This is a genomic window from Pseudomonas sp. CCOS 191, assembly GCF_001007005.1.
Classification (GTDB): Bacteria; Pseudomonadota; Gammaproteobacteria; order Pseudomonadales; family Pseudomonadaceae; genus Aquipseudomonas; species Aquipseudomonas soli.
Genome location: NZ_LN847264.1, coordinates 1,196,646 through 1,254,316 on the forward strand (window position 1 = coordinate 1,196,646; position 57,671 = coordinate 1,254,316).

Annotated in this window: 49 protein-coding genes (2 of these 49 cut by a window edge); 33 read left to right on the plus strand and 16 right to left on the minus strand. The window is 63.4% G+C overall.

All coding sequences use genetic code 11. The features are described 5' to 3' along the window. The 10 genes from xerD to CCOS191_RS27040 form a co-directional block, all read left to right on the plus strand. A protein-coding gene (gene xerD / locus CCOS191_RS05495) for a site-specific tyrosine recombinase XerD (RefSeq protein ID WP_046854370.1) crosses the window boundary here: on the plus strand, window positions 1-188 show its final stretch. It extends 709 nt beyond the left edge of the window; the window shows 188 of its 897 coding nt (coding positions 710-897); the start codon falls outside the window, past its left edge; the stop codon is at window positions 186-188. Between the two features lie 105 nt (window positions 189-293). Continuing rightward, on the plus strand, window positions 294-4,670 hold the full coding sequence (locus CCOS191_RS05500) for an RHS repeat-associated core domain-containing protein (protein WP_082120359.1): 4,377 nt from the start codon (window positions 294-296) through the stop codon (window positions 4,668-4,670). Then, window positions 4,663-5,028, plus strand: a complete 366-nt coding sequence (locus CCOS191_RS27030) for a hypothetical protein (RefSeq protein WP_197541425.1) — start codon at window positions 4,663-4,665, stop codon at window positions 5,026-5,028. Before CCOS191_RS05500 ends, CCOS191_RS27030 begins: the two co-directional genes overlap by 8 nt. Before the next feature lie 261 nt (window positions 5,029-5,289). Beyond that, complete coding sequence (locus tag CCOS191_RS27035; RefSeq protein ID WP_231867498.1) at window positions 5,290-5,772, plus strand: RHS repeat-associated core domain-containing protein; 483 nt, start codon at window positions 5,290-5,292, stop codon at window positions 5,770-5,772. 11 nt (window positions 5,773-5,783) lie between these two features. Continuing rightward, the gene (locus CCOS191_RS05505; RefSeq protein WP_046854371.1) at window positions 5,784-6,242 is read left to right on the plus strand and encodes a hypothetical protein; all 459 of its coding nucleotides are present in this window, start codon (window positions 5,784-5,786) and stop codon (window positions 6,240-6,242) included. Between the two features lie 252 nt (window positions 6,243-6,494). Further along, a complete protein-coding gene (locus CCOS191_RS05510) occupies window positions 6,495-7,244 on the plus strand; it encodes a thioredoxin fold domain-containing protein (RefSeq protein WP_028691584.1) in 750 nt (249 codons plus the stop codon). A gap of 82 nt (window positions 7,245-7,326) precedes the next feature. Further along, on the plus strand, window positions 7,327-8,631 hold the full coding sequence (locus CCOS191_RS05515; RefSeq protein ID WP_023630110.1) for a homoserine dehydrogenase: 1,305 nt from the start codon (window positions 7,327-7,329) through the stop codon (window positions 8,629-8,631). A 54-nt stretch (window positions 8,632-8,685) separates the two neighbouring features. Beyond that, the gene (gene thrC / locus CCOS191_RS05520; RefSeq protein ID WP_046854372.1) at window positions 8,686-10,095 is read left to right on the plus strand and encodes a threonine synthase; all 1,410 of its coding nucleotides are present in this window, start codon (window positions 8,686-8,688) and stop codon (window positions 10,093-10,095) included. Window positions 10,096-10,251: 156 nt separating this feature from the next. Then, window positions 10,252-10,629, plus strand: coding sequence for a response regulator (locus tag CCOS191_RS05525; protein WP_046854373.1), 378 nt, complete (start codon window positions 10,252-10,254; stop codon window positions 10,627-10,629). Between the two features lie 138 nt (window positions 10,630-10,767). After that, the gene (locus CCOS191_RS27040; RefSeq protein WP_082120361.1) at window positions 10,768-11,049 is read left to right on the plus strand and encodes a DUF3509 domain-containing protein; all 282 of its coding nucleotides are present in this window, start codon (window positions 10,768-10,770) and stop codon (window positions 11,047-11,049) included. Between the two features lie 172 nt (window positions 11,050-11,221). Here the strand turns inward: CCOS191_RS27040 and CCOS191_RS05535 are convergent, their stop codons facing one another. Together CCOS191_RS05535 and CCOS191_RS05540 are read right to left on the minus strand one after the other, a co-directional pair. Further along, window positions 11,222-12,100, minus strand: a complete 879-nt coding sequence (locus CCOS191_RS05535) for a TIGR02285 family protein (protein ID WP_046854375.1) — start codon at window positions 12,098-12,100, stop codon at window positions 11,222-11,224. Between the two features lie 10 nt (window positions 12,101-12,110). Further along, window positions 12,111-13,310, minus strand: coding sequence for a CaiB/BaiF CoA transferase family protein (locus CCOS191_RS05540; RefSeq protein WP_046854376.1), 1,200 nt, complete (start codon window positions 13,308-13,310; stop codon window positions 12,111-12,113). Between the two features lie 141 nt (window positions 13,311-13,451). Here CCOS191_RS05540 and CCOS191_RS05545 point away from each other — a divergent pair, with 141 nt between their 5' ends. After that, complete coding sequence (locus tag CCOS191_RS05545; RefSeq protein WP_046854377.1) at window positions 13,452-13,994, plus strand: YaeQ family protein; 543 nt, start codon at window positions 13,452-13,454, stop codon at window positions 13,992-13,994. A gap of 30 nt (window positions 13,995-14,024) precedes the next feature. Next, window positions 14,025-15,734, plus strand: coding sequence for a single-stranded-DNA-specific exonuclease RecJ (gene recJ / locus CCOS191_RS05550; protein WP_046854378.1), 1,710 nt, complete (start codon window positions 14,025-14,027; stop codon window positions 15,732-15,734). A 906-nt stretch (window positions 15,735-16,640) separates the two neighbouring features. On the opposite strand, the gene CCOS191_RS05555 is transcribed toward recJ, so the two are convergent. Next, complete coding sequence (locus CCOS191_RS05555; protein WP_046854379.1) at window positions 16,641-17,282, minus strand: TetR/AcrR family transcriptional regulator; 642 nt, start codon at window positions 17,280-17,282, stop codon at window positions 16,641-16,643. A gap of 172 nt (window positions 17,283-17,454) precedes the next feature. Between CCOS191_RS05555 and CCOS191_RS05560 the strand changes: the two genes are divergently transcribed. Together CCOS191_RS05560 and CCOS191_RS05565 are read left to right on the plus strand one after the other, a co-directional pair. Further along, complete coding sequence (locus tag CCOS191_RS05560) at window positions 17,455-18,555, plus strand: efflux RND transporter periplasmic adaptor subunit (protein WP_046854380.1); 1,101 nt, start codon at window positions 17,455-17,457, stop codon at window positions 18,553-18,555. A 6-nt stretch (window positions 18,556-18,561) separates the two neighbouring features. Then, window positions 18,562-21,627, plus strand: coding sequence for an efflux RND transporter permease subunit (locus CCOS191_RS05565; RefSeq protein ID WP_046854381.1), 3,066 nt, complete (start codon window positions 18,562-18,564; stop codon window positions 21,625-21,627). A gap of 130 nt (window positions 21,628-21,757) precedes the next feature. Here the strand turns inward: CCOS191_RS05565 and CCOS191_RS05570 are convergent, their stop codons facing one another. Both CCOS191_RS05570 and plsB read right to left on the minus strand, forming a co-directional pair. Then, window positions 21,758-22,444 carry a DUF4197 domain-containing protein gene (locus tag CCOS191_RS05570; RefSeq protein ID WP_023631317.1) on the minus strand — a complete coding sequence of 229 codons (687 nt, stop codon included), beginning with the start codon at window positions 22,442-22,444 and terminating at the stop codon, window positions 21,758-21,760. 64 nt (window positions 22,445-22,508) lie between these two features. Then, entirely contained in the window at window positions 22,509-24,998 is a 2,490-nt protein-coding gene (gene plsB, locus CCOS191_RS05575) for a glycerol-3-phosphate 1-O-acyltransferase PlsB (RefSeq protein ID WP_046854382.1), read from the minus strand. A gap of 228 nt (window positions 24,999-25,226) precedes the next feature. Here plsB and CCOS191_RS05580 point away from each other — a divergent pair, with 228 nt between their 5' ends. After that, window positions 25,227-25,436: a cold-shock protein gene (locus CCOS191_RS05580; RefSeq protein ID WP_011535295.1), complete on the plus strand. Its 210-nt coding sequence runs from the start codon at window positions 25,227-25,229 to the stop codon at window positions 25,434-25,436. A 64-nt stretch (window positions 25,437-25,500) separates the two neighbouring features. Here the strand turns inward: CCOS191_RS05580 and CCOS191_RS05585 are convergent, their stop codons facing one another. From CCOS191_RS05585 to CCOS191_RS05600, 4 genes are all read right to left on the minus strand, one after another. Further along, complete coding sequence (locus CCOS191_RS05585; protein WP_023631318.1) at window positions 25,501-25,878, minus strand: hypothetical protein; 378 nt, start codon at window positions 25,876-25,878, stop codon at window positions 25,501-25,503. Between the two features lie 17 nt (window positions 25,879-25,895). After that, window positions 25,896-26,708: a putative RNA methyltransferase gene (locus CCOS191_RS05590; RefSeq protein WP_046854383.1), complete on the minus strand. Its 813-nt coding sequence runs from the start codon at window positions 26,706-26,708 to the stop codon at window positions 25,896-25,898. Next, on the minus strand, window positions 26,708-27,859 hold the full coding sequence (dapE, locus tag CCOS191_RS05595; RefSeq protein WP_046854384.1) for a succinyl-diaminopimelate desuccinylase: 1,152 nt from the start codon (window positions 27,857-27,859) through the stop codon (window positions 26,708-26,710). The genes CCOS191_RS05590 and dapE overlap by 1 nt, the downstream gene beginning before the upstream one ends. A gap of 177 nt (window positions 27,860-28,036) precedes the next feature. Beyond that, complete coding sequence (locus CCOS191_RS05600; RefSeq protein ID WP_046854385.1) at window positions 28,037-30,628, minus strand: glycosyltransferase; 2,592 nt, start codon at window positions 30,626-30,628, stop codon at window positions 28,037-28,039. A 288-nt stretch (window positions 30,629-30,916) separates the two neighbouring features. On the opposite strand from CCOS191_RS05600, the gene tcdA reads away from it, so the two are divergent. After that, window positions 30,917-31,726 (plus strand): tRNA cyclic N6-threonylcarbamoyladenosine(37) synthase TcdA, encoded by an 810-nt coding sequence (gene tcdA, locus CCOS191_RS05605; RefSeq protein ID WP_038706694.1) that lies wholly within the window; start codon window positions 30,917-30,919, stop codon window positions 31,724-31,726. Between the two features lie 19 nt (window positions 31,727-31,745). Here tcdA and CCOS191_RS05610 read toward each other — a convergent pair whose 3' ends face one another. The 4 genes from CCOS191_RS05610 to CCOS191_RS05625 all read right to left on the minus strand — a co-directional run bounded on the left by CCOS191_RS05610 (window position 31,746) and on the right by CCOS191_RS05625 (window position 34,863). Then, a complete protein-coding gene (locus tag CCOS191_RS05610; protein ID WP_046854386.1) occupies window positions 31,746-32,156 on the minus strand; it encodes a SufE family protein in 411 nt (136 codons plus the stop codon). Beyond that, complete coding sequence (locus tag CCOS191_RS05615; protein WP_046854387.1) at window positions 32,153-33,358, minus strand: cysteine desulfurase; 1,206 nt, start codon at window positions 33,356-33,358, stop codon at window positions 32,153-32,155. Before CCOS191_RS05615 ends, CCOS191_RS05610 begins: the two co-directional genes overlap by 4 nt. An 80-nt stretch (window positions 33,359-33,438) precedes the next feature. Next, window positions 33,439-34,473: a 2,3,4,5-tetrahydropyridine-2,6-dicarboxylate N-succinyltransferase gene (gene dapD, locus CCOS191_RS05620; protein ID WP_046854388.1), complete on the minus strand. Its 1,035-nt coding sequence runs from the start codon at window positions 34,471-34,473 to the stop codon at window positions 33,439-33,441. Between the two features lie 42 nt (window positions 34,474-34,515). Further along, entirely contained in the window at window positions 34,516-34,863 is a 348-nt protein-coding gene (locus CCOS191_RS05625) for an ArsC family reductase (RefSeq protein WP_046854389.1), read from the minus strand. A gap of 282 nt (window positions 34,864-35,145) precedes the next feature. On the opposite strand from CCOS191_RS05625, the gene CCOS191_RS05630 reads away from it, so the two are divergent. Continuing rightward, on the plus strand, window positions 35,146-36,792 hold the full coding sequence (locus CCOS191_RS05630; protein WP_046854390.1) for a Na+/H+ antiporter: 1,647 nt from the start codon (window positions 35,146-35,148) through the stop codon (window positions 36,790-36,792). Between the two features lie 774 nt (window positions 36,793-37,566). Here CCOS191_RS05630 and dapC read toward each other — a convergent pair. Genes dapC through map form a run of 3 tightly spaced genes read right to left on the minus strand, consistent with a single transcriptional unit; the run spans window position 37,567 to window position 42,292 of the window. Next, window positions 37,567-38,763, minus strand: coding sequence for a succinyldiaminopimelate transaminase (gene dapC / locus CCOS191_RS05635; protein ID WP_046854391.1), 1,197 nt, complete (start codon window positions 38,761-38,763; stop codon window positions 37,567-37,569). 21 nt (window positions 38,764-38,784) lie between these two features. Beyond that, window positions 38,785-41,484 (minus strand): [protein-PII] uridylyltransferase, encoded by a 2,700-nt coding sequence (locus tag CCOS191_RS05640; RefSeq protein ID WP_046854392.1) that lies wholly within the window; start codon window positions 41,482-41,484, stop codon window positions 38,785-38,787. A 25-nt stretch (window positions 41,485-41,509) separates the two neighbouring features. Next, window positions 41,510-42,292, minus strand: coding sequence for a type I methionyl aminopeptidase (gene map, locus CCOS191_RS05645; RefSeq protein ID WP_046854393.1), 783 nt, complete (start codon window positions 42,290-42,292; stop codon window positions 41,510-41,512). Window positions 42,293-42,639: 347 nt separating this feature from the next. On the opposite strand from map, the gene rpsB reads away from it, so the two are divergent. The 16 genes from rpsB to dnaE all read left to right on the plus strand — a co-directional run. Beyond that, window positions 42,640-43,377: a 30S ribosomal protein S2 gene (gene rpsB / locus CCOS191_RS05650; RefSeq protein ID WP_023629884.1), complete on the plus strand. Its 738-nt coding sequence runs from the start codon at window positions 42,640-42,642 to the stop codon at window positions 43,375-43,377. Between the two features lie 187 nt (window positions 43,378-43,564). Beyond that, window positions 43,565-44,428 (plus strand): translation elongation factor Ts, encoded by an 864-nt coding sequence (gene tsf / locus CCOS191_RS05655; protein ID WP_023629890.1) that lies wholly within the window; start codon window positions 43,565-43,567, stop codon window positions 44,426-44,428. Between the two features lie 178 nt (window positions 44,429-44,606). Then, complete coding sequence (pyrH, locus tag CCOS191_RS05660) at window positions 44,607-45,350, plus strand: UMP kinase (protein WP_023629889.1); 744 nt, start codon at window positions 44,607-44,609, stop codon at window positions 45,348-45,350. Further along, window positions 45,347-45,904, plus strand: coding sequence for a ribosome recycling factor (frr, locus tag CCOS191_RS05665; RefSeq protein ID WP_046854394.1), 558 nt, complete (start codon window positions 45,347-45,349; stop codon window positions 45,902-45,904). Before pyrH ends, frr begins: the two co-directional genes overlap by 4 nt. 16 nt (window positions 45,905-45,920) lie before the next feature. Then, complete coding sequence (gene uppS, locus CCOS191_RS05670) at window positions 45,921-46,676, plus strand: polyprenyl diphosphate synthase (protein WP_046854395.1); 756 nt, start codon at window positions 45,921-45,923, stop codon at window positions 46,674-46,676. Next, the gene (locus CCOS191_RS05675; protein WP_038706689.1) at window positions 46,676-47,491 is read left to right on the plus strand and encodes a phosphatidate cytidylyltransferase; all 816 of its coding nucleotides are present in this window, start codon (window positions 46,676-46,678) and stop codon (window positions 47,489-47,491) included. Before uppS ends, CCOS191_RS05675 begins: the two co-directional genes overlap by 1 nt. Then, window positions 47,488-48,678 (plus strand): 1-deoxy-D-xylulose-5-phosphate reductoisomerase, encoded by a 1,191-nt coding sequence (gene ispC / locus CCOS191_RS05680; RefSeq protein ID WP_046854396.1) that lies wholly within the window; start codon window positions 47,488-47,490, stop codon window positions 48,676-48,678. Before CCOS191_RS05675 ends, ispC begins: the two co-directional genes overlap by 4 nt. A 42-nt stretch (window positions 48,679-48,720) precedes the next feature. Beyond that, the gene (gene rseP, locus CCOS191_RS05685; RefSeq protein WP_046854397.1) at window positions 48,721-50,073 is read left to right on the plus strand and encodes an RIP metalloprotease RseP; all 1,353 of its coding nucleotides are present in this window, start codon (window positions 48,721-48,723) and stop codon (window positions 50,071-50,073) included. Window positions 50,074-50,148: 75 nt separating this feature from the next. Then, window positions 50,149-52,509 carry an outer membrane protein assembly factor BamA gene (gene bamA, locus CCOS191_RS05690; protein ID WP_046854398.1) on the plus strand — a complete coding sequence of 787 codons (2,361 nt, stop codon included), beginning with the start codon at window positions 50,149-50,151 and terminating at the stop codon, window positions 52,507-52,509. 44 nt (window positions 52,510-52,553) lie between these two features. Further along, the gene (locus CCOS191_RS05695) at window positions 52,554-53,057 is read left to right on the plus strand and encodes an OmpH family outer membrane protein (protein WP_023629834.1); all 504 of its coding nucleotides are present in this window, start codon (window positions 52,554-52,556) and stop codon (window positions 53,055-53,057) included. A gap of 1 nt (window position 53,058) precedes the next feature. After that, the gene (gene lpxD, locus CCOS191_RS05700) at window positions 53,059-54,114 is read left to right on the plus strand and encodes a UDP-3-O-(3-hydroxymyristoyl)glucosamine N-acyltransferase (protein ID WP_046854399.1); all 1,056 of its coding nucleotides are present in this window, start codon (window positions 53,059-53,061) and stop codon (window positions 54,112-54,114) included. Between the two features lie 112 nt (window positions 54,115-54,226). Continuing rightward, window positions 54,227-54,667: a 3-hydroxyacyl-ACP dehydratase FabZ gene (gene fabZ / locus CCOS191_RS05705; RefSeq protein ID WP_003252314.1), complete on the plus strand. Its 441-nt coding sequence runs from the start codon at window positions 54,227-54,229 to the stop codon at window positions 54,665-54,667. Next, a complete protein-coding gene (lpxA, locus tag CCOS191_RS05710; RefSeq protein WP_046854400.1) occupies window positions 54,664-55,440 on the plus strand; it encodes an acyl-ACP--UDP-N-acetylglucosamine O-acyltransferase in 777 nt (258 codons plus the stop codon). Before fabZ ends, lpxA begins: the two co-directional genes overlap by 4 nt. 1 nt (window position 55,441) lies before the next feature. Then, window positions 55,442-56,569, plus strand: coding sequence for a lipid-A-disaccharide synthase (lpxB, locus tag CCOS191_RS05715; protein ID WP_046854401.1), 1,128 nt, complete (start codon window positions 55,442-55,444; stop codon window positions 56,567-56,569). Window position 56,570: 1 nt separating this feature from the next. Then, complete coding sequence (rnhB, locus tag CCOS191_RS05720; RefSeq protein WP_023628727.1) at window positions 56,571-57,194, plus strand: ribonuclease HII; 624 nt, start codon at window positions 56,571-56,573, stop codon at window positions 57,192-57,194. A 183-nt stretch (window positions 57,195-57,377) separates the two neighbouring features. After that, on the plus strand, window positions 57,378-57,671 hold the beginning of the coding sequence (dnaE, locus tag CCOS191_RS05725) for a DNA polymerase III subunit alpha (protein WP_046854402.1). 3,231 nt of this gene lie beyond the right edge of the window; only the first 294 of its 3,525 coding nucleotides appear in the window; the start codon lies at window positions 57,378-57,380; its stop codon lies off the right edge, out of view.

A 57,671-nucleotide genomic window follows, 5' to 3' on the forward strand; every position in this document is an offset into this window, starting at 1 on the left:
TCGACAAGCCGCTGTCGCCGCACACGCTGCGCCACGCCTTTGCCACGCACCTGCTCAACCATGGCGCCGACCTGCGCGTGGTGCAGATGCTGCTGGGCCACAGCGACCTGTCCACCACGCAGATCTACACCCATGTGGCCAAGGCCAGGCTGCAGGAACTACACGCTTTGCATCACCCTCGGGGTTGACGCTCGGGCGATCATCCAGCAGATTCCGATACCTCAAGCGCTCGATATGGAAATCAAGCATGACCAGGTTCAATTGCCCTGCAGCCATGCCGTTGCCGGTCAGTAATGTCTGACGCCCTGTGGGCCGCCCGCGAGGGCGATGCGCTGATGCACACCTCGATGATGGCCGACATCGTCAGCGGCGTGCTGGAAGTGGCCGCCAACGTCGCCATCGGCATGCTGGCCACCGCGGCGGTAACCGCGGCGCTGGGCCTGACCGTGGTCACCGGCGGCCTCGGCTGCTTCGTGCTCGGCGCGGTGGTGGGCATCGTGGTCGGCGTGGTCATGAGCAAGACCGGGGCCGACAAGGGCTTGAGCAGTTTATGCGAGGGCATCGGCAACTTCCTGTTCCCGCCCTCGGTGCAAGCCAATATCCTCACCGGCTCGAAGAATACCCACACCAATGGTAAACCGGCCGCACGCGCTGCCGGCGTCATCGTTGCCGCCGCTGCGCCCGCCGGCAGCGACGCGGCTCAGCCGCCGGCCGAGGAGGAGGAAGAAAGCTTTCTCGACATGGCCAAGGGCTTTTTCTCGCAGATGTGGCGGCCTACGGTCGCCAGCCCGGCGCCGAACACCGAGCCTGCCGACGACGACAAGATCCTCTGCAGCAAGCATCCGCCGATGCCGCCGCAGTACCTGGCCGAAGGCTCGAGCAAGGTCACCATCAACGGTCACCCGGCCTGTCGCAGCGGCGATCGCAGCACCTGCGAGGCGGTGATCGTCGACGCCGGGCTGGTCTCCGATAATGTGCGCATCGGCGGCGACTCGATCGTGGTCCGCGAGATTCGCAGCGGCAAGACCCCGGGCATCGGCCTGGCGATTACCGCCTTGATGATGCTGCGCGGGCGCGGCGGCAAGTTCTACAGCAAGTTCGGCTGCATGCTGATTGGCGGCATCGGCAGCGCCGTGACCAGCCAGGTTACCGGCGCGATCACCAGCGCCATCGCCGGCTCACCCAACCCGGTCCACAGCTCCACTGGCGCCAAACTGTTGAGCGGCGAAGCCGAGCTTGATTTCAGCCTTCCGGGCTTGATCCCGTTGGACTGGCAGCGCTACTACAACAGCCGGGATGAACGCCGCGACGGCCTGTTCGGTGCTGGCTGGAGCGTCGATTACGAAGTCTTCGTCGCTATCGAGGCACATCCTGAAGGCGGCGAGCGCCTGCTGTTCACCGACGAGCAGGCACGGGTCGTCGACATGGGCCATATCCCTCGTGGTGATGCCGTGTTCAGCGCCGGCGAAGGCCTCAGCGTGCGTCGCGCGCACAATGGCGAGCTGCTGATCGAAAGCGTCGACAGTCTCTATCGCCTGTTCCAGCCCACCCCGAACAATCCGCAGCGCCTGCGCCTGGCGCAACTGGGGGATCGCAACGACAACCGCATCTATCTGGACTACGACAGCAACGGCCGCTTGCTCAGGCTGCGCGATACCTTCGATGTGGTCCAGGTGCAGTTGGTTTACAGCAGCCAATGGCCAGCCCGGGTCAGCCATATCGAACGATGGTACAGCGACGAGTCGAACGAGCTGCTGGTCAGCTATGCCTATGACAGCAACGGTGACTTGGCCGAAGTCCGCGACGCCAGCGGCCAGGTGCAAAGGCACTTCGCCTATGACCAGGGCCGGCGCATGGTCGAGCACCAACTGCCCAGCGGCCTGCGCTGCTTCTATGAATGGACTCGTGCTGCAGACGACTGGCGCGTGGCCCGGCACTGGACCGACGACGGTGACGAGTACCGTTTCGACTACGACATCGAAGCCGGAATCACCCGGGTCACCGACGGTTTGCAGCGGGTCAGCACACGCTACTGGAACCCGCAGTACCAGATCACCCAGTACACCGACGCCCTCGGCCACACCTGGCGTTTCGAGTGGAACGACGAACGCCAGTTGCTGGCCGCCACCGACCCGCAGGGCGGGCAATGGCAGTACCTGTACGATGAGTCCGGCAACCTCTGCGAAAGCATCGACCCACTGGGTCGCAGTGAGGCGACCCAGTGGCTGGAACACTGGTCGCTGCCCCGAGTACAGACCGACAAGGCCGGCAAGCGCTGGCGCTATCGCTACGACCAGCGCGGCAATTGCAGCAGCGAAACCGACCCGCTGGGCCGCACCACCCGCTACCGCCATGACGAACGCGGCCAGGTGGTGGAGATCATCGATGCGGCGGGCAAGCACAAGCACCTGCGCTGGAACGAATTGGGCCTGCTGATTGAACAGGTCGATTGTTCGGGGTATCCGACCCGCTTCAGCTATGACCGGCGCGGGCATCTGCAGGCGGTCACCGATGCTCTCGGCGAACGTACCGAGTACCAGTACGATGCCCAGGGCCGATTGCTCGGCTCGCAATTGCCCGATGGGCGCAGTGAGCACTATCAGCTTGATCGCAACGGCCAGCTCAACAGCTATACCGACCCCGCCGGGCACTCCACCCAATACCGCTATAACCGGCGTGGCCAGGTGCAGCAGCGTATCGATCCGCATGGTCGGCGGGTGCAGTTCAGTTACGACGCCTATGGGCGGCTACTGGCGCTGACCAATGAAAATAACGAAAGCTACAGGTTCAGCTGGGACCTGGCTGACCGCCTGACTGAACAGCAGGATCTGGACGGCAGCGCCAGCCGCTATCACTACGACCGGCTGGATAACCTCAGTTGCGTTGAGTACCTCCCCGCCCCCCAAGGCGATGCTGAAGCGATCATCCATCAATTGCACCGGGATGCCGTCGGGCGCTTGATCAAAAAGCACACCGACGATGGCGAAACCCTGTACAGCTACGATCCCCTTGATCAACTGACGGCAATCAGCTTCACCGACAAGGCAGGCAACAGCGAGCAACTGGCCTTCGCTTACGATGCCCTTGGCCAATTGCTGGAAGAGCACAGCGCCAACGGAGTGCTGCAGCATCACTACGACGAACTCGGCAACCTGATCCAGACCCAGTTGCCCGACGGCCGCTGGCTCAACCGCCTGTACTACGGCAGCGGCCATCTGCACCAGCTCAACCTCGACGGCAAGGTGATCAGCGATTTCGAACGCGACCGCCTGCATCGTGAAGTGCTGCGCACCCAGGGCCGGGTCAGCACCCGCAGCGAGTACGACCGCAGCGGTCGTTTGCGCTCACGCCTGCGCCGCCCCAGCCACCAGCCGCCGCAACTGCCGGCTACGGTACAGCAACGCTTCGATTTCGACTCGGCAGACAACCTGATCGGCCGTTTCAACCAGCAGCCCGGCAGCCAGCACCAGCAATTGCTGCACTACGATGCCAGCGGCCGGATCATGGCCAGCCAGGACGCTGGCCAGGGCCAGAGCGAAACTTTCGCCTACGACGCCGCCGCCAACCTGCTCGATGGGCCGCAAGCCGGCATCGGCCTGGTGCGCCATAACCGCTTGCTCACCTACCAGGACAAACGCTACCGCTACGACGGCTTCGGCCGCCTGATCGAGAAACGCAGCAGCCGACGTGGCATCCAGCACTTCAGCTACGACGCCGAGCACCGCCTGATCCAGGTGCGCAGCCAGCACGGTGGGCGCGAACGGATACTGAACATGCGCTACGACCCGCTCGGGCGGCGTGTCGAGAAAAGCGAATATGACGATCAGGGCAATCTGCTCGACCAGACCCGCTTCGCCTGGAATGGCCTGCGCTTGTTGCAGGAGCATCGCTACAGCCAGACCACCCTTTACCTGTATGTCGAAGACAGCCACGAACCCTTGGCGCGGGTTGACGGTGCGGGGCAGCACCAGCAGGTGCGCTACTACCATAACGATCTCAATGGCCTGCCCGAACAGTTGACGGATGACAGTGGCGAGGCGGTCTGGCAGGCGCGCTATCAGGTCTGGGGCAATACCCTGCAGGAGGTGCGTGAGGCGCATTTCATCGAAGAGCAGAACCTCAGGTTTCAGGGCCAGTACCTGGACCGTGAGACGGGTCTGCACTACAACACGTTTCGGTTTTATGATCCGGATGTCGGGCGGTTCACGCAGCCGGATCCGATAGGGTTGCTGGGTGGCACGAATCTTTATCAGTATGCGCCGAATCCGAACGGGTGGGTTGATCCGCTTGGATTATCTCCTGTTAGTCCTAAAACGATTTTATTCTCACAAGACAGTATTAATGGTGTGTTTGAGGATGGAAGGAATGTTAATGGATTAACGCATAGACTTATAAATGATCCCTCGTATATAAATGAAGTTGAGCCAATCAGAAAAGTCAGGATGCGGGATTTACCTGCCAATGTTCAAGAGCGCTTATTGTCTCAAGGAGCACATAAAGATTCAGTGTTTAGCTTGGATAATAGAAGACTGTACGCAGCTAAAGAAGCTGGTGTATCCAAAATTCCATCCAGATGGGCAACTCCAGAGGAATTGTCTAAAATAAATCTTGATCGAAGGTTTTCAACTGGTGATGGTGGTAAATCGATAAGGACAAGAGGTTGTGGCTAATATGAATGTTAAGGCAATAGAAACAAAATATGGTCTGATTTATGGGCGAGATGCTTTGGTTCTTTCAGGGACTGAATTAACACTCTATCCTTTTAGATTTGTCATTAAGGCATCGTTATCTTTGAGTTCCTGCAAGCCAATGATTGCAGGTGCACCTGATGTTAATGTTGAATTTTTGTTTAGTGATATTAAAAGTATGTCTGTGTATAAAATGGATGACTACCCATATGAAAAACACTCTCTGTCGAGCTTTGATTTGATAGATAATATAGATGGAGATGGACTCCAGCATGTGGTTATTAGCACTTATGATCATGTTTTCGATGTGGTTGGAAAATATGATATTAAATATTCTTAGATGAGTTTTTAATAAGCCGGGAAAGAGATTCTGGTTCTCCAGGTTTATTATTTAATCTCCGTTCAATTAAGCACGGCCTATGGTGAGCGGGATTCCTGTAGCTGCACTGCGACCTGAACAGCGCCCCGCTGGTCCGGCGACTACGCTCCGTTCGGCGAGGTGACCAACCGGGTTATCAACAGCATGCCAATGCTGAAAAATCAGTGAATATCCCGCTGCGCCGGACAGTACGAAGACAGAGATACCGGACTACACTACAACCTGTTCCGCTATTACGATCCGCAGGTCGGCCGCTTTACGACCCCGGATCCAGTAGGGCTTGAGGGCGGGCTGAATCTATACTATTACGCGCTTAGTCCTTTTACCTGGCTTGACCCGCTCGGTCTGACCAGTTGCGGCACACCAAGGAAGTCCGCGAATCCGGCAAAAGTAATTAATGATCTTAAGGCCTTCAGCGGTAGGCGTTTCCGTTTCGGCGGTAATACATTCAAGCTTGACAAGAGTGGCATGAAGCATATTCTTGAGCGTCATCATCCTAAATGCTGGGGTGGCTCAGTCAAGACGCGTCAAAGTTTCCTGTCTCCGAAATTATCGATCAAAGACGTTGCGAATGTTGTTCGCGATGTCATGAGGCAGAATAGAGATGTGTTGGTCGGTAAGGGTACTGTTACTAAGTTTCAACTCAGTGGTACTTCCGGGGGCGTAGACTATGTGGTTGGGCTTAATAGCGGCAGAGTAGGATAATTATATCCAAAATGAAGAGCAGAATTATTATTGAAACCTATGTAAAGACCGGTGAACGGTTTTCCGACTTCTTCGAATATCAAGGAGGATTCAATGGTCAGGCGTCTATCGAAGGGGCACTGGTGCTTACCATTGATGGCACACCGCTTATTGACAAAAGCATGTTTGATTACGTCGACGACCTGTGGAGCTATTTGTCAGAAGGGTTGCTACACATCAGTGAAGGCAAATCGTTTAGATGTTATTTTCCTGACCAGCCCATCGAAGTCAATCTGACCCCCAGCAACGGTCGTTTGCAGGTGAGCGTCACCTGCCATAGTGAGGTTTCTGTTGCAGTCGATAAAGATGAATTTGTCAGGGTCATGAGCGAGCACACCCGCAAATTTTTCACCCGGTTGCAGGCGATAGAGCCTGGCGCCAAAGGTAATTGCGACTGCGTACTGGGAAACCTGAACAAAATTCGTCGGTAACATCAGGTCTGGGGCAATACTCTGAATGAAGTGCGCGAGGTCGAAAAACAAGGTCTTGCTGGTAGACGGTGATTGATAGCCGAGGTAACCGCCACCCCCTGGCGCCCGCAGCCTTGCGCTCCCGATCGAGCACGCCTCGACCGCCGCCGCTTCTGTGGTAGGCTTGGACGGTTTGCACCGAGGGCCGCAATGACACCCCGTTTTCAGTACGGGCGTGCTGCATCCGGCCCCGTCCGCCTTCAGGAGTACCCCATGCGCGTGACCCAGATTTTCGCCGCCGCCGCCCTGGCGTTGGCCAGTACCTTTGCCGTCGCCGCGGCCACCGATGCCAATGCCGGTGCCGAGCAGGCGATCCGCAAGTCCTTGCAGAATCTCGAGCTGGAAGTGCCGGTCGAGAGCGTCAGCAGCAGCCCGCTCAATGGCCTGTACGAAGTCAAGCTGCAGGGCGGTCGCGTGCTGTACGCCAGCGCCGACGGCCAGTTCGTCATGCAGGGCTACCTGTTCCAGATCCAGGACGGCAAGCCGGTCAACCTCACCGAGAAGACCGAGCGCCAGGGCATTGCCAAGCTGATCAACGGCATTCCGGTCGGCGAGATGGTGGTCTACCCGGCCAAGGGTGAAACCAAGTCGCACATCACCGTGTTCACCGACACCACCTGCCCGTATTGCCACAAGCTGCACGCCGAAGTGCCGGAACTCAACCGCCGTGGCATCGAAGTGCGCTACGTCGCCTTCCCGCGCCAGGGCCTGGGTTCGCCGGGTGACGAGCAGCTGCAGGCGGTATGGTGCTCCAGCGATCGCCGCGCGGCGCTGGACAAGATGGTCGACGGCAAGGAAATCAAGGCTGCCAAGTGCGCCAACCCGGTCAGCAAGCAGTTCCAGCTGGGCCAGTCGATTGGTGTAAATGGCACGCCGGCGATCGTTCTACAGAATGGCCAGGTGATTCCGGGCTATCAGCCGGCGCCGCAAGTGGCCAAACTGGCCCTGGCCGAGAGCAAGTAACCAATTCAGTACGCCGTCGTCATGGGGTGACGGCATGTTTCACGGTCGGCGCAGGTGCCGGCCGTTCTATGGGGAGTTCACAGTGAAACCGGTCAAAGTAGGCATCTGTGGGTTGGGGACCGTCGGTGGCGGAACCTTCAATGTACTTCAGCGCAACGCCGAGGAGATCGCCCGCCGTGCCGGGCGCGGTATTGAAGTGGCACAGATTGCCATGCGCTCGCAGAACCCGAACTGCCAGATTACCGGTACCCCCATTACCGCTGATGTGTTCGAAGTCGCGAGCAACCCCGAGATCGATATCGTCATCGAGCTGATCGGCGGCTACACCATCGCCCGCGACCTGGTGCTCAAGGCCATTGAAAACGGCAAGCACGTGGTCACCGCCAACAAGGCGCTGATCGCCGTGCACGGCAACGAGATCTTCGCCAAGGCCCGCGAGAAGGGCGTCATCGTCGCCTTCGAAGCTGCCGTGGCCGGTGGCATCCCGGTGATCAAGGCGATCCGCGAGGGCCTGTCGGCCAACCGCATCAACTGGCTGGCCGGGATCATCAACGGCACCGGCAACTTCATCCTCACCGAAATGCGCGACAAGGGCCGTGCCTTCCCCGATGTGCTGGCCGAAGCCCAGGCGCTGGGCTACGCCGAGGCCGACCCGACCTTCGACGTCGAAGGCATCGACGCCGCGCACAAGCTGACCATCCTGGCGTCCATCGCCTTCGGTATCCCGCTGCAGTTCGACAAGGCCTACACCGAGGGCATCACCCAGCTGACCACTGCTGACGTGAACTATGCCGAGGCCCTGGGCTACCGCATCAAGCACCTGGGCGTGGCCCGTCGCACCGCCGACGGCATCGAGCTGCGTGTACACCCGACGCTGATCCCCAACGATCGCCTGATCGCCAACGTCAATGGCGTGATGAATGCGGTGATGGTCAATGGCGACGCCGCCGGTTCCACCTTGTACTACGGCGCCGGTGCCGGCATGGAGCCGACCGCCTCGTCGGTGGTCGCCGACCTGGTCGATGTGGTTCGCGCCATGACCTCCGACCCGGAGAACCGTGTACCGCACCTGGCCTTCCAGCCAGATGCGCTGTCGGCGCACCCGATCCTGCCGATCGAAGCCTGCGAAAGCGCCTACTACCTGCGTATCCAGGCCAAGGACCACCCGGGCGTGCTGGCCCAGGTCGCCAGCATTCTCTCGGAGCGTGGCATCAACATCGAGTCGATCATGCAGAAGGAAGCCGAGGAACAGGATGGCCTGGTGCCGATGATCCTGCTGACTCACCGTGTGGTCGAGCAGCGCATCGACGACGCCATCGTCGCCCTGGAAGCGCTCCAGGACGTGGTCGGCAAGGTCGTGCGCATCCGCGTCGAACAGCTCAATTAATTCCGGCGGCGGGCCGCGACGGCGGCCCGCGCCCAGCATCGAAGGTTTGCACCCATGCGCTATATCAGTACCCGCGGCCAGGCTCCGGCCCTGAACTTCGAAGACGTCCTGCTGGCTGGCCTGGCCAGCGACGGCGGCCTGTACGTTCCCGAGAACCTGCCACGCTTTACCCAGGAAGAGATCGCCTCCTGGGCTGACCTGCCTTACCACGAGCTGGCCTTCCGGGTGATGCGCCCGTTCGTCGAAGGCAGCATCGCCGACGCCGACTTCAAGAAAATCCTCGAAGAGACCTACGGCAACTTCGCCCACGCCGCAGTCGCGCCGCTGCGCCAGCTCAATGGCAACGAGTGGGTGATGGAGCTGTTCCACGGCCCGACCCTGGCCTTCAAGGACTTCGCCCTGCAGTTGCTCGGCCGTCTGCTCGACCACGTGCTGGTCAAGCGCGGCGAGCGCGTGGTGATCGTCGGGGCCACCAGTGGTGACACCGGCTCGGCCGCCATCGAAGGCTGCCGCCGTTGCGACAACGTCGACATCTTCATCCTGCACCCGCACCAGCGCGTGTCGGAAGTGCAGCGCCGGCAGATGACCACCATCCTCGGCGACAACATCCACAACATCGCCATCGAAGGCAACTTCGACGACTGCCAGGAGATGGTCAAGGCCAGCTTCGCCGACCAATCCTTCCTCAAGGGCACTCGCCTGGTGGCGGTCAACTCGATCAACTGGGCGCGGATCATGGCCCAGATCGTCTACTACTTCCATGCCGCGCTGCAGCTCGGCGGCCCGGCGCGCTCGGTGGCGTTCTCGGTGCCGACCGGCAACTTCGGCGATATCTTTGCCGGCTACCTGGCGCGCAACATGGGCCTGCCGATCAGCCAGCTGGTGGTGGCGACCAACCGCAACGACATCCTGCACCGCTTCATGAGCGGCAACCAGTACGTCAAGGACGCCCTGCACCCGACCCTGTCGCCATCGATGGACATCATGGTCTCGTCCAACTTCGAGCGCCTGCTGTTCGACTTGCACGGTCGCAATGGTGCCGCGGTTGCCCAGCTGATGGACACCTTCAAGCAAGGCGGTGGCTTCAGCGTCGAGCAGGATCGCTGGACCGAGGCGCGCAAGCTGTTTGATTCGCTGGCGGTGACCGACGAGCAGACCTGCGAGACCATCGCCGAGGTGTTCAAGGCCACCGGTGAAGTCCTCGACCCGCACACCGCGATCGGCGTCAAGGCTGCCCGCGAGTGCCGTCGTAGCCTGGACACCCCGATGGTGGTGCTGGGCACCGCGCATCCGGTCAAGTTCCCTGAGGCGGTGGAGAAGGCCGGTGTCGCCAAGGCCCTGGAGCTGCCGGAGCACCTGGGCGATCTGTTCAGTCGCGAGGAGCGCTGCACGGTGTTGGCCAACGACCTGAAGGCCGTGCAGGCCTTCGTCAGCCAGCATGGCAATCGCGGCAAACCGCTGTAATCGGCACCACTCACAGGAAAGCCCGTCTTGCACGGGCTTTTTTGTGGGCGCAAGACACACGGCAACGGCTTTCAGATATTTCCCATGTAGTTCGATGGATACCCCTACTAGAGTGGCGTCCTGACCAACAGTACACGCGGCTCCAGGGGGAGGCTCATGCATCAGCTCAATGTTCTTATCCATCAGGCTCGGCCCTACTATCAGATGCTGTTGCATCAGGCCTTCAATGCCCAGGGTGTGTACAACGTCCGGCTCACCGATGACGTGCCTGCAGCCACGGCCCACATGGCCCAGGGGCGGCAGCCCGTTGATGTGCTGGTGCTTGATCAGGGAATGCCAAGGCGTCATGCCCGGCGCCTGTTCAAGTACCTGGTGCAGGCCTCCTGCGCGGGTGGGCTGCTGTTTGTCGGCTATGGCGACGCTGGGGGTATCGACCTCGCGCTCGAGGCCCGCGAGCAGGGCTTGAATGTCCTGGCCGAGCTGCCCTGGCCGATGTCCATGGTGGGCCTGGAGCAGGCACTGGGGCGCCTGTAGTTCGCTCCTCGACAGGAAGGTGCGGGCGGAGCATCGAAACTGTCATGTTGGCCGAGCATGCTCGTGATGAGCGGGCAGGGCGAACTTTCCGTCTGCCGCGATGGTCAGTTTCCTTACCCTAGCCAGCGAGTGATCCGGATGGAAAGAATCTGCAGACTGCTCAACGATGCCCTGACCCCTTACCAGGCCGAACTTGGACCGGCCGATAACCGTGGCCGCCGTCACCTGAGTGTTCACGATGAGCACGGTTTGCCGATCCTGCGGCGTACGGTGTGTGAGCGAGAGTTGGTGGAGCAGCAATTGCTGGTCGATCTGGTCGATGGTCTGCACCGTGACCTGCAAATTGCCGAAGGCCGCCTGCAACCCTGTGTGATCGCCGCCTCGCAGCATCAGAGGCAAATGCACGGAACCTTTGCCTGACCGGCCCGTCAGACTCAGCAAGGGCAGCCTGATGGTGCTTTGCTCCGGTACCCTCCAGGCTGTCACTGGAAGTCCCAAGGGCTTTCGCTTGACCCCGGTCGTCCTCCCCAGCGGCCGGGGTTTCTTTTTGCCTTGAAGTCACCGGCACCCTTGCTGGTCTTCACGCGTCAGCTCAGCGCCCCGGCGCTTCGCCCTGCTCGAAGAAATGCCGGGCCTGGCCCAGGTAGTCCTCCTGCAGCTCCGTATCCAGCCAGCGGGCATACAGGCCTGGCAAGGTGTCGCGGCGCAGCATGGGCAGCAGTTGGTCGATATGAGCGATCGCTTCGCGTCCCAAGGCGGTGTCCGAGCAGCCCACATGCAGGAACTGATAGCGGTCGACGCCACGGATGGGATAGAAGCGGTAATCATCCAGCGAGCCATTCTGCTGCTGGATCAGGTAGCGCACTTCTGGCCAGTAGCCCAGCACCAGCTGCAGGCGCCCCAGCTGCTGCATCTGCAGCAGACTGGCGGTGGCATCGTTGCCGTAGTGGCGGCTGAAGGCGCTGTCTGGCAGCTGCTTCAGCACATCATCGACCTGCACGCTGTAGCTGCGCTCGGCGACGATGCCCAGCTTGAGCCGGGTCTGGGCCAGCAGCCGCTGAAGATCAACCTGTTGCCCATCCAGAAAAGGCTCCAGCAGCGCCTGGTCGCGCGTGCGCACCACCAGGCCACTGCTCAGGACGCCCAGCGATGGCTGGGAGAAATGCACGTACCGGGCGCGTTCGGGGGTCCAGAGCAGGGTCGGGTCGCAGGTGAAACTGGGCTCCTGGAGCATCTGGATGCCTCGGGCGCGATTGACCCGGACGATCTGGTGGTCGTACTCGGGCATCTGCGCGATCAGCATGGGCAACAGTTGGTCGATCACGCCCTGGCCTTTGGCCGGCCCTTCGAAGATGGTGAACGGTGGCAGGTCGCGGACCAGCCACAGCAGGCGTTCCCGGGCCTCGGCCGATTGTGCCACGAGCGCGGTCAGCAGCAGGCAGAACAGCAGGGGCAGGTGGCGGATGCGCATGGGCCGCGGATCAGACCGTACCGGCCGCGCGCAGGCGGGCAATGGCGGCTTCGTCGTAGCCCAGGCTGGCCAGTAGCGGGGCCGTGTGCTCGCCCAGGGCCGGGCCGACCCATTCGGCGGAGCCGGGGGTATCGGACAGCTTGGGTACGATGCCCGGCATCTTGAACGGCTTGCCATCCGGCAGGCGGGCCTGGAGGAACATCTCGCGGGCGAGGAACTGCGGGTCGCCCAGCATGTCCTCGGCGGAGTAGATCCGGCTGGCTGGCACTTCGGCGTCATTGAGCACCTGCATCACCTTGTCCAGCGGCAGGCCGTTGGCCCAGCGATCGATGACGCCGTACAGCTCGTCGCGGCGGGCATCGCGGCCATCATTGGTCGCCAGGGCGGCATCGTTGGCCAGGTCGTCACGGCCGATGGCCTGCATGAAGCGCTTGAAGATCGCATCGCCATTGGCGCCGATCTGCACGTGTCGGCCATCGGCGGTGGTGTGGATGCAGGAGGGGGTGATACCCGGCATGATGTTGCCGGTGCGCTCGCGGATGAAACCGAACACATCGAATTCCGGCACCATGCTTTCCATCATGGCGAAGATCGCTTCGTACAGCGCCACGTCCACCACTTGGCCGTCGCCCCCGTTGACTTCGCGATGACGCAGGGCCATCAGCGCGCCGATCACGCCCCACAGGGCGGCAATGGAGTCGCCGATTGAAATCCCCGTGCGCACTGGTGGGCGATCCTCGAAGCCGGTGATGTAGCGCAACCCGCCCATGGATTCGCCAACCGCGCCGAAGCCCGGCTGGTCCTTCATCGGGCCGGTCTGGCCGAAGCCCGACAGGCGCACCATGACCAGGCGCGGGTTGAGGGCGTGCAGCACATCCCAGCCCAAGCCGAGCTTCTCCAGCACGCCGGGGCGGAAGTTCTCGATCAGGATGTCGGCCTCGGCCAGCAGGCGCTTGAGCACTTCGCGGCCTTCAGGATGCTTGAGGTTGAGGGTCAGTGATTGCTTGTTGCGCGCCTGGACGAACCACCACAGCGAGGTGCCCTCGTACAGCTTGCGCCATTTACGCAGCGGATCACCGCCATCGGGCGACTCGACCTTGATCACCTCGGCACCGAACTCGGCGCAGATCCGCGAGGCGAACGGGCCGGCGATCAGAGTGCCGAGCTCGATGACTTTCAGGCCGGCGAGGGGTTTGCTGGGCGTTGTCATGGGGCATCCGTGGCGTCTGGGCGTGACGCAGGTTGTATCACAGCTCGGCGGCGGCAGGTATATCGGCATTGTCTGAACCGGCGCTGGCGCCTGGGATCAGTTAGACTGTGCGCCTTTCCCCCCGCAAGAAGCCTATTGCCCATGGCCCAGCCGTCCACCACCTACAAGTTCGAACTGAATCTGACCGACCTCGACCGCGGCGTGTACGAGAACGTCCGCCAGACCATCGCCCGCCACCCCTCGGAAACCGAAGAACGCATGGCCGTGCGCCTGCTGGGCTATGCCCTCTGGTACAACGAGCAGCTGTCCTTCGGCCGTGGCCTGTCGGACGTCGATGAGGCGGCCCTGTGGGAAAAAAGCCTGGACGATCGCATCCTGCACTGGATCGAAGTCGGCCAGCCCGACGCCGACCGCCTGACCTGGTGCTCGCGGCGTACCGAGCGCACCAGCCTGCTGGCCTACGGCAGCCTGCGCGTGTGGGAGACCAAGGTGCTCGGCGCGGTCAAGGGCCTGAAGAACCTGAGCATTGCCGCCGTGCCGCAAGAAGTGCTGGAAACCCTCGCCACCGATATGCCGCGTACCATCAAGTGGGACGTGATGATCAGCGAAGGCACGGTGTTCGTCACCGACGACCGTGGCCAGCACGAAGTGCAGTTGCAATGGCTGCTTGGCGAGCGCGGCTGACCTGAAACAAAGCGGAATTGCGAAGACCCCATGCGTATCGAACCACGTCCCCTGCCGTCGCCCCTGCCTTTGCTGGGCAACCTGCCACCCTTGCTGACCCGCTTGTACGCCGCCCGTGGCGTAGCGTCCGAGGCCGAGCTGGACAAGAGCCTGGCGCGCCTGCTGCCTTACCAGCAACTCAAGGGTATCGACGCGGCGGTGGAGCTGCTGGTCGAGGCGCTCGATCAGCGCCAGCGCATTCTCATCGTCGGTGATTTCGATGCCGACGGCGCCACCGCCAGCACGGTCGGCGTGCTGGGCTTGCGTTTGCTGGGCGCGGCCCATGTCGATTACCTGGTGCCCAACCGCTTCGAGTATGGCTACGGCCTGACCCCGGAGATCGTCGCGGTCGCGCTCGAGCGCCAGCCGCAATTGCTGATCACCGTGGACAACGGTATCTCCAGCGTCGATGGCGTGGCCGCGGCCAAGGCCGCCGGGCTCAAGGTGCTGGTCACCGACCACCACCTGCCGGGCGAGCAATTGCCGGCCGCCGACGCCATCGTCAATCCCAACCAGCCCGGTTGCGCATTCCCCAGCAAGTCACTGGCCGGTGTCGGCGTGATCTTCTACGTGCTGATGGCCCTGCGTGCGCGGTTGCGCAGTCTGGGGCGCTACGAAACGCAGCCGCAGCCGAACATCGGCGAGTTGCTTGACCTGGTGGCGCTGGGCAGCGTCGCCGACGTGGTGCCGCTGGATGCCAACAACCGCATCCTGGTGCATCAGGGCCTGGAGCGTATCCGCGCCGGTCGCGCCCGCCCGGGGCTCAAGGCCATCCTCGAAGTGGCGCGGCGCGACCACAAGCGCATCACTTCCACTGACCTTGGCTTCATCCTTGGCCCGCGGCTCAATGCTGCCGGGCGCCTGGACGACATGAGCCTGGGCATCGAATGCCTGTTGTGCGAAGACGCGGCGCTTGCGCAGGACATGGCCCAGCAACTGGATGGCCTGAACCAGGATCGCAAGTCCATCGAGCAGGGCATGCAGCGCGAGGCTTTGGCCCAGCTCAAGGATCTGCCGGTCGAGTCCATGCCTTATGGCTTGTGCCTGTTCGACGCCGACTGGCACCAGGGGGTGATCGGCATCCTCGCTTCGCGCTTGAAAGAGCGTTACCACCGCCCGACCATCGCCTTTGCCGATGCGGGCGAAGGGGTGCTGAAGGGCTCGGCGCGTTCGGTGCCGGGGTTCCATATCCGTGATGCGCTGGACGCCGTTGCGGCGCGGCATCCGAGCTTGATCAGCAAGTTCGGTGGGCATGCTATGGCGGCAGGGTTGTCCTTGCCGGCCGAGAATTTCCCAGCGTTTGCCGAGGCGTTCGACGACGAGGTGCGGCGCCAGTTGCGTGAGGAAGACCTGACTGGGCGGTTGTTGTCGGATGGCACGTTGGCGGTCGAGGAGTTTCACCTGGATTTGGCGCGGGCATTGCGCAATGCCGGGCCCTGGGGGCAGCACTTTCCCGAGCCGTTGTTCCACGGGGTGTTCCAGCTGGTCGAGCAGCGGGTCGTCGGGGAGCGGCATCTGAAAGTGGTGCTCAAGAGCGAGTGTGGGGCGGTGCGGTTGGATGGGATTGCCTTTGGGGTTGACCGGGAGGTCTGGCCGAATCCTACAGTGCGGTGGGTGGAGTTGGCTTACAAGTTGGATGTGAATGAGTTTCGGGGGAATGAGAGTGTGCAGTTGATGATTGCGCACATGGAGGCGCGGTGATCTTTTGTTGGGGTTTTGGGGTTTTGGGGTTTTGGTTGTTTTGAAGTTGTATGCGCATTCATTTGCGATGGCGACGCATAGTCACCTTTCCGCCCTTACGGCGGCTTACTTTGGTCTTGGCCAAAGTAAGCAAAGCCGTTGCGCTCCATTCATCCGGCCCTCCGCTTCGCTCCGGGTTCCCTCACTCCGGCCTTGCTCCCGGGAGGACCGCGCTGAACGCCCCATCCTGGGGCGCAGCGCTTGACGGGCATCCATGCCCGTCACCTCCCTCCGCAAGACCTGCGTTCGGCCTCCTGAAGTCGCGAAGTTACGGGCGGCGCCTGCACTAACGCAGCTAGTCGCTAGTTGCCATCGTGGGAACTCTAGATCAACATCGCGGGGCAAGCCCGCTCTCACATAGTTTAACTATGTGATTCAGCGTGGGAGCGGGCTTGCCCCGCGATAGCGTAATGAAGAACAACATAACAGCCACTAACAGAAACAACATATCTGCTCTTGATCTGCTCTTGATCTTGCTTCTAAGTGCGCGATAGTTCAGGCGCCACAAATTGCGACTTCAGGAGGCCGAGCGGAGTTCTTGCGTAGTGGGGCGACGGCCATGGATGGCCGTCGAGCGCTGCGCCCCAGGATGGGGCGTACAGCGCGGTACCCACGGGAGCAAGAACGGAGCGAGGGAACCCCGGAGCGAAGCGTAGGGGCCGTATGAACGGAGCCGAACGGTTTTGCCTACTTTTGTCAAGACAAAAGTAGGTCGCCGTAAAGGCGAAAGGGTGACTAAATGTCGACATCTTCTACGAATGCGCTCAAAAAAACCAAAACAATCGCCCCGAACCCGAACCCGAACCCGAACCCGAACCCGAACCCGAACCCGAACCCGAACCCGAACCCGAACCCGAACCCGACCCCTTACCCCCGAAACGCCCGAATAAAAACCCCCACCGCCTCCCGCACATGCGCCTCAGCCTCATCCCCCTCCAGCGCCGGCGAGCACCCCAGCAGCAACCGATAATCCGGCGCCCCCTTCACCAGGCAGAAGAAATGCTCCGCCGCCTGCCACGGGTTATCGATCCGCAGCAGCCCCCGCTGATCGACACAACGCAGCAACGCCTCCATCCCGCTCATCACCCGCTTGGGCCCCGCCGCGTAGAAGTACTGGCCAAACCCCGGATCCTGGCTGCCCAGGGCAAAGATCAGCCGGCTCAGCTTGACGGCCTCATCGCTGCTGATCAAAGCCTGGAAACCACGGGCAATGTTCAGCAGCACGTCTTCCACCACCGCGCCTTCGGGATACTCGAACATCAGGTCAGGCAACTGGTTCTGGCAGGTGGCCATGACCGCCGCGCCGAACAAGGTCTGCTTGTCGGTGAAGTGGCTGTAGACGGTGAGTTTGGAAACACCTGCCGCCGCAGCGACCGCATCCATGCTGGTGTTGGCATAACCAAGGCTGAGAAACAGGCGCTTGGCGGCTTCGAGGATGGCCTCGCGCTTGGCCAGGTCCTTGGGCCGGCCGGGGCCGATGGGTGCGTCGTTGGACATGAGGGACCGCATTCTCTGTGAAAGGGGCACATCTTACCGGGTCCGGGGGCGGTCGGCTGCAGCGTACGTCGCACCACTAAATATCGATTTTCTCTGAAGCGCCTGCTTCCCCGACTTGGTTCGCTGACTTAATATACTCGCCAGTATAAATATTCGATGCGCCCTCTGCCAAAGGTCATTCATCATGTTGCGTCGTGCGTTGTCCCTCGCCCTGCCGGCCGTTGCCGTGCTGCTGCTCACCGCCTGCGGCCAGGAGGCCGCGCCACCCGCCGCGCCGCGTCCGGCACTGGTGGTCCAACCCCAGCCGGCCGGGGTATCGGCCGACAGCTACCCGGGCGAGGTGCGGGCGCGTTTCGAGCCTGAACTGGCGTTCCGTATCGGTGGCAAGGTCAGCAAACGCCTGGTGGAGGAGGGGCAGCGGGTCAAGGCCGAGCAGCCGCTGGCTGAACTCGACCCGCAGGACGTACGCCTGCAACTGGAGGCCAATCGCGCCCAGCTGGCGGCGGCCGAGGCCAACCTGGCGTTGGTACGTGCCGAGCGCGACCGCTACCAGAAACTGCTGGATCGGCAGATGGTCAGCCATTCCCAGTTCGACAATGCCGAGAACCTCTACCGCGCCGGCATGGCCCGCCTGAAGCAGGCCAAGGCCGAGTACGAGGTGGCGGGCAACCAGGCCGAGTACGCCGTGTTGCGCGCCCCCCAGGCCGGCGTGATCGCCAAGCGCCAGGTCGAGGTGGGCCAGGTGGTGGCGGCAGGGCAGACCGTGTTCACGCTGGCCGCCGATGGTGAGCGCGAAGTAGCCATCGGCCTGCCGGAGCAGCAGTTCGCCCGCTTCGCCGTCGGGCAGACGGTCAGCGTCGAGCTGTGGTCGCACCCGAACCAGCGTTTCGAAGGGCGGATCCGCGAGCTTTCCCCGGCGGCGGACCCGCGTTCGCGCACCTTCGCCGCGCGCATCGCCTTTACCTCCAACGCCACCCCGGCCGAGCTGGGCCAGAGCGCGCGGGTGTTCATCGACCATGCCGAACGCTCGCCGCTGGCGGTGCCACTGTCGGCGGTGACCGCCGAAGCGGGGCAGGCCTATGTCTGGCGGGTTGGCAAGGACAACCGCCTGGAGCGCGCCGCTGTGCGTCTGGGTGCCTATGGCGCGGACAGCGTGCCGGTGCTCGAAGGCCTGCAAGCCAGTGATTGGGTGGTGGCAGCAGGCGGTCATGTGCTGCGCGAGGGGCAACAGGTGCGGCCTGTGGACCGCAGCAACCGTGAAGTGAACCTGGCGGCCAAGGAGTAAGTCCCGATGGGTTTCAACCTTTCCGCCTGGGCGCTGCGCAATCGCCAGATCGTGTTGTTCCTGATGATCCTGTTGGCAGCAATTGGTGCCATGTCCTACACCAAGCTGGGGCAGAGCGAGGATCCGCCCTTCACCTTCAAGGCCATGGTCATCCGTACCCTGTGGCCGGGCGCGACTGCCGAGGAGGTGTCGCGCCAGGTCACCGAGCGTATCGAGAAGAAACTGATGGAGACCGGCGAGTACGAGAAGATCGTCTCGTTCTCCCGGCCCGGTGAGTCCCAGGTCACGTTCATGGCCCGTGACGCGATGCACTCCAAGGATATCCCCGAGCTGTGGTACCAGATCCGCAAGAAGGTCGCGGACATCAAGCACACCCTGCCCCCCGAGGCGCAGGGGCCATTCTTCAACGACGAGTTCGGCACCACCTTCGGCAACATCTACGCCCTGACCGGTGCCGGCTTCGACTATGCGGTGCTCAAGGACTACGCCGACCGTATCCAGATCCAGCTGCAGCGGGTCAAGGACGTGGGCAAGGTGGAGCTCATCGGCCTGCAGGACGAGAAGATCTGGATCGAACTGTCCAACGTCAAGCTGGCCACCCTCGGGGTGCCGCTCGCCGCCGTGCAGCAGGCGCTGCGCGAGCAGAACGCGGTGAGTACCGCGGGCTTCTTCGAAACCCCCAGCGAGCGCCTGCAACTGCGGGTCAGCGGGCGCTTCGACAGCGTCGAGCAGATTCGCCAGTTCCCTATCCGCATCGGTGACCGCACCTTCCGTATCGGTGACGTCGCCGAGGTGCAGCGCGGCTTCAATGACCCGCCAGCGCCGCGCATGCGCTTCATGGGCGAGGACGCCATCGGGCTGGCGGTGTCGATGAAGGACGGCGGCGACATCCTGGTGCTCGGCAAGGCCCTGGAGGGCGAGTTCGCCCGCCTCGCGCAGAGCCTGCCGGCGGGCATGGAGCTGCGCAAGGTGTCCGACCAGCCGGCGGCGGTGAAGGCCGGGGTCGGTGAGTTCGTCCAGGTGCTGGTCGAGGCCCTGGCCATCGTCCTGCTGGTGAGCTTCTTCTCGCTGGGCCTGCGCACCGGCCTGGTAGTGGCGCTGGCGATCCCGCTGGTGCTGGCCATGACCTTTGCCGCCATGCACTACTTCGGCATCGGCCTGCACAAGATCTCGCTGGGGGCGCTGGTGCTGGCCCTGGGCCTGCTGGTCGACGATGCGATCATCGCGGTGGAGATGATGGCGATCAAGATGGAACAGGGCTACGACCGGCTCAAGGCCGCGAGCTACGCCTGGACCAGCACTGCGTTCCCGATGCTCACCGGCACCCTGATCACCGCGGCGGGCTTCCTGCCGATCGCCACGGCGGCTTCGAGTACTGGGGAATACACCCGTTCGATCTTCCAGGTGGTGACCATTGCCTTGCTCACGTCCTGGGTGGCGGCGGTGGTGTTCGTGCCCTACCTGGGCGAGCGCCTGCTGCCGGACCTGGCCAAGCTCCATGCCGCCCGCCACGGCGCCGACGGGCACGCCCCCGATCCCTATGCGACACCGTTCTACCAGCGTGTCCGACGCGTAGTGGAGTGGTGCGTGCGGCGGCGCAAGACGGTGATCGTGCTGACCATCGCCGCGTTCGTCGGCAGCATCCTGCTGTTCCGCTTCGTGCCGCAGCAGTTCTTCCCCGCTTCCGGGCGGCCGGAACTGATGGTCGATCTGAAGCTGACCGAAGGCGCTTCGCTGAACAACACCGCCGAGCGGGTCAAGCAGTTGGAGGCCTTGCTCAAGCAACAGGACGGTATCGCCAACTATGTCGCCTATATCGGCACCGGTTCACCGCGTTTCTACCTGCCGCTGGACCAGCAACTGCCGGCGGCGAGCTTTGCCCAGTTCGTGGTGCTGGCCAAGTCGCTGGAGGACCGTGAACGCCTGCGCAGCTGGTTGATCGGCACCCTGGACCAGCAGTTCCCCGACTTGCGCTCACGGGTCACGCGTCTTGAGAACGGCCCGCCTGTAGGCTATCCGGTGCAGTTCCGTGTCACCGGCGAGCACATCGAGAAGGTTCGCGCCCTGGCCCGCGAGGTGGCGGCCAAGGTGCGTGAGAACCCGCACGTGGTCAACGTGCACCTGGACTGGGAAGAACCGAGCAAGGCGGTGTACCTGGATATCGACCAGGACCGTGCCCGGGCGCTGGGCGTGAGCACCGCGCACCTGTCGAGCTTCCTGCAGAGTTCGCTGACCGGCAGCAACGTCAGCCAGTACCGCGAAGACAACGAGCTGATCGAGATTCTCCTGCTCGGTACGCCAGAGGAGCGCCGTGAGCTGGGCAACGTGGGCAGCCTGGCGGTGCCCACCGACAACGGCCAGAGCGTGGCCCTGTCGCAGGTGGCGACCCTTGAGTACGGCTTCGAGGAAGGCATCATCTGGCACCGCAACCGCCTGCCCACGGTCACCGTGCGCGCCGATATCTACGACAAGGAACAGCCGGCGACCTTGATCAAGCAGATCCAGCCGACGCTGGCGCAGATCAAGGACGAGCTGCCTGATGGCTACTTGCTCGAAGTGGGCGGCACGGTGGAAGACTCCGAGCGCGGCCAGCGTTCGGTGAACGCCGGCATGCCGCTGTTCATCGTGGTGGTGCTGAGCCTGCTGATGATCCAGCTGCGCAGTTTCTCGCGGATGTTCATGGTGTTCCTCACCGCGCCCCTCGGACTGATCGGCGTGACCCTGTTCCTGCTGGTGTTCCGCCAGCCGTTCGGGTTCGTCGCCATGCTCGGGACCATCGCCCTGGCCGGCATGATCATGCGCAACTCGGTGATCCTGGTGGACCAGATCGAACAGGACATCGCCGGGGGGATGGAGCGTTGGCAGGCGATCATCGAGGCCACGGTGCGGCGCTTCCGGCCGATCGTGCTGACCGCGCTGGCGGCGGTGCTGGCGATGATTCCGTTGTCGAGGAGTGTGTTCTACGGGCCGATGGCGGTAGCGATCATGGGTGGATTGATCGTCGCCACGGTGCTGACCCTGCTGTTCCTGCCAGCGTTGTATGCGGCGTGGTTCAGGGTCAGGAAAAACTGAGGAACGAGCGGGAGGGCTTTGCCCTCCTATCGCCGGCAAGCCGGCTCCCACACGAGTTGCGCAGTACCTGTGGGAGCTGGCTTGCCAGCGATAGGGCTGCACAGCAGCCCCACTGGTTTTCAGCTCAACATCACAGCGCGCCGAACACCTTCTTGGCCAGGCTGGTGGCCGCACCGGCCGGGTTCTGGCGAATGCTTTCTTCCTGCTTGCCGATCATTTCGAACAAGCCGTCCAGCGCCTTCTCGGTCACATAGTTCTCGATATTGGCGTCATCCTTGATCAGGCCCAGGCCTTTGGCCTGCCCGGCAAAGCTGTTGTATTGCTGGGCCAGGCCGACCTTGTCGGTGGCCTGCTTGACGATCGGCAGGAACTTGGCGCGGATCTGCTCGCGGCTGCTCTTGTTCAGGTACTGGGTGGCCGAGTCCTGGCCGCCGCTGAGGATGCCCTTGGCGTCGGTCACGGTCATCTTCTTCACCGCGTCCACCAGAATCGCCTGGGCTTGCGGCACGGCAGCCTCGGCGGCCTTGTTCATGCTGGTTTCCAGGGCATCGACCTGGTCGCCCTTGCCGAACATCTTCATGGCCTTGGCCGCTTTGCCGAGGTTACCCGGCAGCTCGATGCGCACGTCCGGGTTGTTGCTGAAGCCGCCTGGGGTGCTCAGTTGCTTGACGGCGATCTGCGCGCCTTGGGTAAGGGCGTCCTTCAGGCCGCCGGAGGCGTCGCTCTGGGACAGGTCGCCGAGCGACAGGGCCAGGGCGCTGGCCGACAACAGCAGGCCGGCGCACAGAGTGGTGAAGCGCAGGGAGGAGCGGATCATGGGGCTTTCCTTATGGGCAGAATGGAGCAGGTTCAGCGTATCGTTTAGTCCGTGATCGGGCCAGTCAGGCAGTCGCCGCAGGTTCTGGTGTTTCATCGCGGTGCAAGGCCACCTGGCGGATCGACAGGCGCAGCTCGGCCGACAGCACGCGCTTGGCCACGCCTTCGGCCAGCTCGGCGAGCTTGTCGTGGTAGCCCAGCCTGCCGGCGCTGTCGGGGCGCAAGACGCCTTCACGTACCAGCGTCTGGATGAAGTGGCGGAACAGGGTCTTGTCGAAGAACTCGGGCGCATTCAAGCCATGCAGGATCGACAAACGCTGGGCCATCATCACGCACAGCTCCTCCAGTTCCTCGGCGCTCAGCGTGTGCTGGCCGCTGTTGAGCAGCAGCGAAGTGGCCATGTAGAAGCGCTGCAGGGTCTGGGTGATGGTGCGGGCCAGCAGCGTCAGCAGCACGAACTGGCGCGAGCTGGGCGCGGGGCGCATGTAGATGTCTTGTTCCTTGCGCAGCAGCCCCTGTTCGACCAGCGCCGCCAGCCACTGGTCGATCACCTCGTCCAGTTGCTCGGGCGTCCAGCGCAGGAACAGTTCGGCCTGCAGGTACGGATACAGCGCCCGCACGTACTGGCCCAGCAGTTCGCGGCTCATGCGCGAGCTGCTGAGGAAGAAGCTCGCCAGCAGCCCCGGCAGGGCGAAGATGTGCAGCACGTTGTTGCGGTAGTAGGTCATCAGTACCGCGTTGGCTTCGTCCAGGTAGAGGATGCGACCCAGCGCATCCTTCTGCTCGGCCAGCAAATCCATGCCCAGTACGTGCTCGATAAGTGCCTTGCCGTCACCCTCGGGCAGGGTGGTGTGCGGCGAGTAGGGCACCTGGCGCAGCAGGGCCAGGTACAGGTCGAGCACGCGGGTCAGGGCACGTTCGTCCAGGGCCAGGCGGCTGGTCGACAACAGGGCCAGCGCCACCAGGTTGACCGGGTTGATTGCCGCGGCCTCGTTGAGGTGGCGGGCAACGGTCTCGCCCAGGCGGGTGGTGGTCTCGTTGAGCCAGTCCGGGCGGAACTGCGGGGCCAGCGCCTGTTCGCGCCAGCCGGGTTGCTGCTGGTCGAGGAAGCTGTTCAGGCGGATCGGCTCGCCGAAGTTGACGTACACCTGGCCGAAGCGCTGCTTGAGCGCGCCGATAACCTTGAAGATGTCGAAGATCGATTCCTTCTTCTTGCTGGCGCCGCGCAGCTCGCCCAGGTAGGTGCGGCCTTCGAGCACCCGCTCGTAGCCGATGTACACCGGCACGAAGACGATCGGCGTGCGCGAGGAGCGCAGGAAGCTGCGCAGGGTGATCGCCAGCATGCCGGTGCGCGGCTGCAGCATGCGCCCGGTGCGCGAGCGCCCGCCTTCGACGAAGTACTCCACCGGGAAGCCCTTGGTGAACAGGGTGTGCAGGTACTCGTTGAACACGGCGGTGTACAGCGGGTTGCCCTTGAACGTGCGGCGCATGAAGAACGCCCCGCCGCGGCGCAGCAGGCCGCCGATCACCGGCATGTTGAGGTTGATGCCGGCAGCGATGTGTGGCGGCGTCAGGCCGTTGCGGAACAGCAGGTAGGACAGCAGCAGGTAGTCGATATGGCTGCGGTGGCAGGGCACGTAGATCACTTCGTGGCCGGGGGCGATGCCTTGCACCTGCTCGATGTGGTTGACCTTGATGCCGTCGTAGATCTTGTTCCAGAACCAGCTCAGCACCACTTCGAGGAAGCGGATCGCGGTGTAGGTGTAGTCCGAGGCAATCTCGTTGCCATAGTGCAGCGCCTTGGCCTCGGCCTTGGCGTAGGGGATCTTCTCGCGGTCGGCCTCGTCGCTGATCGCCTGGCGCACCAGCGGGTCGTGCACCAGCCCTTTGACCAGGTTGCGACGGTGCGAGATGTCCGGGCCGATGACCGCAGTCTTCAGGTTGCGAAAATGCACGCGCATCATGCGTTGGGCCATGCGCACGGTGCGCTCGTGGCCCTTGTTGTGCTGCACCAGCTCGCGCAGGTGGATCGGTGCGGAGAACTGCACCCGGGTCTTGCGTCCGAGGATCAGCACGCTGAGCAGGCGGCGTAGGCGGCCGGTGACCGCCCAGCTGTCGGCGAACAGCAGCTTCCACGGGCTCGACTCGCTGGCCGGGGTCTGGCCCCAGAACACGCTGACCGGGATGATCTGCGCGTCTTCCTCGGCATGTTGGCTGATTGCCGCGACCAGGCGCTCGAGGGTGGGTGGCGCGCCGCGTTTGTCCTGGCGGCCGAGCCAGTCGGGGTCGGGGGTCAGGTAGAAGAACGCCGCGGGCTCCTGCAGCGGGCCGACGGCCACCGGCAGTACCGGGCGCGGCAGCCCTGCCTTGGTGCACTCGTGGTCGACCACGGCCAGGTCGGTGAGCGACGGCGAGGACAGGGCATAGAACACCGGTCGGCTGCGGTCGAGCTTGAGCGTCAGCGAGGACTGGTTGATGGTTTCGGAGCGCACCCACAGGTAGAGAACGCGACGCAGGGCGCCGAAGATGAGGCGGCGCAGGGGAGAACGGGTCATGGGGTGGGCCCTGGGTGGAAGTAACGGTGTTTTTTCAGCGCGTTAGTCTGCCGTATCTGCGTAAGTTCAGCAAAATTCCGCCATAAATGCCCCTGTCATGAATTTTTTTTGTTCCCTGTCATATACTCGGCCTGCCGCTTGCAGGATATTCGTGCAAGCTGCGTCGGCGCGGGCGGTGAGCCCATGCCAGCAAGGCGATCTTCAAAATAAAAATCCGGAGTAGTTCAGATGTCGTCTCGTGAGACTGGGAATGTGAAGTGGTTCAACGATGCCAAGGGTTATGGCTTCATTCAGCGCGAAGGTGGTGCGGACGTGTTCGTCCACTATCGGGCTATCCGCGGTGAGGGGCATCGCACCCTGGTCGAGGGGCAGCAGGTGGAGTACGCACTCGTGCAGGGCCAGAAAGGCCTGCAGGCAGAGGATGTAGTCGGGCTCTGAGCCTTCCGGCTGCACGCTCAAGCTGCAAGTTGTCCGTGGAACTTGCAGCCTGATGCGAACGGCCTCAGCTGGTACGCCAGGTGATTTCCTCTTCACCGTCGGCGCTGATGCGGATCCAGCGATCGGCATCTTCTTCCCCGTCTTCCTCCGCCCAGCTACCTGGCGCGCAACGCACTTCGACGTTCAGCGCGGCGAATGCCGCACGGGCGCAGGCGATGTCGTCGGCCCAGGGGGTCTGGTCGCTTTCCAGGTACAGGCTGTTCCATTTCCCCACAGCTTTCGGTAACCAGGTGACCGGGATGTTACCGGCCGTGCACTTGAAGGTCTGGCCTTTCTGCTTCCATTCGCTGCACGGGCCCAGGGCCTGGGTCAGCCAGTCGGCGATCTGCTTGTGATCGACCTCGGCGTCCTTGAGGTAGATCTCGATATCGGGTTGACGCATGGGAGGCTCCAGTGTGCTCAGTCTTGGCGCACGAAATAGTCATAACGCATGGAAACGGTGACCACGAAGGGTTCGGGCTGTTCGATCACTTGTGCGCGCTTCTCGGCGCTGGCTCGCCAGCCGTGCGGGGTCATGGCCAGCAGGTCGGCGCGGGCCTTGGCCTCGACCAGGCTCAGGCGGAACTCGAGGATCTCGCTGTGGGCGTGTGTCATGCCTGCAGGGACCAGGGCCAGGTGCTTGTCGTCGGCGTAGGGGCGCACTTCATCGTAGAGCACCTCGCGCAGCTCCATCAGATGGCCGCTGGTCGGGCCGACCCGCATCAGGCCACCGCCCGGGGCGAGCAGGCGCCTGGCCTCCTGCCAGTCGAGCGGGCTGAACACGCTGGCGATGAAGCCGCAGCTGGCATCGGCCATGGGCACGCGGGCCATGCTGGCCACCATCCAGGTCACCTCGGGCGCACGGCGGCAGGCACGCTTGACCGCCTCGCGGGAAATGTCCAGGGCGTAGCCGTCGGCCGCCGGCAGCGCCTGGGCAATCTGCGCGGTGTAGTAGCCTTCGCCGCAGCCGATGTCCAGCCAGGCCTGCGGCTGGCGCTCGGCCGCCAGTTGCGCCAGGCGGCGTGCCACCGGGGCGTAATGGCCGGCGTCGAGGAAATCGCGACGGGCTTCGACCATGGCCTGGTTGTCGCCCGGGTCGCGGCTGTTCTTGTGCTGCACCGGCAGCAGGTTCAGGTAGCCCTGGCGGGCGCGGTCGAAGCGGTGGCCGGCGGGGCAGGCCACGCCATTGTCGAGCTGCGCCAGGGGCGCCTGGCAGAGAGGGCAGGCGAGCATCAGGCGAGCAACCGCACCAGGGTCTGGTAGTAGATCTCGGTCAGCAGGTCGAGATCGCTGGCCAGGATACGCTCGTCCACCTGGTGGATGGTGGCGTTGACCGGGCCGAGCTCGACCACCTGGGTGCCCATGGTGGCGATGAAGCGGCCATCGGAGGTACCGCCACTGGTCGAGGGTCGGGTCTCGCGGCCAGTGACGGCCTTGATGCTCGACGACACCGCATCGAGCAATTCACCCGGCTCGGTGAGGAACGGCAGGCCCGACAACGCCCAATCGATGCTCCATTCCAGCTGGTGCTTGTCGAGGATCGTCGCGACGCGTTGCTGCAGGCCTTCGACCGTCGATTCGGTGGAGAAACGGAAGTTGAACAGCGCGGTCAGTTCGCCAGGGACAACGTTGGTGGCGCCAGTGCCGGAGTTGAGGTTGGAGATCTGGAAGCTGGTCGGCGGGAAGAATGCGTTACCTTCGTCCCAGTGCTCGGCGGCAAGTTCCGCCAGGGCTGGCGCGGCCAGGTGGATCGGGTTGCGCGCCAGGTGCGGGTAGGCCACGTGGCCCTGCTTGCCGCGCACGGTCAGCTTGGCGCCGAGCGAGCCGCGCCGGCCATTCTTGACCACGTCACCGAGCAGGGTGGTGCTGGACGGCTCGCCGACGATGCACCAGTCCAGGCGCTCGTTGCGCGCCTTCAAGCGCTCGACCACGGCTTTGGTGCCATGGTGGGCCGGGCCTTCCTCGTCGCTGGTGATCAGGAACGCTACCTTGCCGCGGTGGTTCGGGTAGTCGTGCACAAAGCGCTCGCAGGCCACCACCATCGACGCCAGGCTGCCTTTCATGTCGGCGGCGCCGCGGCCGCAGAGCATGCCGTCGGCATCGATCAGCGCTTCGAACGGCTCATGCTGCCACTGCTGCACCGGGCCGGTGGGCACCACGTCGGTGTGGCCGGCGAAGCACAGCACAGGACCATCCTGGGTGCCATGACTGGCCCAGAAGTTGTCGACGTCTTCGATGCGCATCGGCTCGAGCTGGAAGCCGACGGCGCCCAGGCGGTTCATCATCTGGGCCTGGCAGTCGGCATCGACCGGGGTGACCGACGGGCGGCGGATCAGGTCGCAGGCCAGTTGCAGGGTAGGCGAAAGCTCGGCTGGGGCCGTCATTGAAGGACTCCGGGGGCAAGGCAAGGCGGGAAATCTGAGGGGCGTTATCTTATATCAAACACAGGTTGTCGGCACGGCCCAATCGCCGGCAAGCCGGCTCCCACAGGTACCGCGCAGCCCTTGCGGCTGTGGGAGCCGGCTTGCCGGCGATTGGGGCGCAAAGCGCCCCCGGCGATCTCAAGCCTGCTGCGCCTCGGCAGCCTTCTGCGCAGGCTTGGGCAACGACGACAGCAGCGCCATCACCAACGCCGCCAGGTACGGCAATGACTGCACCAGCAGCATCGCCACCCAGAACTTCATGTCCGAACTCGGCAGCCCCTGCACCAGGTAGATCCCCAGCGCCGCGCCCCACAGCATCAGCATGATGAACAGCTCTTCGCGGGCCTCGGCAATCGCCACCAGCAGACCATGGCTGTCGGCATTCTTCGGCGTGCGGAAGAACGGCATGCTGCTGGTGAAGAAACCGTACAGCACCGCCTTGGCGATGGTATGCGACAGCGCCAGCCCCGCCAGGGCGGCGGCGAAGGCATCTTTCAGGTCGACACCCACCGCGCGGCGATAGAGGAACAGGATCTTGCCGACCTTGAAGAAGAACAGCGCCAGCGGCGGTATGGCGAACATCATCAGCGGCGGGTCGACCCGATGCGGCACGATGATCATCGCCGCCGACCACAACAGCGCGCCGACGGTGAAGAAGATGTTCATGCCATCGGCGATCCATGGCAGCCAGCCGGCCAGGAAGTGGTAGCGCTGGCCACGGGTCAGTTCGCTGTCCTTGCCGCGCAGCAGGGCGCCGGCGTGGTGCTTGATGATCTGGATGGCGCCGTAGGCCCAGCGGAAGCGCTGCTTCTTGAAGTCGATGAAGGTGTCGGGCATCAGGCCCTTGCCGTAGCTGTTGTGGGCGTAGGCCGCCGACAGGCCTTTCTCGAACACCCGCAGGCCCAGTTCGGCGTCTTCGCAGATGCACCACTCGGCCCAGCCGAGCTCCTCGAGCACGCTGCGCCTGGTCATGGTCATGGTGCCGTGCTGGATGATCGCGTCACGGTCGTTGCGGGTGACCATGCCGATATGGAAGAAGCCCTTGTACTCGCTGTAGCACAGCTTCTTGAAGGCGCTCTCGTGCTGGTCGCGGTAGTCCTGCGGCGACTGCACCACGGCGATCTTCGGGTCGGCGAAGTGCGGCACCATGTGTTTTAGCCAGTTGCGGTCGACGCAGTAGTCCGAGTCGATCACCGCGATCACCTCGGCGTCCTTGGCGGTGTGCGGGAGCAGGTAGTTCAGGGCGCCGCCCTTGAAGCCCGCCAGCGGCGCGACGTGGAAGAACTTGAAGCGCTCGCCGAGCCTCTCGCAGTGGGCCTTGAGCGGTTCCCACACGGCAGGGTCCTTGGTGTTGTTGTCGATCACCAGCACTTCGTAGTCCGGGTAGTCCAGCGCGGCGAGGGCGTCGAGGGTCTGCTTGACCATTTCCGGCGGCTCGTTGTAGCACGGCACATGCACCGAGACCTTGGGTCGATAGGCGCTGTCGCCCTGCACGGGCAGGAACTCGCGTCGGCGCTTGTGGATCCACACCGCCTCGGCCAGTTCGTGGGCCTCGGTCAGCAGCACGATGAATACCCCGAGGGCGCCCAGTGCCAGCAGCACGCCCACGGTCAGGCTGAACCAGGTGCTGTACTGCTGGCTGTAGTCGTAGGCGATCCATACCAGCACCGACCCGCACAGGAAGGTGATGAAGGTGAGGAAGGTGCGCCCGCGCTGGCGCAGGGCCGAGCCGTCGATCAGCAGGATGGCCAGGGCGATCATCGCCAGCACCACCGAGGCCACGGCCAGGGCGCGCCATTGCGGGATCGCCACGATCGGCCCCTCGAAGTTGAACTTCTGCTGGCGCTCGGCGTTGTACACGCCCCAGTAGGCGCCCACCGAGCCTTCGTCGCTGGCCTTCCATGGCTGGTCGTAGGCCTCGATGACGAAGTAGTTGTAGCCACGACGGTTGAGGGTGTTGACCAAGGTGCGCAGGTAGATGGCCTGGTCGGCCTGGGTGGCGTCGGCGCCACCGCGCATGCGGCCATTGCTCGGCCAGCCGACCTCCGAGAGCAGCAGCGGTTTGCGCGGGAACTGCTTGCGCAGCTCGCGGGCACGGTCGAGGACGAACTGCACCGAGTCCTTCATGGGCACGAACTCCCAATAGGGCAGGATGTGCGCGGCGATCAGGTCGACGTGTTTCGCCAGTTCCGGGTGTTCTTTCCAGATGTGCCACTGCTCGCTGGTGGTCACCGGCACCTTCACCGCGGCGCGCACCCGGTCCAGGTAGCCGATCAACTGTTCGGCGGTGACCTCCTCGCGGAACAACGCTTCGTTGCCGACCACCACCCGCACCACGCTGCGTGAGGTATTGGCCAGGCCGATGGCCTTTTCGATCTCGCGCTCGTTGCGCTCCTGGTCGTTGCTGATCCAGATACCCAAGGTCACGCGCAGGCCGAGCTCTTCGGCCAGGCGCGGTACCTCGGCCTGTGTGCCTTCGACGGTGTAGATACGCACGTTGTCGGTCAGTTTGTTCAGTTGTTCGAGGTCCTGGCGGATCTCGTCCTCGCTGGGGTACTGGCCTTTCTGCGGGCTCTGCCCCAGGCGGAAGGGCGAATAGGAGAAACCGGAAATCTGTTCCGGCCAGGCGGGGGCGGACACCGGGCGGTTGATCAAGGCCCAGAACCCGGTGAACAGCGCGGCAATGGCCAGGACCACTACCAGGTTGAGACCGAATTTACGTGATGACATAGGTGTTCGAGGTTCCGAAGAGGGGAGCGAGGGTCGCTGTCGCAGGCCGTGGGTCCTACAAGTGCCGGAGAAGGTAATCCGTTGGATTATCGGCAAGTGATGTAGTTCTGAGGCCGCTCGCTTGTCGTCCAGATATATTTGCTTGATAGGACATTAAAGCAGGCTAGGTAGGTTTTGTTCCAACCCCGGGCCGCTCTGCCACGCCCTTGCGGCGTGTTCACGCGCTGTGCTCCCCCCGGAGCGCATGCCTTGGCATATAATGCGCGCCGGTTTTTTCGAGGTACCCACATGAGCACAGAAGATCCACGCTTCGCCGGCGTCGCCCGGCTCTACGGCGACGACGGCTTGCAGCGCCTGCGTCAGGCCCATGTGGCCATCGTCGGCATCGGCGGGGTCGGCTCGTGGGCGGCCGAGGCCCTGGCGCGCAGCGGCGTGGGCGAGATCAGCCTGTTCGACCTCGACGATGTCTGCGTGAGCAACACCAACCGTCAGGCCCACGCCCTCGAAGGGCAGGTGGGCCGCCTCAAGGTGGAGGTAATGGCCGAGCGTCTGCGGGCGATCAACCCGGCCTGCACGGTGCACGCGGTGGCCGACTTCGTCACCCGCGAGACCATGGCCGAGTACATCACCGAGCAGATGGACTGCGTGATCGACTGCATCGACAGCGTGATGGCCAAGGCCGCGCTGATTGCCTGGTGCCGTCGGCGCAAGATCGCCATCGTCACCACTGGTGGCGCCGGCGGGCAGATCGATCCGACCCAGATCCAGGTCGGTGACCTCAACAAGACCTTCAACGACCCGCTGGCTTCACGGGTGCGCTCGACCTTGCGCCGCGACTACAACTTCTCGCGCAACACCAGCCGCAACTATGGCGTGCCGTGCGTGTTCTCCAGCGAACAGCTGCGCTACCCCAAGGGAGACGGCAGTGTGTGCCTGCAGAAGAGCTTTGTCGGTGAAGGCGTGCGCCTGGACTGCGCGGGTGGTTTCGGCGCGGTGATGATGGTGACCGCGACCTTCGGCATGGTGGCGGCGAGCAAGGCCGTTGAAAAGCTTGTGGCCGGGGCGCGCCGACCTTCGGAGCGGGTCAAGGCTGATTAGGCTATCGCGGGGCAGTGATTCAGACCTGGGTGGCGAGTTCGGCCATCCTCAGTAGCACCGCATGCAGCCCATTGCTGCGCGACGGTGACAACTGCCGCTCCAGCCCCAGTTGGGTAAACCAGGCGCTCAGGTCGAGCGCTGCCAACTGATCGCTGGCCAAGCCTTGTACCCGCACAAGAAGAAGTGCCAGCAACCCCCGCAGCATCCGCGCATCGCTGCCTGCCTTGAACCGCCACTGGCCGTCGTCCTGCACCGCCACCAGCCACACCAGGCTCTCGCAGCCATGCACCCGGTTGGCTTCGGTCTTGTCGCTGTCGCCCAGTGGCTCCAGGCGTTCACCCCACTGCATCAGCAACCGCGCCCGCTGCTCCCAGCCACGCGCCTGTTCGAAAGCTTCCAGCGCTTGGCTGGCCTCAGGCGAAAGGTTCATCGCAACAGCTCCAGGCCTTTGTCGAGCGCCTCGAAGAAGCGCTGGAGGTCGTCACTGTCGGAGTACAGTCCCAGCGATACGCGGATCGCGCCATCGAGCCCCAGGTGCCTGAGCAGTGGCATGGCGCAATGGTGCCCGGCGCGCACGGCGATGCCCTGTTCGGTCAGCAGGTGGGCGATATCGGCGTTGTGCACGCCATCGATGACGAAACTGGCCAGTGCTGCCTCGGGCGAACCGAGCAGACGAACTCCCTCGCGATCGGCCAGGCCACGTACCAGGTACTGATGCAGACTGGTTTCATGGGCAGCGACGGCATGGATGTCGAGGCTGGCCAGGTAGTCCAGGGTGGCGCCCAGGCCGATCACCCCGGCAATCGGCGGGGTGCCGGCTTCGAAACCCAGTGGCGCGGGGCGGAAACTGGCGCTCTGGTAGTCCGCCATCTGCACCATTTCTCCGCCGTACTGCCAGTGACGCAGCAAAGCCAGCGCATCCTGGCGGCCGTAAAGTACGCCCACTCCGTCCGGACCATAGAGTTTGTGGCTGGAGAACACATAGAAGTCGCACGCCAGTTGCTGCACGTCGTGCCGGCCATGGACCACGCCCTGGGCACCATCGACGACACTCAACGCGCCCTGGGCGCGGGCATGTGCCAGCAAAGGCGCCAGCGGTTGCCAGGTACCCAGCACGTTGGACAGTTGGCTGATCGCCAGCAGGCGAGTGCGCGGGCCGATCAGTTGCAGGGCCTGCTCCAGGTCGACATGCCCCTGGTCGGTGACCGGCAGGACCACCAGTCGCAGGTTGCGGCGGTGCGCCAGTTGTTGCCAGGGCAGCAGGTTGGCGTGGTGCTCCAGGCCGCTGACGGCGATTTCGTCGCCTGCCTCGAAGCGATGTTCCAGGCCATAAGCCAGCAGGTTCAAGGCCGAGGTAGCGCCGTGGGTGAATACGATCTGGCGCGCATCGGCTGCATTGAGCCAGGCGGCGACCTTGTCCCGTGTGCCCTCGAAGGCCTGTGTCGCCAAGGCGCCGGGCAGGTGCTGGGCGCGGTGCACGTTGGCTGCGCCATGGCCGTAGTAATGGCTCAGGGCATCGAGCAGGGCCTGGGGTTTCTGCGTGGTGGCGGCGCTGTCCAGGTAGGTCTGGTGCTGCCGTTGCAGGGCGGCGATGGCCGGGAAATCGGTACGCCAGGGGGAGGGCTGGAACATGTTCGCGGGGCCTGGAATGAAAAATCGGGTCTGCCCGTAGGAGCAGACCCGATCTTATCACCTCAAACCCAGGCAGAGCCTCAGTTGTGAGCGTGCAGTGCCTCGTTCAGCTCGATGGCCGACTTGTGGGTCTTGCACTCCACGGCGCCATTGAGCGAGTTGCGGCGGAACAGCAGGTCGGTCTGGCCGGCCAGATCGCGCGCCTTGACCACCTTGACCAGCTGGTTGTTCTCGTCCAGCAGGTTCACCTTGGTGCCGGCAGTGATGTACAGGCCGGCTTCGACGGTGTTGCGGTCGCCCAGCGGGATGCCGATACCGGCATTGGCGCCGATCAGGCAACCTTCGCCGACCTTGATGACGATGTTGCCACCGCCGGACAGTGTGCCCATGGTCGAGCAGCCGCCGCCCAGGTCGGAGCCTTTGCCGACGAACACGCCAGCGGAGACGCGGCCTTCGATCATGCCCGGGCCTTCGGTACCGGCGTTAAAGTTGACGAAGCCTTCGTGCATGATGGTGGTGCCTTCGCCAATGTAGGCGCCCAGGCGCACACGGGCGGTGTCGGCGATGCGCACGCCGGCTGGCACCACGTAGTCGGTCATCTTCGGGAACTTGTCCACCGAGAACACTTCCAGCAGTTCGCCTTTCAGGCGTGCTTCCAGTTGCCGTTCGGCAAGCTCCGCCAGGTCGACCGCGCCCTGGTTGGTCCAGGCGACGTTGGGCAGCAGCGGGAAGATGCCGGCCAGCGACACACCGTGCGGCTTGACCAGGCGGTGCGACAGCAGGTGCAGCTTGAGGTAGGCCTCGGGGGTGGAGGCCAGGGCGCCGTCTTCGGCCAGCAGGGTGGCGACCAGCGGCTTGTGGCTTTCGGCCAGGCGGGTCAGCAGGGCGGCCTGGGCGGCGTCGACGCCCTTGAGCGCGTCGGCCAGCTGGGCGGCCTGGGCGGTGCTGAAAGCGATGGCCTGGTTGCCACCTTCATAACCGAGAACCGGCGCGATGGCCGCGACCAGTTCGGCGGACGGATTGAGCACAGGCTGTGCGTAGAAGACTTCCAGCCAGGCGCCCTGGCGGTTCTGGGTGCCGACACCGAAGGCCAGGCTGAACAGCGATTGAGACATGCGATTACCTCATGCGAAAAGGGGATGGAGCGTAATGCGTGATCAGGCCAGCGCCGCCGCGTACAGGTCGGGCTTGAAGCCGACCAGCGTGCGCTCGCCGAGGTCGAGCACCGGGCGCTTGATCATCGACGGTTGGGCGACCATCAGTTCGACGGCCTTGGCCTGGTCGAGGTCGGCCTTGCTGGCGTCGTCGAGCTTGCGGAAGGTGGTCCCGGCGCGGTTCAGCACGACTTCCCAGCCATGCTCGTCGCACCAGCGGTTCAGGCTGTCGCGGTCGATGCCCTGGGTCTTGTAGTCGTGGAAGTCGTAGCCAATGGCCTTTTCTTCAAGCCAGGTACGGGCCTTTTTCATGGTGTCGCAGGCTTTGATGCCGTAGAGAGTGTAAGCCATTGAAATGCCTGGGGCTGCCGGGCCGGGCCTGGCGTCCCCGATACTCCTTGAAGATTGGGTGGCAGCGATTATGCGGTATCGATGGGGTTGGCGCCACGGCTGCGGGCCCGAAGGTATGGGGGATGTATGTCACATCATCTCAAGTAGCATTGTGTTACATATTCTGCGGTGGGTTGCGACTAATGTGCAGCGGTCCACAATAGAAGGTCCTCGCTAACATATTGTTTCAATGGCGATGTTTCGCCTTGCTGTCGTTTCTCCGATTACACAGGAAGCTTGCCGATGCAGTCAGCCTATACCGTTCTTATCCTGCTGATGCTGGTGAGCGTGTCGAAACTGGTAGGGCGCGTGTTGCCGCTGCCGCTGCCGCTGGTACAGATTGGCGCGGGCGCCTTGCTGGCATGGCCAACCCTGGGCTTGCATGTGGCGCTGGACCCGGAGCTGTTCCTGTTCCTGTTCTTGCCGCCGTTGCTGTTCGCCGATGGCTGGCGCATGCCCAAGCGCGAGCTGTGGCGCATACGCGGGCCGGTGGTGGCACTGGCGGTGGGGCTGGTGCTGTTCACCGTGGTCGGCGCCGGGTACTTCATCCACTGGCTGCTGCCGAGCATTCCCCTGCCGGTGGCCTTTGCCCTGGCGGCGGTGCTGTCGCCCACCGATGCGGTGGCGGTCTCGGCCATCACCCAGGACCGCCTGCCCACGCCCCTGATGCACATGCTGCAGGGCGAGGCATTGATGAACGACGCCTCGGGCCTGGTGACCTTCAAGTTCGCCCTGGCCGCCGCCATCACCGGCGTATTCTCGCTGACCGAGGCCAGCCTGACCTTCGTGCTCGTCGCCCTTGGTGGCCTGGCGGTGGGTGTGGCGCTGAGCTGGCTGGTGGGGCGCCTGCGCATGTGGATGATCACCCGCGGCTGGGACGATCCGGCCACCCACGTGGTGTTCATGCTGCTGCTGCCATTCGCCGCCTACGTGCTGGCCGAGCGCCTGGGCGTGTCGGGCATCCTCTCGGCGGTGGCCGCGGGCATGATGCAGAGCTGGCTCGACTTGCTGCCGCGCCAGACCAGCACCCGCCTGCTCAATCGCAGTGTCTGGTCGTTGCTGGAGTTCGCCTTCAATGGTCTGATCTTCCTGCTGCTGGGCCTGCAGTTGCCGGACATCATCAAGGCGGTGGTCACCGACGAGGCGACGGTATGGCCGACTCTGGCCTGGCGCTGCCTGGACGTGGTGGCGATCTTTGCCGCGCTGGTGCTGCTGCGCTTTGTCTGGGTGCAGAGCATCTGGCGGGCGATTGGCGTGGTACGGCGCTGGCGCGGCAAGCCGACGCTGGTACTGATGCCGACCGCGCGCTCCTGCTGGCTGCTGACCTTCGGTGGCGTGCGCGGGGCGGTAACCCTGGCGGGCGTGATGTCGGTGCCGCTGCTGATGGGAGCGGGCAAGGCCTTCCCCGAGCGCGACCTGCTGATCTTCATCGCCGCCGGGGTGATCCTGCTGTCACTGGTCAGCGCGGTGATTGCCTTGCCGATTCTGCTGCGTGGCGTTACCAAGAGTCCCGACGAGCGCTTGCACCAGGAGGTGCAGGAGGCCTGGCGGCGGACCGCGGAGGCTGCCATTCATGCCTTGGAGGCAGAAGAGGTGATCGACGCCAACGCGCCGCAGGACGCCGCTCAGGCTACCCTGGCCACCGAGCTCAAGGCACGGTTGATGGCGGAGTACCGGGACGAGTTGGACAGTTACAACGACACTGCCGAGGCGCGTGCATTGGCTGAGCAGATGGACTTGCTGGAACGCCGCTTGCGGTTGCGGGCGTTACGCGCGCAGCGTCTGGAACTTTATGAACTGCATCGTCAGCATCTGGTGGGGGATGAAGTTGTGCGGCAGGTGTTGGGGGAGTTGGATATGAGTGAGGCGAATTTGGGACAGGTTCGGTAGGTTAGGTCGAGCGCAGACAACTCAAAAATTCTTCAACTCATTAGCTCTGCTCTTGCTCTGTTTTTGATTTTGCTTCTAAGCGCGCGATAGTTCAGGCGACACAAATTGCGACTTCAGGAGGCCGAGCGGAGTTCTTGCGTAGTGGGGCGACGGCCATGGATGGCCGTCGAGCGCTGCGCCCCAGGATGGGGCGTACAGCGCGGTCCCCACGGGAGCAAGAACGGAGCGAGGGAACCCCGGAGCGAAGCGTAGGGGCCGGATGAATGGAGCGAGCATTTTTTGGTTCCTTTTTGATGCTTCAAAAAGGGACCCGCCGTAAGGGCGGAAAGGTGATTATGCGTCGCCATCGCCAATGAATGAGCGTATAACTTTCAAAACCCACGCTCTGAAAGTCAAAATCAAAGGCGGTCTGCGTCTGTTTTAAAAGTTGTAAGCGCATTCATTTGCTATATCGACGCGCAGTCACCTTTTCGCCTTTACGGCGAGTTCCTTTTTGTCGTGGCAAAAAGGAACCAAAAACCGTGCGCTCCATTCATCCGGCCCTACGCTTCGCTCCGGGTTCCCTCACTCCGGCCTTGCTCCCGGGAGGACCGCGCTGTAGGGCCCATCCTGGGCCCCAGCGCTTGACGGGCATCCATGCCCGTCACCTCCCTACGCAAGGCCTGCGTTCGGCCTCCTGAAGTCGCGAAGTTAGGGGTGGCGCCTGCACTGGCGCAGCTGTCGCTCGCTGGGGTTGGCGCTAGCCTCTTGATCGGCAACGGCAACGGCCTCAAATCAACGGCTCTGCAGAAACCTGCGAATCCGCTCCGCCGCCTCGATGCACTCGGCCAGCGGCGCGACCAGCGCCATGCGCACACGCCCGGCCCCCGGGTTGACGCCATCCACTTCCCGCGACAGATACGACCCCGGCACCACCGTCACATGCTCGGCTTCGTACAGGTCGCGGGTGAAATCGGCATCGCTGCCCGGCACCTTGGCCCACAGATAGAAGCTGCCATCCGGGCGCTGCACGTCCAGCACCGGTTGCAGGATCTCGAGCACGGCGTCGTACTTGGCCCGGTACAGGTCGCGGTTCTCGCGCACATGGGCTTCGTCCTGCCAGGCAGCGACGCTGGCCAGTTGGGTTTGCACCGGCATGGCGCAACCGTGGTAGGTGCGGTACAGCAGGAACGGCTTGATGATCTCGGCGTCGCCAGCCACGAAGCCCGAACGCAGGCCTGGCAGGTTGGAGCGCTTGGACAGGCTGTGGAACACCACGCAGCGCTTGAAGTCACTGCGACCAAGCGCAGCGCAGGCGCTCAGCAGGCCCGGTGGCGGTGCGTCCTCGTCGAAGTACAGCTCGCTGTAGCACTCGTCGGCGGCGATCACGAAGTCGTGCTTGTCGGCGAGGGCGATCAGCTTCTTCAGGGTGTCCATCGGCACCAGGGCACCGGTGGGGTTGCCCGGGGAGCACAGGAACAGGATCTGGCAGCGTTCCCAGGTCTCGGCCGGCACAGCATCGAAGTCGGGGTTGAAGCCGTTGCTTTCCAGGCATGGCAGGTAGTGCGGGGTAGCGCCGGCCAGCAGGGCCGCGCCTTCGTAGATCTGGTAGAACGGGTTGGGGCTGACCACCAGGCCGTCGTCGTCGCGGTTGACCACGGCCTGGGTGAAGGCGAACAGCGCTTCGCGGGTGCCATTGACCGGCAGGATATGACGGTCGGCGTCCAGCCAGCCCGACGGTACGCCGAAGCGCCGTTCGCACCACTGGCCAATGGCCTGGCGCAGGGCCGGCAGGCCGATGGTGCTGGGGTAGACCGCCAGCTTGTCGAGGTTGTCGGCCATGGCCTTGGCGACAAAGGCTGGCGATTCATGCTTTGGCTCACCGATCGACAAGGCGATGGCGCGCTTGTCGGCTGCCGGTTTCACGGTGCCCAGCAGGGCGCGCAGTTTCTCGAACGGGTAGGGCTGGAGCTGGGTCAGGGCGTGGTTCATCGGCGCAAGGTCTCGTTAGCGTCAAAAGGTCATGCGGGTAGGGCTGGCGTCGCTGGCCTGGCCGGCCTGCAACTGCTGGACGATGGCCTCCTGCAGGCGGCTGCACAGCTGCGGGTCGGACAGCGGCTGGTTGTCGGCGTCGGTGATGAAGAACACGTCTTCCACGCGCTCGCCGAGGGTGGCGATCTTGGCGTTCTGCAGCGAGATGTCGAACTCGAGGAAGATCCGCCCGATCCTGGCCAGCAGGCCGGGGCGGTCGGGCGCGGTGATCTCGAGGATGGTCACCGGGCGTTGGGCGTCGTTGAGGATGGTCACCTGCGGCGGGAAGTCGAAGTGCTTGAGCTGACGCGGCACCCGACGCTGGATGATTGCCGGGTAGTCCTCGGGGTTGCGCAACGCGTCGGTCAGGCCGTCGCGGATCTGCCTGACCCGCTGTGGATTGTCACCGATCGAGCCGCCGTCGTTGTCGAGCACGATATAGGTGTCGAGGGTGAACTGGCTGCTCGAGGTGATGATCCGGGCATCGTGAATGTTCAGGTTGAGCTGGGCCATGGCGGCCACGGTCACGGCGAAGAAATCGTGCTGGTCGGGGGCGTAGATGAAGATCTGCGTGCCGCCCTCGAACTCGCGCTGGGTGGTCTCCTTGATCAGCACCAGCGGGCCGCCATCGGCCGGTTGCTGCAGGATCGCATCGCTGTGCCAGGCCACATCGGCGGCGTTGTGCTTGAGGAAGTAGTCGTCGCCCAGCTGCGACCAGAGCTGCTCGACGTCATCCGGGTCGGTGCCTTCGCGTACCAGGATATCCAGCGCCGCGCTCTGGGTCTGGCGGATCTGCTCTTCGCGGTCCAGCGGGTTCTCCAGGCCCCGACGCAGGGCGCGCTTGGTCTCGGTGTAGAGCTGGCGCAGCAGGCTCGCCCGCCAGGAGTTCCACAGGCTGGGGTTAGTGGCGTTGATGTCGGCCACGGTCAGCACGTAGAGGTAGTCCAGCCGTGTCTCGTCACCGACATGCAGGGCGAAATCGTTGATCACCTGCGGGTCGGAGAGGTCCTTGCGCTGGGCGGTGGTGGACATCACCAGGTGGTTCAGCACCAGCCAGACGATCAGGCGGCTGTCCCAGGCCGGCAGTTGGTGCCGTTCGCAGAACTGCTGCGCATCCACCGCGCCCAGTTCGGAGTGATCGCCCTGGCGACCCTTGCCGATGTCGTGGTAAAGCCCTGCCAGGTAGATCAGCTCGGGCTTGGGCAGGCGGCCCATGAGCTTGCTGGCCAGCGGGAATTTCTCCGAGACCGGCGTGTATTGCAGTTTGCGCAGGTGCTTGATCAGGTTGAGGGTGTGGGCATCGACCGTATAGATGTGGAACAGGTCGTGCTGCATCTGCCCGACGATCAGGCCGAACTCCGGCAGGTAGCGGCCAAGGATGCCGTAGCGATTCATCCGCCGCAGGTTGCGGTGGATGCCGATCTCGCACTTGAACAGCTCGATGAACAAGCTGGTGTTGCGGATATCGTGGCGGAACTTGTCGTCGATCAGGTGGCGATGTTCGCGCAGCAGGCGCACGGTGTCGGCGCGCACGCCCTTGATTTCGGGGTGCTGGGCCATCAGCACGAAGATTTCCAGCATGGCGAACGGGGTGCGCCGGAAGACGTTCGGGTTGACCGCTTCTATATAGCCATCGTGCAGGCGAAAGCGCGCATTGACCGGCTGCGTGGCGCCGCTGTCATCGGCCAGAATCACCTCTTCGAAATGCTGGATGATCAGGTCGCACAACTGGCTGATGCTCATCACCACCCGGTAGTACTGCTGCATGAACTGTTCGATGGCACGCTTGGGGTTTTCGTCGGTGTAGCCCAGCAGCGCGGCGATGCTGCGCTGGTGGTCGAACAGCAGGCGGTCTTCGGCGCGGCCGGCGAGCATGTGCAGGGCGTAGCGCACACGCCAGAGGAAGGCCTGGGACGAGGCCAGCAGCTCGTTTTCGCTTTCCAGCAGGAAGTCCTCGCCCGCCAGCGCGTGCAGGTTCAGCGTGCCGTACTGGCGCCTGGCTACCCAGAGCACGGTCTGGATGTCGCGCAGGCCGCCCGGGCCGCCCTTGACGTTGGGCTCGAGGTTGTACTCGGTGTCGTTGTACTTGTGATGGCGGGCCTTGAGTTCGGCACGTTTGGCCAGGAAGAACTCTTTGCTGGGCCACATGTGCGCGGTGCTGGTGGCGTCGAGCATGCGCTGGCGCAGGGCCTCGGGGCCGGCGATGGTGCGGCTTTCCATCAGGTTGGTGATGACCGTGAGGTCGGCCCGGGCCTGCTCGGCGCACTCGTCGACGGTGCGCACGCTCTGGCCAACCTCAAGGCCGATGTCCCAGAGCAGGGTGAGGAAGCGCTCGATGGCATCGCGGTACTGCTCGTGCTCGGCGGCGTCGAGCAGGATCAGCAGGTCGATGTCCGAATACGGATGCAGCTCGCCACGGCCGTAGCCGCCCACCGCCACCAGGGCGATGCCGCCTGGCGCGCCCCAGCTGAACTGGTGCCAGGCCTGTTGCAGGATGTTGTCGACGAACCAGGCGCGGTCCTCGATCAGCCGGCGAATCTCGCGGCCTTCGCGAAAACGCTTGTCGAGCACCTCGCCGGCCATGCGTATGGCCTTCTTGAAAGCGGCGATGGGGCTTGCCTTGAGGGCCAGTTCCGCCTGGAACTGGCCGCGGTCGAACAGCTCGGGATCCACCTGGGGCATCGAGTCGCGTTCCTGTCGTTCAGTATCAGGCCGAGGTGCGCGGGATGGTGTCGTCCTTGCGCAGGGTGAAGATCTCGTAGCCGGTGGCGGTCACCACCAGGGTGTGTTCCCACTGGGCCGAGAGCTTGCGGTCCTTGGTGATGGCGGTCCAGCCGTCGCCCAGTACCTTGGTGTCGGCCTTGCCCTGGTTGATCATCGGCTCGATGGTGAAGGTCATGCCTTCCTTGAGCTCCATGCCGGTGCCGGCGCGGCCGTAGTGGACGATCTGTGGCTCTTCGTGGAACACCTTGCCGATGCCGTGGCCGCAGAACTCGCGGACCACCGAGAAACCGTTCTTTTCGGCGTGCTTCTGGATCACCTCGCCGATGTCGCCCAGGCGGCAGCCGGGCTTGACCAGTTCGATGGCCTTGTACAGGCATTCCTGGGTGATCTTGGACAGGCGCTCGGCCCACGGCGCGACAGTGCCGACATGGAACATGCGGCTGGTGTCGCCGTGGTAGCCGTCCTTGATCACGGTCACGTCGATGTTGATGGTGTCGCCATCCTTGAGTGCCTTGTCATTGGGGATGCCATGGCAGACCACGTGGTTGATCGAGGTGCAGATCGACTTGGGGAAGCCCTTGTAGTTCAGCGGCGCCGGGATGGCCTTCTGCTCGTTGACGATGTAGTCGTGGCAGAGGCGGTCGAGCTCCTCGGTGGTGATACCGGGCTTGACGTGTGGCTCGATCATTTCCAGCACTTCGGCGGCCAGGCGGCCGGCGATGCGCATCTTCTCGATGTCTTCTGCGGTCTTGATGGTGACGGTCATTACAGGCTCTCTACGGCGCCGCGCGCGGCGCGAACAAACGGGAAAGGCCGGATTCTACCAGAGCGCGGCGGCGATCTGTCGGGATAGTCCAGCAGATCCGGTGGTCTATTGAGGGCATTCTGGCCCCAAAAGGCGGGGGCTGCAAAAGCCGCTGACGGACGAAGCATCATCCGGGTTCCGTTCGCTCGCCGGCTGTGGTATAAAATGCGCCGCTTTCGGGGGATGTCCTCCGTCAGCTCAAACCCACACACGTGTCGACACGATGGCCTGGGTGCCCGGTTTCCCTGGAAACACGGGTTGGTCATTGGGATACGTGGAGGCCCAACCCGACTTATCAAGGAACTATCATGTCCCAAGTCAACATGCGCGATATGCTGAAGGCCGGTGTGCACTTCGGCCACCAGACCCGTTACTGGAACCCGAAAATGGGCAAGTACATTTTCGGCGCGCGCAACAAGATCCACATCATCAACCTGGAAAAAACCCTGCCGATGTTCAACGAGGCTCTGTCCTTCGTAGAGCGCCTGGCCCAGGGCAAGAACAAGATCATGTTCGTCGGCACCAAGCGTTCCGCCGGCAAGATCGTCGCCGAGCAAGCAGCTCGTTGCGGTTCGCCATACGTTGATCACCGTTGGTTGGGCGGCATGCTGACCAACTACAAGACCATCCGCGCTTCGATCAAGCGTCTGCGTGACCTGGAAACCCAGGCCGAAGATGGTACTTTCACCAAGCTGACCAAGAAAGAAGCTCTGATGCGTTCGCGCGATCTGGAGAAGCTGGACCGCAGCCTGGGTGGTATCAAGGACATGGGCGGCCTGCCTGATGCCCTGTTCGTGATCGACGTCGACCACGAGCGCATTGCCATCACCGAAGCCAACAAGCTGGGCATCCCGGTCATCGGCGTTGTCGATACCAACAGCAGCCCTGAAGGTGTTGACTACATCATCCCAGGTAACGATGACGCCATCCGCGCTATCGAGCTGTACATGACTTCGATGGCTGACGCCGTCATCCGCGGCCGCAACAACGTTGCCGGCGGCACTGAAGTCTATGTTGAAGAAGCGGCTGCACCTGCTGCCGAGTAATTGACGCTTAGCGTCTACTTGGCACGCAAAAAGGGGGCTTTGCCCCCTTTTTGCCACCTTGAAATCCTGCTGTCAGCGAAGGCCCCGCATCATGGGCCGGCTGAGGTTTAAAACAGCGGATTTGCAGAATTTAACGCCCGTGACGAACGGGTGGAATGGTTGAAAAACTTTCCAAGAGGATTTTGAAATGGCAGCAATTACTGCAGCGCTGGTCAAAGAACTGCGCGAGCGTACCGGCGAAGGCATGATGGATTGCAAGAAGGCCCTGGAAAAGGCCGGCGGCGACATCGAGAAAGCCATTGACGACATGCGTGCCTCGGGCGCCATCAAGGCCGCCAAGAAGGCTGGCAACGTTGCCGCCGAAGGCGCCATCGCCGTCAAGACCGACGGTAAATCCGCCGTCCTGCTGGAAGTGAACTCGCAGACCGACTTCCTGGCCCTGCAAGACGACTTCAAGAACTTCGTCGCCGAAAGCATCGAACAGGCCTTCGCCGAGAAGCTGACCGACGCCGCTCCGCTGATCGCTTCGCGTGAAGCCGCTCGTGAAGCCCTGGTCGCCAAGTGCGGCGAGAACGTCAACATCCGTCGCCTGGTACGCGTTGAGGGTGACGTTGTCGGTGCCTACCTGCACGGTAACAAGATCGGTGCAGTTGTTGTCCTGAAAGGTGGTGACGTCGATCTGGCCAAGAACATCGCCATGCACGTTGCCGCTTCGAACCCAGAGTTCCTGGACGCGTCGGAAATCTCCGCCGAGGCCATCGAGCGCGAGAAGAACGTCTTCCTGCAGCTGAACGCCGACAAGATCGCCGGCAAGCCGGAAAACATCGTTGAAAACATGATCAACGGTCGTATCTCCAAGTTCAAAGCCGAAGCCTCGCTGAAAGAGCAAGCCTTCGTGATGGATCCGGAAGTCAAAGTTGGCGCGCTGGCCAAGAAAGCCGGTGCCGAAATCGTTTCCTTCACCTACTTCAAGGTTGGCGAAGGCATCGAGAAGCCGGTTGACGACTTCGCTGCCGAAGTTGCCGCCCAGGTAGCTGCCGCCAAGCAGTAAGACGGACTCGTCTGTCGCCCCAAAGAGGCTGCCCGCTCACGCGCGCAGCCTCTTTGTCAAAGCGGGAGTGGTTTACCAGACCGCTGCTCGCTGACGCAGTAGCTGCGTCACGCTAGAGTTACGCGCAGGCTGAAAACAGCCCGCCAGATTTTTACAAACGCCGCAGGAGAGATTCGCAATGGCTCAGCAGGGCAGTGGTCATCAGGCTCGCTATAAACGCATTCTACTCAAACTTAGCGGCGAGGCCCTGATGGGCTCGGAAGAGTTCGGGATCGACCCCAAGGTCCTGGATCGCATGGCGCTGGAAGTCGGCCAGCTGGTCGGCATCGGCGTCCAGGTCGGCCTGGTGATCGGTGGTGGCAACCTGTTCCGTGGTGCGGCGCTCAGCGCAGCCGGCATGGATCGGGTCACTGGCGACCACATGGGCATGCTGGCCACCGTGATGAACGCACTGGCCATGCGCGACGCGCTGGAGCGGGCGAACATCACCGCGATCGTCATGTCGGCCATCTCCATGGTCGGTGTGACCGATCACTATGATCGCCGCAAGGCCATGCGCCACCTGAACTCGAAAGAAGTCGTGATCTTCGCTGCCGGTACCGGCAACCCGTTCTTCACCACCGACTCCGCCGCTTGCCTGCGCGCCATCGAAATCGATGCCGACGTGGTATTGAAGGCAACCAAGGTCGATGGTGTATACACTGCAGATCCATTCAAGGACCCGCATGCCGAGAAGTTCGATCATCTGTCCTACGATGAAGTGCTGGATCGCAAGCTGGGTGTAATGGACCTGACGGCAATCTGCCTGTGCCGCGATCACAAGATGCCGTTGCGCGTCTTCAACATGAACAAGCCCGGCGCCCTGCTGAACATCGTGCATGGCGGCGCGGAAGGAACTCTGATCGAGGAAGTTCAAAAATGATCAACGAAATCAAGAAAGACGCCCAGGCGCGCATGCAAAAGTCGCTGGAGTCGCTGATCCACGCATTTGGCCAGATCCGCACCGGCAAGGCGCACCCGAGCGTCCTGGGCAGCGTGATGGTGCCTTACTATGGCACCGACACCCCGCTGACCAGCGTGGCCAACGTGACCGTGAAAGATAACCAGACCCTGCAAGTGGTGCCTTTCGAGCGCAACATGCTGGGCGCCATCGACAAGGCCATTGGCAGTGCCGGCTTGAACCTCAACCCGACCAACCTGGGTGAGTTGCTGCTGGTCAATATGCCTCCGCTGACCGAAGAAACCCGCAAGGGCTTCACCAAGCAGGCCCGCGCCGCTGCCGAAGATGCCCGCGTTGCCGTGCGCAACATTCGTCGTGACGCCATGGGTGACCTGAAGAAGCTGTCCAAGGACAAGGAAATCAGTGAAGACGAAGAGCGTCGTGCCAGTGCCGACATCGACAAGCTGATCAAGGATTTCGAGGCGCAGATCGCCAAGGCCACCGAAGCAAAAGAAAAGGACCTGATGGCCATCTAAGGGTCAGGACACCTTCATGGAAAAGACCAAGCAGACTGTGCCCTCCGTGGTGCCGCGTCACGTGGCGATCATCATGGATGGGAATAATCGCTGGGCGAAGAAGCGCTTCATGCCCGGCGTTGCCGGGCATAAGGCGGGTGTCGATGCGGTGCGCGCCGTGATCGAAGTGTGCGCCGAGGCCAAGGTCGAGGTGCTCACGCTTTTTGCGTTCTCCAGTGAGAACTGGCAGCGACCGGCGGATGAAGTCAGTGCCCTCATGGACCTGTTCTTCAAGGCGCTGCGCCGCGAGGCCAAGCGCCTGAACGACAACAACATCAGCCTGCGCATCATCGGCGACCGCTCACGCTTCCACCCTGAACTCCAGGCTGCGATGCGCGAGGCCGAGGCCGCGACTGCCGGCAGCAACCGCTTCATCCTGCAGATCGCCGCCAACTACGGTGGCCAGTGGGATATCGCCCAGGCTGCCCAGCGCCTGGCGCGTGAAGTACAGGCCGGCCATCTGCGGCCGGACGACATCACCCCGGATCTGCTGCAGACCTGCCTGGTGACGGGCGACCTGCCATTGCCTGACCTGTGCATCCGCACCGGTGGCGAGCACCGCATCAGCAATTTCCTCTTGTGGCAGCTGGCCTACGCCGAGCTGTACTTCTCCGACCTCTATTGGCCGGACTTCAAACACGAGGCCATGCGCAATGCGCTGGCCGATTTCGCTTCGCGCCAGCGCCGCTTCGGTAAGACCAGCGAGCAGGTCGAAGCCGGAGCCCGTGCTTAATGCTTAAACAACGCATCATTACCGCGCTGATCCTGCTGCCGATCGCGGTGGGTGGTTTCTTCCTGCTCAATGGTGGGGATTTCGCCCTCTTCATCGGTTTCGTGGTGACGCTCGGTGCCTGGGAGTGGGCGCGCCTGGCCGGCCTGGTGGCGCAACCGCTGCGCATCGCCTATGCCGCCGTGGTGGCGGGCGGGCTGATGCTGCTCTACTTGATGCCCGACCTGGCGCCCTGGGTGCTGGGCGCTTCGGTGATCTGGTGGGCGCTGGCCACGTGGCTGGTGCTGACCTACCCGCGCAGCGGCGAGCTGTGGAGCAGTGCCGCCTGTCGCCTGCTGATCGGCCTGCTGGTGTTGCTGCCCGCCTGGCAGGGCCTGGTGCTGCTCAAGCACTGGCCGCTGGGCAACTGGCTGATCCTGGCGGTCATGGTGCTGGTCTGGGCGGCCGACATCGGCGCTTATTTCTCCGGTCGTGCCTTCGGCAAGCGCAAGCTGGCGCCACAGGTCAGCCCGGGCAAGAGCTGGGAGGGCGTGTATGGCGGCCTCGCGGTCAGCCTGCTGATCACCCTGGGCGTGGGCATTGCCCGTGACTGGAGTGTCGGCCAGGTGCTGCTGGGCTTGCTGGGCGCCGTGGTGGTGGTGATGTCCTCGGTGGTCGGCGACCTGACCGAGAGCATGTTCAAGCGTCGTGAAGGCATCAAGGACAGCAGCAACCTGTTGCCGGGCCATGGTGGCGTGCTTGATCGCATCGACAGCCTGACCGCGGCGATTCCGATGTTTGCCGTACTGTTGTGGGCGGCTGAGTGGGGTGTGATGTGAGTCGCGTGCAACGCATTACCGTGCTGGGGGCCACCGGCTCCATTGGCTTGAGCACGCTGGACGTCATCGCTCGCCACCCTGACCGTTACCAGGTGTTCGCCTTGAGCGGTTATTCGCGCATCGACGAACTGCTGGCCCTGTGCGAGCGCCATCGCCCGGCGTACGCCGTGGTGCCGAGCGCCGAGGCGGCCGGGCGGCTGCGCGCGGGACTGGCCAAGGCCGGATGTGCCACCGAGGTGCTCGAAGGTGAGGCCGGGCTGTGCCAGGTCGCCTCCGCATCGGAGGTCGATACGGTGATGGCGGCCATCGTCGGCGCTGCCGGCCTGCGTCCGACCCTGGCCGCGGTCGAGGCGGGCAAGAAGGTGCTGCTGGCCAACAAGGAAGCCCTGGTGATGTCCGGGGCCCTGTTCATGCAGGCGGTGCAGCGCAGCGGTGCGGTGCTGCTGCCGATCGACAGCGAGCACAACGCGATATTCCAGTGCATGCCCGGCGACTACGCCCGTGGTCTGGGCGCTGTCGGTGTGCGCCGCATCCTGCTGACCGCCTCCGGTGGCCCGTTCCGCGAAACCCCGGCCGAAGCCTTGCTGGATGTCACGCCGGAACAAGCCTGCGCCCATCCGAACTGGTCCATGGGGCGCAAGATCTCGGTCGATTCGGCGAGCATGTTGAACAAAGGCCTGGAACTGATCGAGGCCTGCTGGCTGTTCGATGCCAAGCCTTCGCAGGTTGAAGTGGTGGTGCACCCGCAGAGCGTTATCCACTCGTTGGTGGACTATGTCGATGGCTCGGTGCTCGCCCAGTTGGGCAACCCGGACATGCGCACGCCGATCTCCAATGCCCTGGCCTGGCCGGAGCGCATCGATTCGGGCGTGGCGCCGCTGGACCTGTTCGCCATCGCCCGTCTGGATTTCCAGGCCCCCGACGAACAGCGCTTCCCATGCCTGCGCCTGGCGCGTCAGGCTGCCGAGGCGGGCAACAGTGCGCCGGCGGTGCTCAATGCCGCCAACGAAGTGGCTGTCGAAGCGTTTCTCCAGCGGCGTATCCGCTTCCCGGAGATCGCGGGTATGATCGAACAGGTGCTCGACCAGGAGCCTGTGGTGGCATTGCCCACGCTCGACGCGGTATTCGCCGCCGACCAGCGTGCCCGGGAGCTGTCCCGGGAATGGTTGCGACGCCACGGCCGCTGAAGCCTGCGGCCGGCTCCGCCGAATGTCATCCGGAGATAGGACATGACTGCGCTCTACATGATTGTCGGCACGCTGATTGCGCTCGGCGTGCTGGTCACCTTCCACGAGTTCGGCCACTTCTGGGTGGCGCGGCGCTGCGGGGTCAAGGTCCTGCGCTTCTCGGTGGGCTTCGGCACGCCGTTGCTGCGCTGGCACGATCGCCAGGGCACCGAGTTCGTCGTCGCCGCGATTCCCCTGGGCGGCTACGTCAAGATGCTCGACGAGCGCGAGGGCGAGGTGCCGCCGGCGCTGATCGAGCAATCGTTCAATCGCAAATCTGTACGCCAGCGTATCGCCATCGTGGCCGCCGGCCCAGTCGCCAACTTCCTCCTCGCCATCCTGTTCTTCTGGGTGCTGGCCATGCTCGGCTCGCAGCAGGTGCGCCCGGTCATCGGCGCGGTCGAGGCGGGCAGCCTGGCGGCCAGCGCCGGCCTGGGCGTCGGCCAGGAAATCGTTTCCATCGATGGCAAACCGACCAATGGCTGGTCGGCGGTCAACCTGCAGTTGGTGCGCCGCCTCGGCGAGAGCGGCACGCTGCGCGTGGGTGTGCTCGATGAAGGTGCAACGGTCGAGCGCCAGCTCGACATTACCCTGAACAATTGGCTCAAGGGCGCCGACGAGCCTGATCCGATCCAGTCCCTGGGCCTGCGCCCGTGGCGACCTGCGATGGTTCCGGTGCTGGCGGAGATCGATCCGAAAGGGCCGGCCGCTGCCGCCGGGCTCAAGACCGGTGACAAGCTGCTGGCGCTCGACGGCGTGGCGCTGGGCGACTGGCAGCAGGTGGTCGACGCGGTTCGTGCCCGCCCCGAGCGCACGGTGAACCTGCGCATCGAGCGCGACGGCGCAACGCTCGAAGTGCCGGTCACCCTGGCGCGCAAGGGCGAAGGCCAGGCATCCGGTGGTTACCTCGGCGCCGGGGTCAAGGCCAGCGAATGGCCGGCGAAGATGCTCCGCGAGGTCAGTTACGGGCCGCTGGAGGCGGTGGCCGAGGGCTTGTCCCGCACTTGGAACATGAGCGTCCTGACCCTCGAATCGCTGAAGAAAATGCTGTTCGGAGAGCTCTCGGTAAAAAACTTGAGCGGACCGATAACCATTGCTAAAGTGGCGGGCGCTTCAGCCCAGTCGGGCGTTGGGGATTTCCTGAATTTCCTGGCCTACCTGAGCATAAGCCTGGGGGTTCTGAACCTGCTGCCCATCCCAGTACTGGATGGGGGGCATTTGCTGTTCTACCTGATCGAGTGGGCGCGCGGTCGTCCGCTCTCGGATCGGGTGCAAGGTTGGGGGGTCCAGATCGGTATCAGTTTGGTCGTCGGGGTGATGTTGCTCGCCCTGATCAACGATCTGGGTCGACTATAAAAGCTTCGCTCAATCGCGAAACCTGCCGCTTTCTCGCGGCGGGTTGTTTATTGCCAGTTGGAATAAAAGGACTTCATGAAACGTCTGCTGCTAACTGCGGTGCTCTCCGCACTGATGATCGCTGAAGTTCACGCCGAGTCCTTCACCATCTCCGATATTCGTGTCAACGGCCTGCAGCGGGTTTCCGCCGGCAGCGTGTTCGGCGCGTTGCCGCTGAACGTCGGTGACCAGGTCGACGACCGCCGTCTGGTCGAATCCACCCGCTCGCTGTTCAAGACCGGCTTCTTCCAGGACATCCAGCTGAACCGCGACGGCAATGTCCTGATCATCAACGTGGTCGAGCGCCCTTCGGTGTCGAGCATCGAGATCGAAGGCAACAAGGCGATCAGCACCGAAGACCTGATGAAGGGCCTGAAGCAGTCGGGCCTGGCCGAAGGCGAGATCTTCCAGCGCGCGACGCTGGAAGGCGTGCGTAACGAGCTGCAGCGCCAGTACGTGGCCCAGGGCCGCTACTCCGCCGAAGTCGACGCCGAGGTCGTGCCGCAGCCGCGCAACCGTGTCGGCCTGAAGATCAAGATCAACGAAGGCACCGTCGCCGCGATCCAGCACATCAACGTGGTGGGCAACACGGTCTTCGACGACGAAACCCTCGGCCAGCTGTTCGAGCTCAAGACCACCAACTGGCTGTCGTTCTTCAAGAACGACGACAAGTACGCCCGCGAAAAACTGTCCGGTGACCTGGAGCGCCTGCGTTCCTACTACCTGGACCGCGGCTACATCAACATGGACATCGCCTCCACCCAGGTGTCGATCACTCCGGACAAGAAGCACGTCTACATCACCGTCAACATCAATGAAGGCGAAAAGTACACCGTTCGCGACGTCAAGCTGTCCGGTGACCTGAAAGTGCCGGAAGACCAGGTCAAGTCGCTGCTGCTGGTGCAGCCGGGCCAGGTGTTCTCGCGCAAGGTGATGACCACCACGTCCGACCTGATCACCCGTCGCCTGGGTAACGAAGGCTATACCTTCGCCAACGTCAACGGCGTGCCGCAACCGAACGACCAGGATCACACCGTCGACATCATGTTCGTCGTCGATCCGGGCAAGCGTGCCTACGTCAACCGCATCAACTACCGCGGCAACACCAAGACCGAAGACGAAGTGCTGCGCCGCGAAATGCGCCAGATGGAAGGCGGCTGGGCTTCGACCTACCTCATCGACCAATCCAAGACCCGCCTCGAGCGCCTGGGCTTCTTCAAGGAAGTCAACGTCGAGACGCCGCCGGTGCCGGGCACCGACGACCAGGTCGACGTCAACTACAGCGTCGAAGAGCAGGCCTCCGGCTCGATCACCGCCAGCGTCGGTTTCGCCCAGAGCGCGGGCCTGATCCTCGGTGGCTCGATCAGCCAGAACAACTTCCTGGGTACCGGTAACAAGGTCTCCATCGGCCTGACCCGTTCCGAATACCAGACCCGCTACAACTTCGGCTACGTCGATCCCTACTTCACCCCCGATGGTGTGAGCCTGGGTTACAACGCCTTCTACCGCAGCACCGACTACGATGACCTCGACGTCGACGTGGCCAGCTATGCGGTGGACAGCCTGGGTGCCGGTGTCAGCCTCGGCTACCCGATCAGCGAGACCTCGCGTCTGACCTACGGCCTGACCGTGCAGCAGGACAAGTTGAAGACCGGCCGCTACACCGTCGATGAGATCTTCAAGTTCATCCAGGACGAAGGCGACAACTTCCTCAACTTCAAGGCTTCGATCGGCTGGTCCGAGTCGACCCTGAACAAGGGCGTGCTGGCCACCCGTGGTCATTCGCAGAGCTTGACCCTCGAGACCACCGTGCCGGGCAGCGACCTGTCGTTCTACAAGCTCGACTACCGTGGCCAGCTGTTCAAGCCAATCAACAACGACTACACCCTGCGCCTGCACACCGAGCTGGGCTACGGTGACGGCTACGGTTCGACCAATGGTCTGCCGTTCTACGAGAACTACTACGCGGGCGGCTTCAACTCCGTGCGCGGCTTCAAGGACAGTACCCTGGGCCCACGCAGTACGCCGAGCCGTGGCGCGGCCGTGACCGGCAACCAGGGCACCATCGCCGACCCGGATCAGGATCCGCTGCCGTTCGGTGGCAACGTCCTCGTCCAGGGTGGTGTGGAGCTGCTGTTCCCGCTGCCGTTCGTCAAGGATCAGCGTTCGCTGCGCACCTCCGTGTTCTGGGATGTGGGTAACGTGTTCGACACCAATTGCGGTTCCAAGCCGGACTGCACCAAGGTCGGTTTCTCGGACATGGCCAGCTCCGTCGGTCTGGGCGTAACCTGGATCACCGCGCTGGGCCCGCTGAGCTTCAGCCTGGCGATGCCGATCAAGAAGCCGGACGACGCCGACACGCAAGTGTTCCAATTCTCTCTGGGCCAGACCTTCTGAGGCCGGCCCTTGCATAACGACAACGGATTATCCAGGAGTGCATCGTGCGTAAGTTGACCCAACTGGCCCTCGTGGCCGCGGCGCTGGTCGCCACCCCGGCTTTCGCCGAAATGAAGGTTGCCGTGCTGAACTATCAGATGGCCCTGCTGGAATCCGACGCGGCCAAGAAATACGCCGTCGACGCCGAGAAGAAGTTCGGCCCGCAACTGACCAAGCTCAAGGGCCTGGAAAGCAGCGCCAAGGGCATCCAGGATCGCCTGATCAAGGGCGGCGACAAGATGCCTCAGCCAGAGCGCGAGCGCCTCGAGCTCGAGTTCAAGCAAAAGGCCCGCGACTTCCAGTTCCAGTCCAAGGAGCTCAACGAAGCCAAGGCCGTGGCCGATCGCGACATGCTCAAGCAGCTCAAGCCCAAGCTTGATGGCGCCGTCGAGGAAGTGATCAAGAAGGGCGGCTTCGACCTGGTGCTCGAGCGTGGCGCGGTCATCGATGTCAAGCCGCAGTACGACATCACCCGCCAGGTCATCGAGCGCATGAACCAAGCCCGTTGATATGACCGTGACCATGACACTCGGCCAGCTGGCCGAAGCCCTCGGCGCCGAGCTCAAAGGCCCCGAGGCGCTGGAAATCACCGGGTTGGCCACCTTGCAGGAGGCCGTTTCCGGGCAGCTGAGTTTCCTGGCCAACAAGCAGTACCGCAAGTTCCTGGACGACTCCACGGCCAGCGCGGTGCTGCTCAAGGCCGAGGACGCCGAAGGTTTCGCCGGCAACGCCTTGATCGTCGCCGACCCGTACCTGGCTTACGCGCGCATCTCGCACCTGTTCGATCCGAAGCCCAAGGCTGTGGCGGGAATCCATCCCAGCGCCGTGGTTGCCGAGGATGCCCAGGTGGATGCCAGCGCTAGCATCGGCCCGTTCGCGGTGGTCGAAAGCGGTGCGCGGATCGACGCCAACGTGACGGTCGGCGCGCACTGTTTCATCGGTGCCCGTTGCGTCATCGGCGAGGGTGGCTGGCTGGCACCCCGTGTCACGCTGTATCACGACGTGACCATTGGCAAGCGCGTGGTCATCCAGTCCGGCGCGGTGATCGGTGGCGAGGGCTTCGGCTTTGCCAACGAGAAGGGTATCTGGCGCAAGATCGCGCAGATCGGCGGCGTCACCCTGGGCGACGATGTCGAGATCGGCGTGAACACTGCGGTGGACCGCGGCGCCCTGTCGGATACGCGCATCGGTGATGGCGTCAAGCTCGACAACCAGATCCAGATCGCCCATAACGTGCAGGTCGGTGACCACACGGCGATGGCGGCCTGCGTCGGCATCTCCGGCAGTACCCGTATCGGCAAGCACTGCATGATTGCCGGTGGTGTCGGGATGGTCGGTCACATCGACGTCTGCGACAATGTTTTCGTCTCCGGCATGACCATGGTGACCCGTTCGATTACCGAACCGGGTGGCTATTCTTCCGGAACGGCCATGCAACCTTTGGCCGAATGGCGCAAGAGCGCCGCTCGCATTCGCCAGCTGGACGAGATGTCCAAGCGTCTCCAGCAGCTGGAAAAGCGTGTCGACACCGTGACCTCAGGTGGCCAGCCGACATCAGAAGGCTGATACCATTTACTGAGCGAGCGTTACAGTCGCTAGCTGGCTCCTCTTTGGATCTGCAAAAGGAGCGTGTGGTCAGCACCTGCGCTCCCTATTCTTATACAGGCTTCCCCCCGAAATGATGGACATCAACGAGATTCGCGAATACCTGCCTCACCGTTACCCGTTCCTGCTGGTGGACCGGGTGACGGACCTGGACTTCGAGGCCCAAAGCATTCGTGCCTACAAGAATGTCAGCATCAACGAGCCGTTCTTCAATGGCCACTTCCCGGCGCATCCGATCATGCCGGGCGTGCTGATCATCGAGGCGATGGCCCAGGCGGCCGGAATTCTCGGATTCAAGATGCTCGACGCCAAACCGGCTGACGGCACGCTTTACTACTTTGTCGGCTCCGACAAGCTGCGTTTCCGCCAGCCAGTGCTGCCGGGCGACCAGCTGGTCCTGGAAGCCAAGTTCCTCAGCCGCAAGAGCATGATCTGGAAGTTCGAATGCCGTGCCCTGGTGGACGGCAAGCCAGTCTGCTCGGCCGAGATCACCTGCGCGGAACGCTCCCTATGAGTTCGATTGACCCACGGGCGATCATCGATCCCTCGGCCAGGCTGGCCGAGGGCGTCGAGGTTGGCCCCTGGTCGATCGTAGGCCCCGATGTCGAAATCGGGGAGGGCACCATCATTGGCCCGCACGTCGTGCTCAAAGGGCCGACCCGTATCGGCAAGCACAACCGCATCTACCAGTTCTCCTCGATCGGTGAAGACACCCCTGACCTGAAGTACAAGGGTGAGCCGACGCGTCTGGTGATCGGTGACCACAACGTGATCCGCGAGGGTGTCACCATCCATCGCGGAACCGTGCAGGACCGCTCGGAAACGACGCTGGGCGATCATAACCTGATCATGGCCTATGCCCACATCGGCCATGACAGCGTCATCGGCAACCACTGCATCCTGGTCAACAACACTGCGTTGGCCGGGCACGTGCATGTGGGCGACTGGGCGATCCTGTCGGGCTACACGCTGGTGCACCAGTACTGCCATATCGGCGCGCATGCCTTTTCCGGCATGGGTACCGCGATCGGCAAGGACGTGCCGGCCTACGTGACGGTGTTCGGCAGCCCGGCCGAGGCGCGCAGCATGAACTTCGAAGGCCTGCGCCGTCGCGGTTTCAGCGACGAGGTGCTGCATGCACTGCGTCGCGCCTACAAGATTGTCTATCGCCAGGGCCTGACCGTCGAAGAGGCGCTCAAGGAGCTGGACGAACTGGTGAGCCAGTTCCCGGAAGTCGACCTGTTCCGTCAATCGATCGCCAACTCTGCCCGCGGCATCACGCGCTGACATGGCCCAACTTTGCGTGGCGCTGGTCGCGGGCGAGGCCAGCGGCGACATCCTCGGTTCCGGCTTGATGCGTGCCATCAAGGCGCGCCACCCCGATGTACGGTTCATCGGCGTCGGCGGGCCCTTGATGGAAGCCGAAGGCATGACCTCCTACTTCCCGATGGAACGCCTGGCCGTCATGGGCCTGGTCGAGGTACTCGGGCGTCTGCGCGAGCTGCTCAAGCGGCGCAAGCTGCTGATCGAGACACTGATTGGTGAAAAGCCCGACGTGTTCATCGGTATCGATGCCCCTGATTTCACCCTGAATATCGAACTCAAGCTGCGCCAGGCCGGGATCAAGACAGTGCATTACGTCAGCCCGTCGGTCTGGGCCTGGCGGCAGAAGCGCGTGCTGAAGATCCGCGAGGGGTGCGACCTGATGCTCACCCTGCTGCCGTTCGAGGCGCGCTTCTATGAAGAGCAGGGTGTGCCGGTGCGCTTCGTCGGCCACCCGTTGGCGGATACCATTCCCCTCGAGGCTGACCGTGGCGCGGCGCGTGCAGAGCTGGGCCTGGGTGATGGCCCGGTGATTGCCCTGATGCCCGGCAGCCGTGGCGGCGAAGTGGGGCGCCTGGGCGCCCTGTTCCTCGATGCGGCCCAGCGCCTGCGCGAGCTGGTGCCTGGCGCACGTTTCGTGCTGCCGTGCGCCAATGCCGCGCGTCGCGCCCAGGTCGAGCAGATGCTCGAAGGGCGTGAGTTGCCGCTGACCTTGCTCGATGGCCAGTCGCACAAGGCCTTGGCGGCGTGCGACGCGGTGCTGATTGCCTCGGGTACCGCCACCCTGGAGGCGATGCTGTACAAGCGGCCGATGGTGGTGGCCTATCGCCTGGCACCGTTGACGTACTGGATCCTCAAGCGCATGGTCAAGAGCCCGTACGTCTCGCTGCCCAACCTGCTGGCCCAGCGCCTGTTGGTGCCCGAGCTGCTGCAGGACGCCGCCACCAGCGAGGCCTTGGCGCAGACCCTGGCGCCGCTGGTCAAGGACGGCGCGCAGCAGACCGACAGCTTCGACCAGATCCACCGCACCCTGCGCCGCGACGCCTCCAACCAGGCGGCCGACGCGGTGCTTGCCCTGTTGAAGGACCGCTGACATGCAGATGGGACTGGATTTCAACCTGGTCGAAGAACTGGTGGCCGGCGTCGACGAAGTGGGCCGTGGCCCGCTGTGCGGCGCGGTGGTAACCGCAGCGGTGATTCTCGACCCGCGCCGGCCGATCCTCGGCCTGAACGACTCGAAGAAACTCACCGAGGCCAAGCGCGATGCGCTGTTCGACGAGATCTGCGAGAAGGCGCTGAGTTTCTGCATCGCTCGCGCCGAGGTCGAGGAAATCGACCGTCTGAACATTCTCCATGCCACCATGCTGGCCATGCAGCGTGCCGTCGAAGGGCTGCACGTCACGCCGAAGCTGGCACTGATCGATGGCAACCGCTGCCCGAAGCTTTCGGTACCGGCTGCCCCTGTGGTCAAGGGTGATTCGCAGGTGCCGGCGATCGCCGCCGCATCGATCCTGGCCAAGGTCACCCGTGACCGCGAGATGAGCGCGTTCGAGCTGATCTACCCGGGTTATGGGATCGGCGGGCACAAGGGGTATCCGACTCCAGTGCACCTTGAGGCCCTGGCCCGTCTTGGGCCGACGCCCATTCATCGGCGCTCGTTCGCGCCTGTACGAGCTGCCTGGGAAGCCCGTGAGGGCGCTTCCACCCTGCTGATCTGATCGGCGCCATTCATCGCGGGGCAAGCCCGCTCCCACGCCAAGCCTGCACTGGAATCGGCTGCGTGGGAGCAGGCTTGCCCCGTGATGCATTCTGCAATCAACCGCTGACCTGCAGGCGAGGCAAGCGCAGAGCAATACGCTACAATCCCGCCCTTGTCGTTCAGCACTGCTACAGGATCCTCCATGTCGGTCTCCTTCGTTCACCTTCGCGTGCACTCCGAATTCTCCCTGGTCGATGGCCTGGTGCGGATCAAGCCGCTGGCCAAGGCCCTGGCCGGGATGAACATGCCGGCGGTGGCGATCACCGACCAGAGCAACATGTGCTCGCTGGTGAAGTTCTACAAGACCGCCATGGGCGCCGGCATCAAGCCGATCTGCGGTGCCGACCTGTGGCTGGCCGGGGTCGATCCGGAAGCGCCGCTGTCGCGCATCTGTTTCCTGGCCATGAACCCCAAGGGTTACCGCAATCTCACCGAG

Coding starts and splice junctions, on each gene's coding strand:
- CCOS191_RS05500 (WP_082120359.1), top strand. CDS start 294: ATGTCTGACGCCCTGTGGGCCGCCCGCGAGGGCGATGCGCTGATGCAC.
- CCOS191_RS05505 (WP_046854371.1), top strand. CDS start 5,784: ATGAAGAGCAGAATTATTATTGAAACCTATGTAAAGACCGGTGAACGG.
- CCOS191_RS05510 (WP_028691584.1), top strand. CDS start 6,495: ATGCGCGTGACCCAGATTTTCGCCGCCGCCGCCCTGGCGTTGGCCAGT.
- thrC (WP_046854372.1), top strand. CDS start 8,686: ATGCGCTATATCAGTACCCGCGGCCAGGCTCCGGCCCTGAACTTCGAA.
- CCOS191_RS05525 (WP_046854373.1), top strand. CDS start 10,252: ATGCATCAGCTCAATGTTCTTATCCATCAGGCTCGGCCCTACTATCAG.
- CCOS191_RS27040 (WP_082120361.1), top strand. CDS start 10,768: ATGGAAAGAATCTGCAGACTGCTCAACGATGCCCTGACCCCTTACCAG.
- CCOS191_RS05535 (WP_046854375.1), bottom strand. CDS start 12,100: ATGCGCATCCGCCACCTGCCCCTGCTGTTCTGCCTGCTGCTGACCGCG.
- CCOS191_RS05540 (WP_046854376.1), bottom strand. CDS start 13,310: ATGACAACGCCCAGCAAACCCCTCGCCGGCCTGAAAGTCATCGAGCTC.
- CCOS191_RS05545 (WP_046854377.1), top strand. CDS start 13,452: ATGGCCCAGCCGTCCACCACCTACAAGTTCGAACTGAATCTGACCGAC.
- recJ (WP_046854378.1), top strand. CDS start 14,025: ATGCGTATCGAACCACGTCCCCTGCCGTCGCCCCTGCCTTTGCTGGGC.
- CCOS191_RS05555 (WP_046854379.1), bottom strand. CDS start 17,282: ATGCGGTCCCTCATGTCCAACGACGCACCCATCGGCCCCGGCCGGCCC.
- CCOS191_RS05560 (WP_046854380.1), top strand. CDS start 17,455: ATGTTGCGTCGTGCGTTGTCCCTCGCCCTGCCGGCCGTTGCCGTGCTG.
- CCOS191_RS05565 (WP_046854381.1), top strand. CDS start 18,562: ATGGGTTTCAACCTTTCCGCCTGGGCGCTGCGCAATCGCCAGATCGTG.
- CCOS191_RS05570 (WP_023631317.1), bottom strand. CDS start 22,444: ATGATCCGCTCCTCCCTGCGCTTCACCACTCTGTGCGCCGGCCTGCTG.
- plsB (WP_046854382.1), bottom strand. CDS start 24,998: ATGACCCGTTCTCCCCTGCGCCGCCTCATCTTCGGCGCCCTGCGTCGC.
- CCOS191_RS05580 (WP_011535295.1), top strand. CDS start 25,227: ATGTCGTCTCGTGAGACTGGGAATGTGAAGTGGTTCAACGATGCCAAG.
- CCOS191_RS05585 (WP_023631318.1), bottom strand. CDS start 25,878: ATGCGTCAACCCGATATCGAGATCTACCTCAAGGACGCCGAGGTCGAT.
- CCOS191_RS05590 (WP_046854383.1), bottom strand. CDS start 26,708: ATGCTCGCCTGCCCTCTCTGCCAGGCGCCCCTGGCGCAGCTCGACAAT.
- dapE (WP_046854384.1), bottom strand. CDS start 27,859: ATGACGGCCCCAGCCGAGCTTTCGCCTACCCTGCAACTGGCCTGCGAC.
- CCOS191_RS05600 (WP_046854385.1), bottom strand. CDS start 30,628: ATGTCATCACGTAAATTCGGTCTCAACCTGGTAGTGGTCCTGGCCATT.
- tcdA (WP_038706694.1), top strand. CDS start 30,917: ATGAGCACAGAAGATCCACGCTTCGCCGGCGTCGCCCGGCTCTACGGC.
- CCOS191_RS05610 (WP_046854386.1), bottom strand. CDS start 32,156: ATGAACCTTTCGCCTGAGGCCAGCCAAGCGCTGGAAGCTTTCGAACAG.
- CCOS191_RS05615 (WP_046854387.1), bottom strand. CDS start 33,358: ATGTTCCAGCCCTCCCCCTGGCGTACCGATTTCCCGGCCATCGCCGCC.
- dapD (WP_046854388.1), bottom strand. CDS start 34,473: ATGTCTCAATCGCTGTTCAGCCTGGCCTTCGGTGTCGGCACCCAGAAC.
- CCOS191_RS05625 (WP_046854389.1), bottom strand. CDS start 34,863: ATGGCTTACACTCTCTACGGCATCAAAGCCTGCGACACCATGAAAAAG.
- CCOS191_RS05630 (WP_046854390.1), top strand. CDS start 35,146: ATGCAGTCAGCCTATACCGTTCTTATCCTGCTGATGCTGGTGAGCGTG.
- dapC (WP_046854391.1), bottom strand. CDS start 38,763: ATGAACCACGCCCTGACCCAGCTCCAGCCCTACCCGTTCGAGAAACTG.
- CCOS191_RS05640 (WP_046854392.1), bottom strand. CDS start 41,484: ATGCCCCAGGTGGATCCCGAGCTGTTCGACCGCGGCCAGTTCCAGGCG.
- map (WP_046854393.1), bottom strand. CDS start 42,292: ATGACCGTCACCATCAAGACCGCAGAAGACATCGAGAAGATGCGCATC.
- rpsB (WP_023629884.1), top strand. CDS start 42,640: ATGTCCCAAGTCAACATGCGCGATATGCTGAAGGCCGGTGTGCACTTC.
- tsf (WP_023629890.1), top strand. CDS start 43,565: ATGGCAGCAATTACTGCAGCGCTGGTCAAAGAACTGCGCGAGCGTACC.
- pyrH (WP_023629889.1), top strand. CDS start 44,607: ATGGCTCAGCAGGGCAGTGGTCATCAGGCTCGCTATAAACGCATTCTA.
- frr (WP_046854394.1), top strand. CDS start 45,347: ATGATCAACGAAATCAAGAAAGACGCCCAGGCGCGCATGCAAAAGTCG.
- uppS (WP_046854395.1), top strand. CDS start 45,921: ATGGAAAAGACCAAGCAGACTGTGCCCTCCGTGGTGCCGCGTCACGTG.
- CCOS191_RS05675 (WP_038706689.1), top strand. CDS start 46,676: ATGCTTAAACAACGCATCATTACCGCGCTGATCCTGCTGCCGATCGCG.
- rseP (WP_046854397.1), top strand. CDS start 48,721: ATGACTGCGCTCTACATGATTGTCGGCACGCTGATTGCGCTCGGCGTG.
- bamA (WP_046854398.1), top strand. CDS start 50,149: ATGAAACGTCTGCTGCTAACTGCGGTGCTCTCCGCACTGATGATCGCT.
- lpxD (WP_046854399.1), top strand. CDS start 53,059: ATGACCGTGACCATGACACTCGGCCAGCTGGCCGAAGCCCTCGGCGCC.
- fabZ (WP_003252314.1), top strand. CDS start 54,227: ATGATGGACATCAACGAGATTCGCGAATACCTGCCTCACCGTTACCCG.
- lpxA (WP_046854400.1), top strand. CDS start 54,664: ATGAGTTCGATTGACCCACGGGCGATCATCGATCCCTCGGCCAGGCTG.
- lpxB (WP_046854401.1), top strand. CDS start 55,442: ATGGCCCAACTTTGCGTGGCGCTGGTCGCGGGCGAGGCCAGCGGCGAC.
- rnhB (WP_023628727.1), top strand. CDS start 56,571: ATGCAGATGGGACTGGATTTCAACCTGGTCGAAGAACTGGTGGCCGGC.